Origin of the sequence: Inquilinus limosus (assembly GCF_051487185.1) — a bacterium.
GTDB lineage: Bacteria > Pseudomonadota > Alphaproteobacteria > DSM-16000 > Inquilinaceae > Inquilinus > Inquilinus limosus_F.
Genome location: NZ_JAHVDK010000009.1, coordinates 163,801 through 220,531, shown reverse-complemented (window position 1 = coordinate 220,531; position 56,731 = coordinate 163,801). Strand labels below are relative to the sequence as shown.

Genomic DNA, 56,731 nt, shown 5'->3' with positions numbered 1-56,731 from the left:
AACCGGCAGGAGCGGATGCTGTCGCTGCGCGCCAGCTTCGAACGCCACGGCATCGCGGTGCGCCACGACATCGTCCCCGGCGTCGGCCATGAAGGCACCCGGGTGCTGGAGCCGGTCAAGGACTTCTTCGCTGATACGCTGGCGAAGCTCCGGGCCGAGGTGGCGTGACGGCCATGAGGCTCCTCGCCATAGCCGCCCTCCTCCTCGCCGCCGCTCCCGCGGCCGCGGCGGTGCCGACCCCGCTGTTGTCGATCGCGCTCAACGCAGATATCCGCAGCAGCAACCCGGGCGTGCAGCGCGACTTCAACTCCGACGTCGTGCTGAGCCACGTGACCGAAGGGCTGGTCGCGCTGCGCGAGGACCAGACGCCGGTGCCGATGCTGGCCCAAGGCATCGAGGTCTCGCCCGACGGCACCGCCTACACCTTCCGCCTGCGCGACGGCGTCACCTTCCACGACGGCCGGCCGATGACCTCGGCCGAGGTGGCATGGAGCTGGAAGCGCTATCTCGATCCGGCGACGCAGTGGCAGTGCCTGGAGCGCTTCGACGGCCGCAGCGGCCCGAAGGTGCTGGCGGTGGAGACGCCGGATCCGCGCACCGTCGTGTTCCGGATCGATCGGCGTAGCGCCTTGTTCCTGGTGAACATGGCGACGATCCAGTGCGGCGCCGTGGTGCTCAGCCCGTCCTCGCTCGGCCCGGACGGCGCCTGGGTCAAGCCGGTCGGCACCGGGCCCTATGTCTTCGCCGATTGGCAGAAGAACCGTCATGTCGAGCTGGCCCGGTTCGAAGGCTACAAGCCCCTGCCCGGCCCGCGCGACGGCCTGGCCGGCGGCAAGCAGGCCTTGGCGGAGAAGCTGCGTTTTGTCGTCATACCCGACCGCTCGGTGATGAACGCGGCCCTCCTCTCCGGCCAGGTGGACATCGTCCCCGATGTCGGCGCGACCGAGATCGAGGCGATGAAGGCGGCCGGCGCCCAGGTGACGGTCACCCCGACCCTGTCCTGGGCGGTGCTGCTGCTGCAGACGCGCGACCCGTTGCTGTCCGACGTTCGGGTGCGCCAGGCGCTGGCCCGGGCGATCGACGGCAAGCAGGTGGCCGAGGCGGCGAGCTTCGGCCTGGCGACGCCGAACCCCTCCGCCATCGCCACCGCCAGCGCCTATCATCGCGACGCCGATGCCGCCTGGCCGGCCTACGACCCGGCCGAGGCCGCGAGGCTGCTGCAGGAGGCGGGCCACGCGGGCGCCGCGATCCGGATCCAGACCAACAACCGCCCGACCGGCCAGCACGAGGCGGCGCTGATGGTCCAGGCGCTGCTCGCCGGCGCCGGCCTCGATGCGCAGATCGAGACGCTGGACTGGGCGACGCAGCTGCAGAACTACCGCGAGGGCAAGTTCCAGGTCTCGGTCTTCACCTTCTCCGGCCGGCCGGACCCGGCGCTGGCCTTCGACTCGATCATCGGCAGCAAGGACGAGGACCCGACCAGCCAGTGGGAGGACCCGCAGGCGATCGCCTGGCTGGCGGAGGCCAAGACGGTGGAGGACAAGGCGGCGCGGCAGGCGATCTTCGACCGGCTGCATGCCCGCATGGCCGAGCAGGTGCCGGTGATCGGCCTGTTCAACCCGGTGCAGGTGACGGCGGCCGGACCGAAGGTCCGCGGCTATGCCGACTGGGCGCCGGGCACCGCGCGGCTCTGGGACGTGTGGAAGGAGGAGTAGCCGGGCCCTGGCCTCTCTGGCCGATCAGGGATGCGGATCGGGGAAGCCGTGGCGTCGTGACAGGGCGGCGAGGATGCGATCCTTGCCGGCGATGAAGCGGACCGCGCCGTGGCTGTCGGCTTCCGCATCGGCCGGGCTCCCCTCGCCCAACACCAGCAGCGGCAGGGACTGGTTCTGCTCGCCGACCACCGCCACGACAGCCTCGCGCGGCCGTGGCCAGGGAACCCGCTCGACATCCAGCTGCGCCGCCAGATCCGGGAAGGACGCCAGCACGCCCTCCAGCAGGGCGCAGTGCCAGCAGTAGAAGACCTGGCCGGGATAGGCCGGATCCTGGAAGCCCGGTCGCAACAGGAACAGGCGGTCACGGGTCATGGCGGTGCTCTCCTCGGCAGCAGCGCAGCGGATTCCCTCCGCTGATAGCGGCCGGCGCCGCCGCCGGCCAGCGTCGGCCGTGGAGAGCTGCCCCGCGATATCCGGCCGGCGTGGTCAGGTCCCGGAATTCCCCCGGATCACGCTGCGCAGGGCAAAGGCGGACTGGATGCGCAGCACGCCCGGCATGCGCGACAGCTGCTCCTTGTGGATGCGCTCGTAATCGGCCGTGTCACGAGCGACGACGCGCAGCAGATAGTCCGAGGTCCCCGTCATCAGATAACACTGGTCGACCTCCGGGCATTTCCGCACCGCAGCCTCGAAGCGGGCGAGATATTCCTCGGTCTGGCGCTCCAGCGTGATCTGGACGATGGCGATGGTCGGGTTGGCCACGTCCGGCTCGTCGATCAGCGCGGTATAGCCGCGGATGACGCCGGCATGCTCCAGCAGCTGGCGCCGGCGCAGGCAGGCCGACGGCGACAGCCCGACGGCCTCGGCCAGGTCGGCGTTGCTGATGCGCCCGTCGGCGCGCAGCGCCTGGATGATCTTGCGGTCGATGGTGTCGAGCGTGGTCATGCGTGGTTTCTGCGAAAACCGGTGAATTTCCTGCGAACACCAGACCATCCGGCCGCAGAAGGATCAACGGAAATCAAGGATCGCCGAAGGCCCGCCGCCGTATCCTGAAGCCGTTGCGATCCCTTGCGGTCCGGCCCGAATGACGACCTCTCTCCCCGATGCCTCCGGCGCGACGCTGACCATCGATCTCGGCGCGATCCGAGAGAATTATCGTGCGCTGCGCCGCCGCCTGGGCCGGGCCGTCTGCGCCGGCGTGGTCAAGGCCGATGCCTATGGGCTGGGTGCCGACCGGGTGGCGCCGGTGCTGGCCGCCGAAGGCTGCAGGCACTTCTTCGTCGCCCATCTCGAGGAAGGCGTCGCGCTGCGGCCGCATGTGCCGGAGGCGGCCGAGATCTTCGTGCTGCACGGGCCGATGCCCGGCTGCGAGGAGACCGCCCTCGCCCACCGCCTGACCCCGGTGCTGAACAGCCTGGAGCAGGTGGAGGGCTGGACCGCCCTGGCGCGCCGCGTCGGGCGGGCGCTGCCGGCGGTGCTGCAGCTCGACACCGGCATGTCGCGCATGGGGCTGTCGCCGGCCGAGCTGGACCGGATCGCGGCCGAGCCGCAGCGGCTGGACGGCATCGATCTGCGTCTGGTGATGAGCCACCTGGCCTGCGCCGAGCGGCAGGACCATCCGGCCAACGGCACGCAGCGCCTGCGCTTCGACGTCGCCCGCCGCCGCCTGCCGAAGGCCCCGGCGGCGCTGGCCAACTCCTCCGGCATCTTCCTTGGCCCCGACTACCACTATGACCTGGCCCGGCCCGGCGCCGCCCTGTACGGGCTGGCCCCGGTGGCTGGCGCGCCGAACCCGCTGCGGCCGGTGGTGCGGCTGCAGGCCCGGGTGGTGCAGATCCGCGACATCGAGGGCGGCGACGCGGTCGGCTACGGCCTGACCTTCCGCGCCGAGGGGCCGCGCCGCATCGCCACCGTCGCGGTCGGCTATGCCGACGGCTTCCCGCGCAGCCTGAGCAATGCCGGGACCGCGCATCTCGGCGACACCACTCTGCCGATCGTGGGTGCCGTGTCGATGGACTCGCTCGGCATCGATATCTCGGCCCTGCCGGAGGGCGCGCTGCACCCCGGCGCCATGGTCGACCTGATCGGCCCGCACCGCAGCGTCGACGCCGTCGCCGCCGATGCCGGCACCATCGGCTACGAGATCCTGACCCGCCTCGGCCGCCGCTACCGCCGCGAGTACCGCAACGCGCCGCCGGCGGCCACCTCGCCCGCTTTCGCCCTCGAAGGAGTCCCGTCGTGAAGGTCATCGTCCTCGGCGCCGGCGTCATCGGCGTGACCACCGCCTATTACCTCGCCCGCGCCGGCCATGAGGTGACGGTGGTCGACCGCCAGGACGGGCCGGCACTGGAGACCAGCTTCGCCAATGCCGGCCAGGTGTCGCCGGGCTATTCCGCGCCCTGGGCAGCGCCGGGCGTGCCGCTGAAGGCGATCAAGTGGATGCTGATGCAGCACAGCCCCTTCGTGCTGCGGCCGCAGCTGGACCCGCGGCAGTGGCTATGGCTGGCGCAGATGCTGCGCAACTGCACCGCCGCCCGCTACGCCGTGAACAAGGAGCGGATGGTCCGCCTGGCCGAATACAGCCGCGACTGCCTGCGCCAGCTGCGCGCCGACACCGGCATCGCCTATGACGACCGGGCGCAGGGCACGCTGCAGCTGTTCCGCACTCAGAAGCAGGTCGACGCCGCGGCCAAGGACATCGCCGTGCTGCAGGAGGCCGGGGTGCCCTACGAGGTGCTGGACCCGGCCGGCTGCGCCGCCGCCGAGCCGGCCCTGGCGGCGGTGCGCGGGAAGATCGCGGGCGGCCTGCGCCTGCCCGGCGACGAGACCGGCGACTGCTTCAAGTTCACCAACAACCTGGCCAAGCTGGCGTCCGGCCTGGGCGTGACCTTCCGCTGGGGCGCCCGGATCGCCGGCCTCGCGGCCGAGGGCGACCGGATCGGCGGGGTGGTGCTGGAGAGCGGCGAGACCCTGCGCGCCGATGGCTATGTTTTGGCGCTGGGCAGCTTCTCGCCCCTTCTCCTCAAGCCGCTGGGCATCCAGATCCCGGTCTATCCGGTCAAGGGCTACTCGATCACCGTGCCGATCACCGAGGCCGATGGCGCCCCGGTCTCGACCGTGATGGACGAGACCTATAAGGTCGCGATCACCCGGCTGGGCGACCGCATCCGCGTCGGCGGCACCGCCGAACTGGCGGGATACAGCGGCCGGCTGTGGGACGCCCGGCGGCGGACGCTGGAGCATTCGGTCACCGACCTGTTCCCGCGGGGCGGCGACGTCGCCCGCGCCAGCTTCTGGACCGGCATGCGGCCGATGACGCCGGACGGCACGCCGGTGGTCGGCCGCACGCCCTACGGCAACCTGTTCCTCAACACCGGCCACGGCACGTTGGGCTGGACCATGGCCTGCGGTTCCGGCCGGGTGATGTCGGACATCGTCTCCGGCCGCCGCGCCGAGATCGACCTGGAAGGGCTGGCGATGGACCGCTACCGCTGGGCCGATCTGACCGGCATCCGCGCCGCCAAGGGCCGCCCGGCCGGCGCGCCGCTGCCGCAGGCGAGCTGAACCGCCGCCGGGGCCTGCGATCAGAGCACGAAATCGCCAGCCACCAGGGCAATGCTGCCCGTGAGCTGGATGTGGAAGTCGGAGGCGCCGTCGCCGTTGACGTCCCCGGCGACGGTGGTGACCCCACCGCTCACGGCATAGCGCAGCTGACCGGCGACGCCGGTGTAGGGGGCGGTGCCGATGAAGGTGAAGGCCTGGTCGCCGGCTACGGTCGTGTTGGCGTCGATCCCCGCCAGGTCGATGCGGTCGGCCTGGGCTTGGCTGAAATCGGTGATCCGGTCGGCATTGGCCCCGACCAGGCTCTGCGCCACATTGCCGTAGGCGAAGCGGTCGGCGCCGAGCCCACCGGTCAGCAGGTCCTTGCCGCCGGCCCCGGCGAGCACGTCGTTGCCGTTCCAGCCCTGCAGCGTGTTGGCATTCGTGTCCCCGACCAGGCTGTCATTGCCCTGGCTGCCGGAAAGGTTTTCGATCTCGTACAGGCTATCGCCCTGGGCGTCGCCGCCGGTGCCGGTGCCGCTGACCAGGCTGACCACGACCCCGACCGAGCCGGTGTAATAGCTGGCGGTGTCGTTTCCGTTGTCGCCGTCGAGATAGTCCGCCCCGGCGCCACCGCGCAGCACATCATTGCCGTCACTTCCGGAGAGATAGTCGTTTCCGGCATCCCCGGATAGGGTATCGCTGCCGTTGCCTCCGTAGAGGTTGTCGTACTCTCCGCCGCCCGCGAGCACGTCGTTACCGTCATTGCCGCTGAGGCTGTTGGTCCCGGCGTTTCCGGTCAGCGTATCGTTGTGCTGGCTGCCGTAGATGTTCTCGAAGTTCGAGAAGGAGTCGCCCTGCGCGTCGCCGCCGCTCGAGGTGACGGACGCCAGATTCACCGTCACCGCCGCGGTGGAGTTGTAATAGGTCAGGGTATCGATGCTGGCGCCGCCATCGAGCGCGTCGCCGCCGGCGCCGCCGTCCACGTAGTCATAGCCATCACCGCCGAGAAGGGAGTCGATGCCGGCGCCGCCGTAGAGACTGTCGCCGCCGCTGTTGCCGTAGAGCGTGTCGTTCCCCTCGTCGCCGCTCAGATAGTCGCCGCCGCTGCCCCCGGACATCAGGTCATTGCCCAGGCCGCCATTTCCGCTGTCGCGGCCGCTGCCGCCGTTGAAGGTGTCGTTCCCGGCATTGCCGGAGAAGGAATCGTCGCCGTCTCCCCCCCTCACGAAGTCGTCGCCAGAGCCGAGATAGAAGGACAGCCTCTCGAAATTGCTGAATTGCACGCCGTTGGAGGTGGTCATGGTCCCTCCCGGCGTCGTGTTGGCCGTGACGGTGAACGCCGTCGTACTGTTATAATAATAGAAGTTAAGGGCGTCTTGTCCGGCGCCGCCGTTGATGGTGTCGGCACCGGCATAAGTATAGATGTAGTCGTCCCCGTCGCCGCCATTGATGGTGTCTGCCGCGCCGGGTTCCGAATCCCCGTCGAAGATCGTGTCGTCGCCCGCGGCGCCGGTGATCTGGTCGCTGGATGATGTGCCAGAGAGATTATCGTCGCCCGCAGTTCCCGGAATGATGGCCATCGTCTTGACCCCTGGGATGGGTTGAGAAAATAAAAGATAGGATTATCGACCCCAGAGAATAATTTTGCGCTAAATTATGGCTTAATTCAGGATATACCGTCGTATGTAGCCGATGCCGGGATGTCTCGCCGGCCCGCATCCGCGGAGAGGAGCACGGATCATGGCCGCTGCTTCGTCCGCAATGCCCGAGCCTGGTCCTGCAGGCAGCGGATCAGGGCCTTCAGCGTCGGGTCGGCGATCGGCTCCGCCAGCTCCAGCGTGCGGCTGCGGCCATCCTCGTCGACCGTCACGGTGAAGCGGCGGGCGTCGGGCATTGGCCGCGACGCCTCCTCCGGCGCCGGCCGGTCGAGGACATGTGCGTCGCGGACCAGCGCCTCGATCCGGGCGGCCTCCTCCGAGGGCAGCGCCGCAAGCTCCAGCACCACCGGCTGGGCCAGCCCCGGCGCGTAGAAGATGCCTGTGCTCGACATCGCGAAGGTGATCCGCATGGTCCGCTCCTGCCCCGGGGCGCGGGCTCCGGGTTCAGCCGGTCGGGATGCCGACCTGCTCCCAGGCCTCGGCCACGGCCTTGACCTCGGCCTTCTTCGCACCGGGCAGCCGCCCTGCCAGATCCACCGTCACCGCGGCGAAATCGGCGAATTTGGTGGTCTCGGTCACCCGCGGGTCGCGCAGGGCATCGTACCAGATCCGGCCAGCCCGTTCCCAGGCGTGGCCGCCGATGCCGGTCGCGGCCAGGTAGAAGGCCCGGTTCGGGATGCCGGAGTTGATGTGGACGCCGCCATTGTCCTGGATCGTGTCGACATAGTCCCGCATGTGGCCGGGCTGCGGGTCCTTCCCGAGCACCGGGTCGTCATAGGCGGTGCCCGGTTCCTTCATCGAGCGCAGGCCGACGCCCTGGACCTTGTCGGTGAACAGGCCCTCGCCGATGATCCAGTCGGCCTCCTCGGCGGTCTGCTGCCGCACCCATTGCTTGACCAGCGATCCCCAGACGTCGGACAGGGATTCGTTCAGCGCCCCCGGCTGCTGCATGTAGACGAGGCCGGCCTCGTCCTCGGTGACGCCGTGGCCGAGCTCGTGGCCGATGACGTCGAGCGATGCGGTGAAGCGGTTGAACAGGTCGCCGTCGCCATCGCCGAACACCATGCGCTGGCCATTCCAGAAGGCGTTGGCGTAGTCCTCGCCGAAATGAACCGTGGCCTCCAGCGCCATGCCGTCGTCGTCGATCGAGTTGCGCTGGTAGATCTCGAAGAAGAAGTCGAAGGTGTGGCCGAGACCGTCATAGGCCTCGTCGACCGCGACGTCGCCGGACGGCCCCTGCCCCTCGGCGCGCACCAGCGTGCCGGGCAGGGCCTCGGTGTTTCCGGCGGTGTAGATGTTGCGCTGCCTCGACGTCGGCAGGGCCAGCTTGCGGCGCCGGCGTTGGGTCACGGGCTGGGCCACCGCCAGCTGCGCCCGCATCGACCGGAAGGTGGTGTCGATGCCGAGCGCCCGGCCGGCGGCGGCCTTCTGGGCCCTGGTGCCGTTGGCGAGCACGGCGCGCAGCAGATAGGGCGGCAGGATGCAGAAGAGCGAATGGTGATGGTGTCGGGTGCACATGCGGATCCCCCTTCCCAGCCGGTCACCGGATAGAAACCATGATGCCTATGTTCGTTCCCGTCCGCGCGGATGTGGGGCGACCTCGGTCCGGTATCGGCGAGTCCACTGGTCGTCCCCGGGCGCGGCATGTCGGGAGGACGACCATTCGCGCGCAGGCCTGCCCCGTCCCGCAAGGGAGGGGAGAATGGAAGGCTGCGCTCGCGCAGATTTTGTAGGTTCGGTTCGCGGCACGCGAACCCAACACGGGTGCAACGGCGCTCAGCTGCTGTCCGGCGGCTCCGCCCAGGGCGGGTGGTCGAACCGCTGCAGGGTCTTGGTGTCGAGCCAGTAGGGCTCGGCGTTCTCAGGTAGACAGTAGAGGTAGCGCGGCCGGTCGGGCGGCGGGCGCCCCTGCCGCGGCGCGCCTTGTCCCGTCGTCCCGTCCGGGCCGAAGCCGGCGGCGAGGGCGCGGCGGGACAGGCCGATGTCGCGGCCTAGGCGCAGGATCGGGGTCTCGAGCGGCAAGGCGGTGTCGGCGAGGTCGGCGTCGATCCGCTCGTCCTCGGTGAGGCGGGTCCAGAGCTCGGTGGTCAGCCGCTCCCTGGCCTCGGGCTTTTCGGTGGCGATGGCGCGCGACAGTCTCTGGGCGACGGCTTGGCGCCGGTCGTGCTTCTCGTCCTGCCGTCGGTCCCGGCGGTCCTCGGCCGCGCGCTGCGCCTCCTCCCGCTGCTGCCGCAGCTTCGCCTTGAGGGTGACGGCGCGGCGGAGGCCGAGGAACAGGCGGCTGAAGCCGGCTTCGGCCTGGCCGGCGCGGTCGAGATCGCCGGCCTTGGCGGCAGCGACGCCCTGGGCCTGGAAGGCCCGGGCCAGCCCCAGGGCGAGCTTCCTCATCTCGTCCAGCACCGCGACATCGCGGGCGTCCGGCCCCGTGGCCGGCTCGGCGGCGGATGTCTCGGCACTTATGGCGGCATCGACCATCTGCGCATTAGAACAAAACGGGAACATAAAATCAAGCAGAAACGTATCTCTGGATGACAGGCGACCGCTTCCAGACGGCCGCCGCACCGCCGAGATCAGGACTCGTCAGCGGCTAGGGCGCGTGATCGAGCGCCCATGCGCCTCTTCGATCCATAGCCACGCTGCCAGCCGATGACGTCATCGGACTGTCCGCTCAGGAGCGATCGTTCGGCGCCAGCGGCTTGAGCGCGGGTGCGTTGAGCACCTGGCCGTCCGGCGAGAATTGTGATCCGTGGCAGGGGCAGTCCCAGCACTTCTCGAACCGGTTCCAATGGACGAGGCAGCCCATATGTGTGCAGACGGCGGAGCGGCGGATCACCGTCCCGTCCTCCGCCTTGTAGGCCGCGATCTTGCTCAGCCCCTCCCGGATCACCGCGCCTTCGCCCGGGGCGAGCTCATCCGCCGAACTCACCTCCCCCGGGCGGATGTATTCAGCGAAATTCTTGACCGCGCCCGCCTGCCCCTTGACGAACTCGGCCAATGCGGCGAGCGCAGCCGGCTTGCGGGCGGGGTCGAGCACCGGGGCATAGCGGCAGTCCTCCCCGAGGATCGCCGGCAGGATGGTGAGGCTCCCGGCGACGCCGTTGGTGATGCCCTGCCCGGAATCGCCGGTGTGGATGTAGATGTTCGGGTTGCCCGGATTGCGCCCCGAGAAGGGCATGAAATCGACCGGCTCGAGCACCTGGCCCGACCAGCGATACCCGGTGCCGCGAAAGCCGGGGTAGTGCTTGCGCGTCCATGCCTCGAGCCGGGCGAAGCGCTCCTCCATGTCGTTCGCCTCGCCTGATCGATGATCCTCCCCGCCGACGATCAGCAGATCCTCCGCATCGCCCAGCGGCTGGATGCGAACATAGTGATAGGGATCGAGCGTGTCCCAGAGCAGCACGTCGGGGACGGTGCCCTTCGGGACCCGACCGGCGATCACATAGGTGCGGTTCGGAAGCTGCTTGGTGTGGATTGCGACCTTGTCGTTGGCCGGCGAGTTCGTCGCGAAGACCGCGGCCGCGGCCTGGATCCTATGCCCTGCCTCGGTCTCGATCTCGACACCGCCGTCGATCTCCTTCTGGCCGAGATAGGCGGTATCGGAGTGAAGGCGGCCGCCGCAGGCGGTGATGGCGCGTGCGAGGCCGGCGAGATATTTGCCCGGGTGGAAACGCCCCTGGTTCGGAAAGCGAAGCACCGGTCCGGAGCCGGGGCCGGGCATCGGCACTCGATCGGCCCATTCGAGATCGACCCCGATCGACCGGCAGGCCTCGTATTCCTGCTCGAGATCCGCGCGGTGGCTGTCCTCGGCGGGCACGAGATAGCCATCGACGCGGGCGAAATCGGCGTCGATTCCTTCGTTGCGGCAGATCGCCTCGATCCGATTCACGGCGGCGACCTGGCTGTCGTAATAGAGCCGCGCCTCCTCCTCGCCGCGGACGCGGATCAACTCGGAATAGAGATCGTCGAGCTCGGTCGCCAGATGGGCGGTGGTGCGCGCGGTCATTCCGCGGCCGATGCGCCCCCGGTCGACCACGATCACGTGCCGGTCGGAGCGGGCAAGCTCGTAGGCGGTCGAAAGCCCGGCGATCCCCGACCCGACCACAACCACATCGCAGCCGGCGTCGGCGGCGAGCGGCGGCGCCTCGATCGTCGGTGCCGTTTCCATCCAGAAGGACCGGCTCGCCTCGTCGCCGACATTCATCGCGTCTCTCCGCCTGCCGCAAGAGGCGAACATCAGGACAGCCGCGTCGGTTCCTCGGGATCCCGGGAGCCGCCCGGCGGAAGCGGCACGAGGCGACCGGCACCCGGATGTCCTATGCATGAGCGGCAAATTGCGCCTGCGCCGGCTACGGCCTAGACCTTGCGGGGCCTCCTCGGAACCCGCCGATGATGTCCATCGCCGATCGCCTTCTCGTCCTCCCGACGCCAAGCCTCTCCTCGACGAAACGCGCATGCTCCGCAACATCGAGCGCCTGCGCAGCTACAAGGTGCTGCCCGCCGAACCGGCGGCGGGGCCCGTGCGCTGGCCGCGCTTCGGGGCTGATAGCGCCGCCCCGGGCCTCCGGCCGGCGGATCCTTGGCCAACTCTGGCTCATGTCTCCGCGGAGTATTCCTCGTTTGGCTCGGGGGACAGCTTCCGTCTATCCAGAAGGCACCGGCAGCCACCCGATGGAGACAGGATTGACGATCTCGCTCTCGCGCCGGCGGGCGCTTGCCGGCTCTGTGCTCGCAGCCCTCGCGATTCCAACGATCGTGCTCTTCGCCGTCTGCGCTCGTGCCGACGACGGGCAAAACCAGCTCGGCCGCGTCGTCGACGAGGCGATCCGGCCGGTGATGGCGGAGAACGACGTTCCGGGCATGGCCGTGGCGGTCACGGTTCGGGGCGAGAGGTCCTTCTTCAACTACGGCGTCGCCTCGAAGGAGAGCGGGCAGAAGGTCACCGAGGACACGCTGTTCGAGATCGGCTCGGTCAGCAAGACCTTCACCGCGACCCTCGCGGCCTATGCGCAGGTGCGTGGCGCCCTGTCCTTCTCCGACATGGCGAGCCGGTACCTGCCGGAGCTTGCCGGCAGCAGCTTCGACCGGATCAGCCTGCTCGATCTCGGCACCTACACGGCGGGCGGCCTGCCCCTGCAGTTTCCGGACGAGGTCACCGATCCGGACAGGATGATTGCCTTCTATCGGGGCTGGCGCCCGGCCTATCCCCCCGGCACCCACCGGCTCTACTCGAATCCGAGCATCGGCCTGTTCGGCCATCTCGCCGCCAGGGCCATGGGCCAGCCATTCGACGAGCTGATGGAGCAGACGCTGTTCCCGGCGCTCGGCCTGACCCGGACCTATATCAGGGTGCCGCGGGACCAGATGGGCCGCTACGCCTGTGGCTATTCGAAGGCGGACAAACCCATCCGGGTGACGCCCGGCGTCCTCGACGCGGAGGCCTATGGCGTGAAGACGACCGCGGCCGACCTGATCCGGTTCGTCGAGGCGAACATGGACGGCTCGGCGCTGGACGAAGCGCTGCAGCGCGCGATCGCCGCGACCCATGCCGGATACTACAGAATCGGCGACATGACGCAGGGCCTGGGCTGGGAAATCTATGCCTATCCCACGGATCTCGACCGGCTGCTGGCGGGGAATTCCCGTGAGATGGCCGCCAAGACCAATGCCGCCGTCCGGCTGGATCCGCCGCTGCCGCCGCAGGGCGAGGTGCTGATCAACAAGACCGGCTCCACCAACGGCTTCGGCGCTTATGTCGCCTTCGTCCCGGCCAAAGGCATTGGCATCGTGATCCTGGCGAACAAGGCCTATCCGATCCCGGCGCGGGTGACGGCCGCCCACCGGATCCTGACGGCACTGGACAATCAGCCCGACCTGGCCACTACCCGCTGAGCGGGTCAGCTTCGCCGGTGGACCGGCGGGACCAGCCGTCTGACCAGCGCCACGAGCTCGCCGTGACGTGAGACGCCCGCCTTGGCGAAGATGTGCTCGCGGTGCGTTCGCGCCGTCGCCTGGCTGACGCCGAGCGCGGCGGCGGCTTCGGCCAGGGTCGCGCCGGCCATCAGCTGCGCGAGCTGCCGGGTCTCGGCCGGAGTGAGTCCGAAGATGCGCGCGACGGTGGCGAGGTCGGCCGGGAACGGCGTGCCGGCAGGCACGATGAAGACCGCGGCGGTCGCCTGCGGCACCATCCGCGTCCGGACGTCGCCCCGTGCGAGCGGAAGCACATGGGCCGTCGCCACGGTCATGTCGGCCTGAAGCAGGGGCACGCCGATCCCGGCCGCCCCGATCGCCGCCTCGTCCGACTGCGCCAGGGCGACCGCCTTGAGCAGCTCCCTGGTGATATCGGCATTGAGCGCGGCGAGACAGCCGCCGGACGAGACGATCGGCGAGCGGGCGTCGAGCATGCCGCGAGCGGCTTCGTTGGCGTGGAGGATCCGCCCCTGATCACCGACGATGACCACGCCGACGGCGAAGCTGTCGAGCGTCGCCCCCAGCGCCTGGCGCTCCAGAGTCTTCACGTCCATCAGGTCGTTGATCGTCACGGCGCGGCGCAGATGCGGCAGGAGCAGGGTGCCCAACCCGATCTCCCGCTCGGTGATGACGCCCTGCTGCTGCTGGCGGCCGAGCACCAGCTCGGAGAAATGGGTCGGCGTCGTGATCAGGAAGAAATGGGCGATATCGACAATACCCTGCGGCTTCAGGCAGCTCTGGACATAGGGCGAGCTTGCGAGTTCGCCGACGGGAATCTCCCGCGAGGCGACGAAGGGCATGTCCGGATCCGGCCCGTGCGCCAGCCACTCGGCCAGTTTCCCGTGGATCTCCGGGATGTGCTTCGCCCTCTCCTGAAGCCAGTGGGACTCCCAGCCCACGCTCTTGCTGATGAGAGCCCGGTCGTTCCGGAGGTCGTTCAGCGACAGGATCGCCTTTTCGCAGTCGAGCACCCGGGCGATTTCGGCGAGAGTTGGCTCCCAGCGCACCGGATCGAGCGCGCAGTCATAGATCTCGCCGATCAGCTCCGACAGCCTGCCAGGCGCCAGGAGCGAAGCCAAGCCGTCCGCGACATTCTGATGCCCCATGGCGCGCCCCCAAGCCGCGCGTAAGGAGTACGATCATATCGGATGAACATACGATGCGCCATCGAGGGTAAGGCGCTAACATCCGTACGCTCGGCTTCCGCCCGAGCAGTTGCCAGGCACCCGGCTTGTGGACAAATCGGAAAGAGAGAGTATCCACAACAACCATTCTAACGATTTATGGAATTCGACAAGCCGAACGCCGATACTTCTTAATATCCTGACTGTCTTTAAATATTCATTTGGGGCCACGAGTTCGACCAGCCGGCCATCTTTTCGTTTCCGATCCGGTGCTAGCCAAGCGTAAGCGCCATGCTGGCAGCGTCGGCAGTGGTCCAATTCAGGAGGCGACCATGCCAATGGCACCTGAAAACGGAATGGCTTTGCATCAGTCCCGGAACGGGAGAGCCACAATGAAGCGCTCGCTCCTGACGATCGCCCACGCCCTTGCCCTGTGTCTTGCCGTCTCCGGCCCGGCACCGGCCGGCCAGGTGGCCGGCTGGTGGGGCGGCACCTGGGACTGCAACATCGACGGACGACCGGCCCGCATGAGATGGGCCGCCGTGGATGCCAGCGAAACGACCTGCGACGGCGATATTTGCACGACCAGCTCCGGGGCGCGCTGGAGCGGCAGCTTTTCGGACAACGGCTCGCGCTGGGTCCGACTGACCAATCCACGTCAAGGCAATCGAGGCGGTCTGTTCTTCCGGCATGCCGACGGAAACCAGTGGTACCTGGCCAAACCGGTCAACAACAAGGCCGTGGGCTGGACGACCTGGAACGGCAACCGCTATTCGCTGTCCTGCTGGCGATAGTCGCGCCGGGATCTCCCCTGTTGCTGCGCGAGCGACCGCACAAGTCTCTGATCCTGCTGTCCGCTCGCGCGGCAAAGCCCCTGTCGACGTCACGTCGCCGCCATCCGCATCGCGCTGACAGGAAGCTTCTCCGGATTGACATTTTTGCAGCCTCATGAGCAAATTAATTTCAATTTTTAATCAATAGAACAAAAGAACGGTCGCAATCGGGCGACCTGCTTCACAGCGGAGCCCGTGAGGTTTTTCAGGGGAGCCCTAGGTCCCTTCGCCAAAGCACGGGGGTATTCTTGGATTACGCCGTCCTTGCCAGATGGGCCGGACGGCCGGCTCTCAATGGCCTGGCCGCGGCGGCGTTCGTCCTCGCGACCTCGGTCTCGGCCGTCCCGGCGGCCGAGACGACCATCGAGGTCAGGCTCGAGCCGAACCAGACCGTCCGGCAGCTGTCCGAGCGCTATCTGGGCGATCCCGATCTCTGGCCCGAGATTCTCAAGGCCAGCCATCTGGCCTCGGTCGCAGACCTGTCGCCGGGTCAGCCGCTGCGCGTGCCCGTCGACCTCATCGCCGCTGCCGAGCGCGCCCTCGCCCGCTGCGCCGACCAGATCAGGCTGGCGAACCTCGCCGGCGCGCAGCTGTTTGCGCCGGACGAGATCGGACGCGCCATCGATCTCTACGATCGGGCGCTCGGCCGCCGCATCGAACGCGCCTGGACCGAAGCCAAGGACCTTGCGCTCACCTCCCGCTCCGAAGCCGCGAAGGCCCTCGCCATCTCGGAAGCGCGGCGTGACGAGGCCGCCGAGGCGCTGCTGAGCGACAAGCAGGGATGGGTCGAGGGCCAGAAGCCGAAGGACCTGGCGTGGAACGACATCCAGCTCCGCGCCGTGCTCGTCGAGGAGGAGAAGGTCCGCACCCTGTCGCAGTCGACGGCCCAGCTCACCTTCCGCGACGCCAGCCGGCTCAGGCTCAACGCCAATTCGAACGCCGTGATCCAGGAGATGCGCTACGACCCGCTGACGCGGCATGAGGAGGCGAAGGTCAGCCTGGTCGAAGGCGATTTCTATGCCCTTCTCGCCAGCGAGAGCGAACGCACCAGCTTCGCCGTCGACATCCCGGAGGCGCAGGCCCGCATCGAGTCCGGCGACTTCTGGGTCAAGAGCGACGATGCCGGCGCCAAGTTCACCAACTACGACGATCGTCCTGTCGCCGTCGCAACCAAGGACGAAACGGTCGTGCTCGGGCGGAACGAAGGGCTGGTCCTCTCCGCGAAGGGCGAAGCCACCGAGAAGCGCGGCGTCCTCGACCCGCCTCGCCTGTCCGCACCGGGGAATGACGGCATCGTCTACGACACGTCGTTCGATCTCGCCTGGGCCAGCTCCGAGGGGGCCGGCGGCTACTGGCTCGAGATCGGCGCCGAGCAGTCGTTCGACACCATGCTCGTGTCCGAGTTCGGTCTTCCGAAACCCGCCTTCCGCGTCGAAAACCTGCCCCCCGGCGAATACTACTGGCGCGTCTCTGCTCTCGACACCTTCGGCCTGCCGGGCGAGCGAAGCGCCCCCTGGCGCTTCACCGTGGCGATCGACGAGGCACCGCCTTTCCTGAGGCTCGACGCGCCGGGCGAGGGAGCGATCGAGCGTGACGCCACCATCGAGATCCGCGGCGAGACGGAGCCGGGCGCCACCGTCACCGCGAATGGTCGTCCGGTCGCGGTCTCCGCTCTTGGGCGGTTCGCAGGGCCGATGGCGGCCAGCGAGGGGGACAACCGCGTCGAGATCGTGGCCACCGACCCTGCCGGCAACGTCACCAGGCTGGCGCGCCGGTTCAGCCACATGCCGGACCGGTCCGAGGCGGTCCTGCTGGACGCGTCGATCCCGCGCGATCCGGCGGGCCGGATCCTGGCGGCGGGCGACACGGTCTCCCTCGCCGGCCGCACCAGGCCGGATTCGCGCATCGACGTCGTCGGCGCCGATGGCGCCCCCCGCGGGTCGGCCGCCAGCAACGGGTCCGGCCGCTTCGCCCTCAACATCGGGCTCGGCGCCGACGAGGAAGCGCTCTCGATCGTCGTGACCGCCCCGTCGGGCTTCCGCAGCGCGCACAGGGTCGAGGTCGCGGTCGACCGCGAGCGGCCGACCATCACACTTTCGGAGGAGTTGCCCCGGCTCACCGCCTCTGAAACGCTGTTCGTCAAAGGCCAGGTGGCCAAGACCGACGCGACGCTGCGCATCAACGGCAGCGAGGTCGGGCTGAAGGACGGCGCTTTCGATGAGATCGTCAGCCTGCGTGTCGGCGACAATCCGATCGAGCTGGTCGCCACCGACAGGCTCGGCAACACCGACGTCGCCCGGTTCACGGTCACGCTCGACAAGGATCCGCCCCGGCTGGTCGCGGCGAAGCTCACCGCCGAAGCGGGCGATGCCGGCGCCTTCGCGGCTGTCGAGGTCAGTGCCTCCGACACCTCGGGACTCGCGGCGACCGCGATCGCGACCGTGGCGTACGGGTCGGAGACCGCCGACGCCGTGCTCCGGTTCAACCGGGCCGCGCAGAGCTATCAGGGCTCGATTCCCGTACCTCGCGGAGGGCTGAGATCGGCGGCGGTCAGGACGGTGGAACTCACGGATGCGGCCGGCAATCGGCAGTCATACCGCATCGATTGAACGGGAGATCGTCTGAGGCGGACTCGGGCGGGGCTATGCACATGACGGCAGGTCGGACGGGAGGAACGCTATTCTGCATGGCCCTGGTCGCTCTGGCGGCAGGATGGACGTCGCCGGTGCGTGCCGATGAAAGACCGGCCCTCATCACCTACGGCAGGGATGCGCCCACCAAGGAAGGCGATTTCTACCGCGAGCAGACGATCTATTTCAGTGTGCCCGAAGCATCGACCGAGCGGCTGTGGGTCAATGTGTTCGACCCCGGGATCAGCGCCGAATTCGACCAGCGAATGGGTCCGGCCGGAGCGAGCCGGACCCGCTACGCGGTGTTTGGAGGCACCGGCGCCTTTTCGGTTCCGCCACTCGTCCCGGCCGTTCCGCCACCCGAGGCGGCGGATGCGGGCACGCTGCTCGCGGAGAAGGTCTTCGGCGACGAGCCGGATGCGGTCGGCCAATGGAAGACGGTGGCCGTCGTCGATCCGCGCCAGGGCGAAGCCGTCGGCGGACGCAGGATCTTCCGCCTGCTCGTGCAGGGGCTGGAAGGGGCCGCCGGCAATGTCTTCGACGTCGCGGTGAGCGCCCGCGAGACCAGGCAGTTGCAGCCCGAAGGCCTGGAGATCTTCGCATACCGGCCGGTTGTCCGCGTCCCCGATCAGCGATCCTTCGCCGAGTTGCGGTTCCGCCCGCCCGCGGGGGCCGACCGGCTGGCCGTCCACGGCTTCGATCTCGCCCACGGGACCCTGGATCTGACGACCGCCTTCTCGTCGGTCCCGCTCAAGGCATCCGGCCAGGACGAGTGGCGGGCGACCGAGATCGCCCTCGACCCGCGTGCGGAAGCGGCGGAGGCCGCGCTCGAGTTCGGCCGCGGCGTCGAGATGCCGAACGACGCCACCTTCATGATCGCCGATGCCGCCGGCACGCCCGTGCGGTTCGAGCTTCCGGTGAAGCTCTGGCCCACCCTCGTCCGGCCGAAGCCTGCGCTGGACCGGTCCGATCTCGCGGCCTGCGGATCGGTGTCCTTCGACGCCGGCCGCTCCGTGGACCCGAAGGGCGGGCAGCTCACCTACCGCTGGGATTTCGGCGACGGCTCCACCGCCGAAGGCCCGCTCGTCCGCCACGACTACACGGCGCCGGGCCGATACCGGGCTCGCCTGGAGGTCCGCGGCTCCTCCGCCAGGATCGGCGACGGCGCCGCGACCGATGTCGAGGTCGATGTGCAGGTGCCTCCGGAAGCCCGCATCGAATCCCCCCTCTCCGCCTCGGTCGGCGTCGACGTCGCCTTCGACGGCAGCACATCGGTCGCAGGCAGGCTGCCGATCAGGCGCCTGACCTGGCGCTTCAACGATGGCGCCACGCTCGAGGGCGCCCGGGTCAGCCGGCGGTTCGACAAGCCCGGCCGCTACCTCGCCAGCCTGACGGTCGACGACGGCTCCGGCCAGCCCTGCGGCGCCGACACCGCGGAAGCCTCTATCGTCGTCAATACGCCGCCGGTTGCTGTTCCAGGCCCGGCGCGGCGCGTCTCGGTGGACGAGGCCATCGCCTTCGATGCCCGCCAATCCTTCGATGCCGACGGCCGGATCACGGCCTATGCGTGGGACTTCGGCGACGGCACGCACAGCGCCGCCGCCCAGCCGGCCCATGCCTACGACCGACCTGGCACCTACACCGTCCAGCTGACCGTTGCGGATGATGCTGGGCTGCCCAATTCGACGACCTCGGCCACGACCACCATTGTCGTCAATGCCCCGCCGCTGTCGGTCGCCGGCGCCGACAAGTCGGCCGCCATCGGCGAGCCGCTGGCGTTCGACGGCTCCGCGTCCAGCGACCCGGACGGCCGCCTCCTCGCTTGGGACTGGGATTTCGGAGACGGTGGCAGGGCGACAGGGGAAAAGACGACCTACGCCTTCGATCGGCCCGGCACCTATCGGGTGCGGCTCACCGTCCGGGATGACTCGGGAACCAGCTCGGCGACGGGTGACAGCACGCTCAGCGTGCGCGTGAACGCTCCCCCGGTCGCCTCGGCCGGCCCCGATCAGCTGGTCACCGCCAGCGCCGTCACCTTCGACGGCACCGGCTCCTCCGATCCCGACGACGCGATCGCGGACTATGCCTGGGACTTCGGCGACGGCAGCACCGGCACCGGGTCCAGGCCGATCCATGTCTACCAGGCGCATGGCCGCTACCAGGTCCGCCTGACGGTCACGGATCGGTCGGGAACGAAATGGAACTCGGCGACCGACAGCATGACCGTGGTCGTCAACGCCCGCCCGGTCGCAGACCCCGGGCCTGACAGGATCGTCGCGCCCGGAGAGAAGGTCGTGTTCGACGGCAGCCGCTCGCTCGACCAGGACAGCGATATCGCGGAATACCGATGGGACTTCCGTGACGGCAGCGAGGCGAGAGGCCGGATCACGTCGCACAGCTTCGATCGGCCGGGGATCTACGATGTCAGGCTGGCGGTGACCGACGACAGCGGCGATGCCGATGCCGTCGACTACAAGGAGGCCCGGATCACCGTCAACGCCGCGCCGGTCGCGGATCCGGGCGCCGACCGCATCGCCGCGCCGGGCGACGTCGTCCGGCTGAGCGCCGCGAACTCCTACGATCCGGACGGCCGGATCGTCAGCTATCGCTGGGACTTCAGCAACGGCAGCAAGCCGGAGTCCAGTGTGCAGGTCGAGCGGACATTCGGCGCGCCGGGGCTCTACACGGCCCGCCTGACGGTGGCCGACGACAGCGGCGCGTCCAACGGCTTCGATTCCCGCGAGGTCAGGATCGCCGTCAACCATGCGCCGGTCGCCGATGCCGGCCCCGACGTATTGACCGAAAGCCTGATCGTCGCCTTCGACGGCACCGCCTCGGTCGATCCGGACGGGGACGCCCTCACCTACCGCTGGGATTTCGGCGACGGGAGCTCCGCCAGCGGCGCAAAGGTCCAGCACACCTACGCGGTCGCGGGGACCTATCCGATCATTCTCGTCGTCGATGACGGCAAAGGGCTCCGGAACTCCGTCGACCAGACCGCCAGGTCCCTTGTCATCCACCAGCCGCCGGTTGCCGATGCCGGCGGCAATCGCGAGGTCTGCACCGGGGACGTCATCACCTTCGACGGGTCGAAATCCATAGACCCGCAGGGCGGGGCCCTGCGCTACGAATGGGACTTCGGCGACGGGACGACCGCCGGCATCGTCAACCCGACCAAGACCTACCGCAACGCCGGCGTCTATCCGGTCACCCTGTCGGTGCGGGACAGCGCGAACCTGGTGAACAGCGTCGATGTCGATAGGGTGTCGGTCAAAGTCGATCAGGGCCCCTTTGCCGATGCCGGCCCGGATATCGAGGCCTGCGCGATGTCTCCGATCGAGTTCGACGCGTCGCGTTCGTTCGATCCGAACGGGACGATCAAGCGCTACGACTGGGATTTCGGCGACGGCAAGTTCGCGATCGGCGAAAAGCCCGACCATGTCTACGAGCATCCTGGCGACTACCGGGTGTTCCTGAAAATCGAAGGCCAGCGGATCGGCCGGTGCGATCCCCATTCGACCGACGAGATGTCGGTCAGGATCCTGCAGGGACCGATCGTCAGGATCGTCGCCCGTGCGGCCGCCCCGCTCGGCGAGGTCACCTTCGACGGCTCGGGCTCGGACATGCCGGGGGGCAGGATCATCGGCTGGAACTGGGATTTCGGCGACGGCAAGACCGCCGAAGGGGCCATCGTCAAGCATGTCTTCACCGAACCCGGCCGGAAGAAGGTCGCCCTGACGGTGGTGAGCGATTCCCCCTCCCCGACCTGTCAAAGGGTGACCGGCACGCATGTCGTGACTGTCAACGCCCCGCCGGTGGCCGTGATCACGACGCCCGAGAGCATCTCCGCGGGCGAGGAGCTGTTCCTCGATGCCCGCCGGTCGCATGATCCGGACGGGGCGATCGCTGCCTATGCCTGGGACTTTGGGGATGGCGAGAAGGCGGCCGGGATCCTGGTCAACCATCGATTCGCCACCCCCGGCACCCACAAGCTCCGCCTGACGGTCACCGACGAGGCCGGGGTGGAGAATTCCTCCGCGACGGTGGAGAAGGTGCTGGTCGTGCGCCCGCCGCCCGCGCCCGTCATCGATCTGCCGGTCGCCGCCTGCACCGGCGAGGACGTCCGTCTCGTCGTCAAGGGGGCGGCCGCGGCGAAGCCCGCGCAGGACGGCTGGCGCGATGCCGGCGAGACGGACGGCGCCCGCATCTTCGTCAGGCGCTTCGAGCAGCCGGGCCGCTATGACGTGACGGTCATCCCCGACGACGGCCAGGCCCTGGCCGGCAGCCGCCGGCCGCAGACCCGCATCCTCCACATCAACCGGGCACCGGTGTCGGTGCCGGGTCCGCAGCGCGTCGTCTGCCCGATGACCGAGGTCGCCTTCGACGGCGGGCAGTCCTATGACGCCGATGGCCGGATCGTCGATTATCGGTGGGATTTCGGCGACGGCCAGAGCGCCCAGGGGCCGACGGCCACCCATGTCTTCGAGAAGCCCGGGACCTACGACGTCGCGCTGACCGTGACCGATGACACGCAGTCGAGCTGTGCTGCGATCCGCAGGTCGGCGCGGGTCGTGGTCAATGCGCCGCCGGTCGCCGATGCCGGGCCGCCCTTCGAGGCCTTCGTGGGCGGCGCGGCGGATGCGGTGCTGCTCGACGGCACGCGGTCCAGGGACCCCGACGGTGGCGGCCTGACATTCGTGTGGAGGATCGGCGACGGCACGACCGAGTCGGGCGAGCGCGTCCGTCACCTCTTCCGGCAGACGGGCGACATCCCGGTGGAACTCACGGTCACCGACAGCTCCGGGCTGTCCTGCGGCGTGGCGACCGACAGCACCACGGCCACGGTCCGTCGGCGCTCTCCGGTGCTGATGACCGAGGGATCCACGGCCGGTTCTCAAGACTGAGGGCACTGTCATGGCGCCATGTCCCTGAGCCTTCGCCGCAAGCTCCTGTCGCTGAGCCTCCGCCGCAAGCTGCTGCTGTTCTCGGCGATGATCGCGGCGCTGCCGCTGCTGTTCGCCGGGCAGTCGCTGATCCGGATCGCCCGCGACGAGATGAAGAGCGCGGCCAATGAGCGGCTCGTCACCACGGTCCGCGAGGTGACGAGCCAGATCGACGACATCTATGACCGCGCCTGGCTGGCCCCCCTCCTGCTGATCCGCAGCGCCATCGACAGCGAGAAGGTGAGCGTCGGGGAGAAGGTCGCGATCCTCACCCATGGCATCGCCCAGCTGCCGGATATCGTCGCCCTGCAGATCACCCTCGACGGCGGTCGCCTGCCGCTGGTGATTTCGCAGAACCGGTTCAGCACGAGGCTCACGGAGGCGGGCGTCCAGCCCCTGAGCGTGCTGCGGGCGGATCCGGAGGCGGTCATCGCCGCGGCGGCGCCCGACGACGGAGCGGCTGCGCGGGTCACCGCGGTCGATTACGAGCCGAAGACCGAGACCTGGCTGGCGACCGTGGCACTCCCGCTCGAAAGCAAGTTCAGCGGGGCGCGGGGAGTGCTTTCGGCGAGGATCGATCTCGGCCGGATCCGCGGCTTCATCATGAGCCAGCCGTTCCGCCAGGTCGGCATGATCACCACGGTCGATGCGCAGGGGCGGAAGCTGTTCGACCCCGAGCTGGACGAGTCGGGTCGGGTCAAACAACTGGGCCGGCGCGATATCGTCAGCGAGGCACTGGCCGCACGCGAAGGGAACCGCTCCCGCGCGATCAGCGTCGACACCTATTCGCGGCCGGACGGAACCCCGATGCTCGGCACCTTCGCTTTCGTCCGCAGCTTCGACTGGGCCGTCATCGTCGAGCAGAAGGAGGCGGACGCCTACTATGCCGTCGACGTCATGATCGGCAGCCTGTCCTTCTGGCTGTTCGGCGGGCTCGTCGTCGCGGTTCTGGGGGCGGCGGTGTTCGCGCACCGCATCAGCCGCCCGATCCTGGCGATCGGAGAGGCCGCGAACGAGGTGGCCAAGGGGAACTACCGGGTCCAGGTCCGGAATGTGCGTTCACGGGACGAGATCGGTGAGCTGGCAAAGCGCATCAACAACATGATCGTGCAGATCAACGAGCGGTTCGAGCTCACCAAATTCGTGTCCCATGGCACGATCGACGCCATCCAGCATTCGGACGAAACCGGCGTTCACCTGGGCGGCAGCCGCTGCGAGGTTGCAATCTTTTTCGCCGATATTCGCGGCTACACGGCCTTTGCCGAGAGCCGCGACCCGGAAACGGTGGTCGAGACACTGAACTTCTATCTCGCGGCACTGGCCGATCTGGTCGCCGCGCACAACGGCGACATCGACAAATTCGTCGGCGACCAGGTCATGGCCGTGTTCCAGGGGCCTGCCATGGCCGGCGACGCCCTTCGCTGCGCCGTGGCCATGCAGAAGCAGATGGCCGACCTCTCGGCCGCCAACCCCGACCGGAACCTTGCGATCGGCATCGGCATCGATATGGGCGAGGTGGTGATGGGAGCGATCGGAGCCAGGGACCGCATGGACTTCACCGTTCTCGGCGATCGCGTCAACGTCGCCGCGCGCCTGTGCTCGGCCGCCAAGCCGCAGCAGACGCTCGCAACCGCGACCGTGGTCGAGGCGGCGACGGCGTCACAGCACGATCTGCCGTTCACATCCCGCGCCCTTGAACCGATCACCCTCAAGGGCAAGAGCACGCCGCTCAGGATCTATGAAGTCCACCCGGCGAGCCGCGTGATTGCCTGAAGCCGATTGACGTCTCGGCCGCGGCCGTCACGCCGCGGCCTGGTCGCGGCGCAGGCCGTCTTTCCGCATCTGGTCCGGCGTCGTGCCGGTCAGGCGGTGGAACATGGCGATGAAAGCCGAGGCGTTGCCGTAGCCCAGCGACCGCGCCACCGCGCCGACCGAGGCCCCCTCCTCCAGCCGCGACAGCGCGGCGACCAGCTTCATCCGCTGCCGCCATTCGGCGAAGGACATGCCGAGGTCGCGCTGGCAGTGCCGCGACAGCGTGCGCTCGGTGGTGCCGGTCAGCCGCGCCCATTCGGCCAGCGACCGGCGGTCGCCGGGATGACGCTGCAGCGCCTCCAACACCGTACGCAGCGCCGGGTCATCCGACAGCGGCAGGTATGAGGCGTGACGCGGCGCGAGGCGGATCTGGTCGACCAGTACCTGCGCCAGCCGCAGGTCGGCGTCGCTGCGCGGCACCCGCACGCCCCGCGCCGCGAAATCGGCCAGGATCGCCTTGATCAGCGGGCTGAGCGCCAGGGTGCAGGGCTCGGCCGGCAGATCGGCGCAGAGCTCGCGGACGACATAGACCGACACGTAGCGGACGGCGTCGCGGTTGTGGCACGCATGCGGCACGTCGGGCGGCGTCCAGATCGCGTAGTGCGGCGGGGACAGGTAACGCACGCCCCCGACCGTCGCCTCCATCAGGCCCCGCACGGCGTAGTTGAGCTTGCCCCAGGGCAGCGATGCCTCCGGCCACACCATGCCCGCCGGGTAGTCCTCGGTGCGGAAGGACAGCGGATCGGGCGGATCGCCACGCAGCGCCGGCCTGGTCATGTCCTGTCCTCCCGATCGGTTGTCCGATCATCGTTATATATCTCGAATCCGCCAAACGCTAGGGTGGTGGTGCCATGTCCGCATCGAACGTCCCACTACGCTGGTTCGCCCTGCCGGTCGCCACCGTCGCGATCTGGTCCGGCAACGTGGTCGTCACCAAGTTGGCGGCCACCGCGATCCATCCCAGCGTCATCGCCTTCGAGCGCTGGGTCCTGGCGCTCCTGCTGCTGACGCCCTTCCTGCTGCGCCCGGCCTGGCGGCTGCGGCGGGAGATCCGGCCGCATCTGCCGAAGCTGGCGGTGCTGGGGCTGCTCGGCATGGCAGCCTATCAGGGGCTGGCCTACTACGCGGCGGAGACCACCTCGGCCACCAAGATGGGCTTCGTGGTGTCACTGGTGCCGCTGCTGACCATGGCGCTGTCGAGCCTGCTGCTGGCCGAGGCGCCGGCGCTGGGGATGCTGGCGGGCGGGATCCTGTCCCTGCTGGGCTTGGCGCTGCTGCTCGGCCAGGGCGATCCGCTGGCGCCGTTCGGCGGCGGCCTGGTGCCGGGCGACGGGATGATGCTGATCGCCTGCATCGCCTATTCCGGCTACGGCGTACTGCTGCGGCGCTGGCCGATGCCGCTGCCGGCCTGGCCGTCGCTGTATGTGCAGATCGTCTTCGCCACGCTGTTCCTGCTGCCCGGCTGGCTGCTGGCGCCCGCGGCGCCGCACAGCGCGACGGCGATCGGGCTGGTCCTCTATGCCGGCATTCCCGCCTCGATCCTGGCGCCGTTCCTGTGGATGCAGGCGATCCGCCTGCTCGGGCCCAGCCGCACCAGCCTGTTCATCAACCTGTCGCCGGTGATGACGGCGGCGATCGCGATGGCCGTGCTGGGCGAGAGCCTGCACCTGTACCACCTGGCCGGCGGAGCCCTGGTGCTGCTGGGCGTCGTCCTGGCCCAGCGCTCCGGCCGCCGGCCGGCGCCCGCTGCGGTGACCGAGGCGGCGGAATGAAGCGGCGCCGCCCAGACTGGGCGGCGCCGGCTCCTACTACTTCCAGCCGTAGGTCTGCCCGGCGGCGCGCAGGGCCCGGTCGTGCTCGCGGCGCAGCTGGGTCAGCTGCCGTGTCAGGTCGCGGCCGAGGATCTTGCCGTAGTCCTGGCCGGTCTTGGACTTGTCCCAGTCGTTCTCGACGAAGCGGGCGTCGACCCGGCCGGAGCGGGTGACTGAGACCGGCGTCCCGGTGAAGGTCTCGGCCGCCTTGGTCAGCTCGGCGACGAAGGTGGTGTCGTCCAGGCCGCTATAGGCCTTGCCGGTGGAATCCGCGATGTTGAGGAAGAACAGGTCCCGGCCGAAGGCGGTGTAGCCGCCGCCCAGCCCCTTGTTCACCGACGCCGCATGCTGGAAGAAGGCCTGCGCTTCCTCCCCGCTCGGCGCATGGTCCTTGAAGGTCACCACGGCATAGCCGGTGTTGCCCTGCCCTTCCGGCGTGAAGTCGGTGACCAGCACGCTCCATTGCCGGAAGGTGTAGCCGACCGCGGCGGCGAACAGATCGGCGGTCTTCGGGTCGGTCTCGAAGGCCGATTGCAGCGAGGCGTTGGTCTCGAGCTGATAGCCGCCCGGCGTCACCTCGGTCTGCACCTGGTCGGCCGGGATGTTCAGCAGCGCCAGGATCTTCGGCAGCTCGGTGTCCTTCACCTGTGTGGTGACGGCGGCGCGGTCGGCATAGCTCGCCTTCGCGGCGTCGAGGCCGAGCGGCTTGAAGGTCAGCGCCTCGTAAGAGAACAGCAGGGTCGGGCCGACCGGCGCGGCCGGCGCCGGCTCGACCCTCTGGCCGCAGGCCGCGAGCGCGACCGTGGTGGCCAGGCTGGCGGCCAGCGTGATGGACTTGAAGGATCGCAGGAAGCTCATGTCGTGATTGTCCCCTCCGGACGGAGCGAAGCGCCCCGGCCGGAGTATAGGAAGGCCACAACCCTTGTTTGCAAGGCAGAGAGCAATTTGCGGCTGTCGCCGCGATGCGATACCAGAGGGAACCGCCGCCCGGAGACCGATGATGACCGACCGTCCCGACGCCGCCCCCGACGCCGCCGAAGCCACGCGCCGCCTGATCGAGGTGATGGCGCGGCTGCGCGATCCAGAGACCGGCTGCCCCTGGGACGTGGAGCAGACCTTCCGCACCATCGCGCCCTATACGATCGAGGAGGCCTATGAGGTGGCCGACGCGATCGAGCGCGACGCCATGGACGAGCTGAAGGACGAGTTGGGCGACCTCTTGTTCCAGGTGGCCTTCCACTCGCGCATGGCGGAGGAGCGCGGCGCCTTCGATTTCGCCGACGTGGCCGCCGGCATCGTCGAGAAGATGATCCGCCGCCACCCGCATGTATTCGGCGACGCCCCGGTCGACGCCGACGGCATGCCGGCGCAGTGGGAGCGGCAGAAGGCGGAGGAACGCGCCGCCAAGGCGAAAGCCGAGGGCCGGCCGGCCGGGGCGCTGGACGGCATCGCCGCCGGCCTGCCCAGCCTGACCCGGGCGCTGAAGCTGCAGAAGCGGGCGGCGCGGGTCGGCTTCGACTGGACCGACCCGGCCGACATCCTCGACAAGATCGAGGAGGAGGCGGCCGAGATCCGGGCGGAGGTCCGCGAAGGGGCGCCGCGGGAACGGATCGAGGACGAGATCGGCGACCTGCTGTTCTGCGCCGTCAACCTGGCCCGCCGCTACGAGGTCGACCCCGATTCCGCCCTGCGCCGCACCAACGCCAAATTCGAGCGCCGATTCCGCCACTTGGAGGCGGCGCTGCGGGCCGCGGGCCGCGACCCCGCCGAGGCCAGCCTGGACGAGATGGAGGCGCTCTGGGTCGCCGCCAAGCGGGCCGAGACCACGAGCTGATGGTGGCCCCGGCGCTGCGGATCTGCATCTGGGGCGCCGGACTGATCGGCTGCTATCTCGGCGGACGGCTGCAGGCCGGGGGCGGCGCCGTGACCTTCATCGCCCGTTCGGCGCAGGCCCCAGACCAAGGGCTGGAGCTGACCGATCTGCACGGCCACGCCTGGCGCGTCCCGGCCGATTCGATCCGCTGGGCCGCGGACGGTGCCGCCGCGGCGACTGCCGATCTGATCCTGCTGACGGTCAAGGCCGACGCCGTGGAGGCGGCCTGCCGCGAGATTCTGGCCTTCGCCCGGCCGCAGGCGGTGGTGGTCGGGCTCCAGAACGGCGTCGCGCCGGCGCAAATCCTGCGCCGCAGCCTGGCAGGCCGGATCGCGCTCGCCGGCGTGGTGCCGTTCAACGTGGTGCGCCGCGGCCCCGGCCGGCTGCACCAGGCCTCGGCCGGGCGCCTGGCCATCGAACGGCACCCGGCCCTGGCGCCGGCCCTGCCGCTGTTCCGCCGGGCCGGGCTGCCGCTCGACCTGCGCGACGACATCGCCGCGGTGCAATGGGCCAAGCTGCTGCTGAACCTGAACAACGCGGTCAACGCCCTGTCCGGCCTACCGCTGCGGGAGGAGCTGCTGCGGCGCGGCTATCGCCGCTGCACCGCCATGGCCCAGCGAGAGGCGCTGTCCCTGCTGTCCGCCGCCGGCATCCGCCCGGCCCGGATCACGCCGCTGCCGCCGGGCTGGATCCCGCCCCTGCTGGAGCTGTCGACGCCGCTGTTCCGGCTGCTGGCGGCCCGGCTGCTGCGGATCGACCCGCTGGCGCGGTCGTCGATGCTGGAGGATCTGGAGGCCGGCCGCCCGACCGAGGTCGACTGGCTGAACGGCGAGATCACGCGCCTGGCCGACCACCTCGGCCGCAAGGCCCCGATCAATGCCCGGCTGGTCGAGTTGGTGCGGGCCGCCGAGCATGGCGAGAGCCGCCGGATCGTCGCGGAGGACCTGCTGAGGGAGCTGGAGTCGGCTGCCGGCTGATCAGACCGCCAGCAGCTCGACGTCGAAGATCAGCGTCGCGTTCGGCGGGATAACCCCGCCGGCGCCGCGGGCGCCGTAGCCCAGCGCCGCCGGGATGACCAGGCGCCGCTTGCCGCCGATCTTCATGCCCTGCACGCCCTCGTCCCAGCCCTGGATCACCCGGCCGCCGCCGAGCGGAAAGCGGAAAGGCTCGTTGCGGTCCTTGCTGGAATCGAATTTGCGGCCGGCGCTGCCGTCGGCGTTCTGCAGCCAGCCGGTGTAGTGCACGGTCACGACGGCGCCGGCCTTGGCCTCGGCGCCGGTGCCGACCTCGAGGTCGTCATATTCGAGCCCGGAGGCGGTGACGGTGCGGGACATGATGCTTCCTTTCGGGTTGGTATCGAACTAAGCCGCGGCCGCGATCTCGCCCATGGCGATACGGGCGGCGCGCCAGCTCGGCTCGTTCGGCGCCACCAGGATCGGGCCCTGGCGCAGCGTCGGGCGGTAACGGGTGCCGTCGAGCACCGCGGCCCAGCCGCCCGCCTCGGCGTGCAGCAACGTGCCGGCGGCGTGGTCCCAGGGGAACAGCTTGCGGTAGGCCAGGATGTCGATGCAGCCCTCGGCGGCATCGATATAGTCGGCGCCGGCGCAGTTGACGTGGATGTGCGACGCCACCGCGTCGCGCAGCCGCAGCACCGCCGTGGCGTATTCGGGCGGGCGCTTGGCCAGGTTGAAGCCGCCACGCAGCGTCGCCAGCGGCCCGGGCGCGGACAGCGCCAGGCGCCGTCCGTCGATCCAGGCGCCCTCGCCGCGGACCGCCCAGGCGGTGCGGTTCTCGACCGGCAGATGGATCCAGCCCATCAGCGTCTCGCCCCGGTGCACCAGGGCGACGATGGTGCCGAAGCGCGGCGTGCCGGCGACGAAGTTGGCGGTGCCGTCCACCGGGTCGACGATCCAGACCGGGTCGTCGCTGTCGAGCTGGTCGAGCACGGCCGGGTCCCGGGCATAGGCCTCCTCCCCGACCACGCGGGAGCCGGGCAGGAGCATCGGCAGCCGCTGCGCCAGGCGGATCTCGCTCTCCTGGTCGGCGATGGTGACGAGGTCGCCCGGCGCCTTTTCCATCACCGCCCCGTCCTCCAGCCGGCCGAAGCGCGGCAGGATCAGCTCCTGCGCCGTCTCCGCGATCAGGGCGGCGACTTGGTCGATCTCGGGCAGGCGGAGCATTCGAACCTCAGTGGCGGGTGGCGATGCCGAGCTGACGGTGCAGCCGCGCGGCGTCGTTCGGGTGCAGGCGGACGCGGACGAAGAGATGGGTGCCCCCGTCGTCGCGGGCCTCCAGCACCTCGCCATGGCGGTGCAGCCAGGCCAGGGTGCGGCCGTCGGCGATGTCGAGCTTGACCGTCATGGTCTCACGGTCGGCGTTGATCCGGCTGGCGATGAGATCCATCAGCGCGTCACAGCCCTCGCCGGTCAGGGCCGAGATCACCGCCGCGTCGTGGCCGCGCCGCCGCACCGCGGTCGACAGCGTCTCGCGCTCGTGCTCCGGCAGCAGGTCCGCCTTGTTCAGCACCTCGATCACCCTTCCGTCGGAATCGATGTCGATGTCCAGGTCGCGCAGCACGGCCTCGACATCCTCGCGCTGGGCTTCGGTGTCGGGATGGGCGATGTCGCGGACATGCAGGATCAGGTCGGCGGTCTGCACCTCCTCCAGCGTCGCCCGGAAGGCGGCGACCAGATGGGTCGGCAGGTCGGAGATGAAGCCGACCGTGTCGGACAGGATGATCCGCCGCCCCTGCCCCGCCTCGATCGCCCGCATGGTCGGGTCGAGCGTCGCGAACAGCATGTCCTTGGCCAGCACAGTGGCCCGGGTCAGGCGGTTGAACAGGGTCGATTTGCCGGCATTGGTGTAGCCGACCAGCGCCACCACCGGATAGGGCACGCGGGCGCGCGCCTCGCGGTGCAGCGACCGGGTGCGGCGCACCTCCTCGAGCTGGCGCTTGATCTGGATGATGCGGTCGTCGATCAGGCGGCGGTCCAGCTCGATCTGGGTTTCGCCGGGACCGCCCAGGAAGCCGGCGCCGCCGCGCTGCCGCTCCAGGTGGGTCCAGGACCGGACCAGGCGCGAGCGCTGGTAGCTGAGATGCGCCAGCTCGACCTGCAGCTGGCCCTCGCGGGTGCGGGCGCGCTCGCCGAAGATCTCCAGGATCAGGCCGGTGCGGTCGATCACCTTGGTCTTCCAGCGGCGCTCCAGGTTGCGCTGCTGCACCGGGCTGAGGGTGGCGTCGACCACCACCAGCCCCGCCTCGGTGGCGGCGACCACGCTCGACAGCTCCTCCAAGGCGCCCTCGCCGATCAGGGTCGAGGGCTGGGGCCGCGACACGCGGACGCAGCGGGCCTCGGCGATGTCGAGCGAGATCGCGCGCGACAGCCCGACCGCCTCCTCCAGCGAAGCCTCGGCGGTCCGGCCGCCATCGCTACGGGCGCCGGGAAGAACCGGGTGAATGACGATGGCGCGCCCGGAGGACGCGCCATTCGCACCGGAATTTGGCCCCAGAGTCTGGCCCAAAGGGATCAGGCCTCTTCCTTCTGTGGCTCGAACAGCTGGATCGGATGCGCCGGCATGACCGTCGAGATCGCATGCTTGTACACCAGCTGCGAATGGGCATCGCGGCGAAGCAGGACCGAAAAGTTGTCAAACCAAGTGATGATACCCTGCAGCTTCACCCCGTTGACGAGGAAGATGGTCACCGGGATCTTGTTCTTCCGGACGTTGTTGAGGAACACGTCCTGAACGTTTTGCGCCTTTTCTGACATTGTTGGGATCCTGCTGCTTGATTTTATTGGAGCCCCGCGGGGCCCGAGCCACACGATGTGGCACAGTTCGACAATATGGGAAGCGCCCGCCCGGAGAAAAGGGAGCAATGGCGCATGGTCACGATGCGCCGGCGTTGCCGGCATAGGCGAGATAGGCCTCGAGCAGCCGGCGACCCAAAGCCCCGGCCGTGCCGTTGCCGATCGTCCGGTCGTCGATCCTCAGCACCGGCGTGACGAAGCTGGTGGCGCTGCTGAGGAAGGCCTCGCGCGCGGCATAGGCCTCCTCGACCCGGAACGGCCGTTCCTCGAAGCGCAGCCCGTCCGCCGCCGCGACCCGCAGGATCGACTGGCGGGTGATGCCGTTGAGGATGTCGTGGCTCGCCGGACGGGTGACCAGCACCCCGTCGGCGGTCACGATCCAGGCGTTGGACGAGGTGCCTTCGGTGACGAAGCCGTCCTCGTCGACCTGCCACGCCTCGAAAGCGCCGCGCTCCGCCGCCTCCTGCTTGCCCAGCACCTGGGGCAGCAGCCCCACGGTCTTGATGTCGCGGCGCTTCCAGCGGATATCGGGGATGGTGACGACCCGGACGCCGGTGCGGGCGTGCGGCGCCAGCGTCGCCCGCCGCGTGGTGATCACGAGCGTCGGCCGCGCCGCGGCGGGGAAGCGAAAATCGCGCGGGGCCGCCCCGCGGGTGATCTGGAGATAGACCAGACCGTCACGCACGCCGTTGCGCTCCAGAAGCCGCCGCATGATCAGCCGCAGCACCCGTCGCTCGCATGGCCAGGCGATGCGCAGCTCGCTCAAGGAGCGGCCGAGCCGGTCGAGATGCCCCTCCTCGTCGATCAGCCGGCCGCGGCGGACCGACACCACCTCATAGACGCCGTCGGCGAACTGAAAGCCGCGATCCTCGACATGCACCGCCGCCCGGGCATGCGGCACATAGCGCCCGTTGACATAGGCGTCGCGCGCCATCCTTTGTTTCTCCCGGCTTTCAGTCGACGAGCTTGCGGTCGCCGGCGCCGTGCACGCCCAGGCTCTTCATCTTGCGATGCAGGGCCGAACGCTCCATGCCGATGAACTCGGCGGTGCGGCTGATGTTGCCGCCGAAGCGGGTGACCTGGGCGATCAGATACTCGCGCTCGAACAGCTCGCGTGCGTCGCGCAGCGGCAGCCCCATGATCTCGCTGCCGCGGTCGCCGCGCAGCACCGCCGGCGCGATCGCGCCGATCTCGGGCGGCAGCATGTCGGCATGGATCGGCGTCGCGGTGTCGCCGGCGGCCATGATCAGCAGCCACTCGATGACGTTGCGCAGCTGCCGGACGTTGCCGGGCCAGCTGTAGGCCTGCAGCGCCGCCATCGCGTCCTCGCCGATCTGCCGCGGCGCCAGACCCTGGCTGTCGGCGGCGCGCTGCATGAAGTGCCGGGCCAGCAGCGGGATGTCCTCACGCCGGGCGGCGAGTGGCGGCACTGCGATCGGCACGACGTTGAGGCGGTAGTACAGATCCTCGCGGAACCGGCCCTCGGCGATCTCGGTCGGCAAGTCCTTGTTCGAGGAGGCGATCACCCGGACGTCGACCTCGACCTTGGTGGCGCCGCCCACCCGGACGAAGGTCTGCTCCTGCAGCACCCGGACGATCTTGCCCTGGGTGGCGAGCGGCATGTCCGCCACCTCGTCCAGCAGCAGCGTGCCGCCATGGGCCTGTTCGAAGGTGCCGACCTTGCGAGTGGCGATGGCGCCGTCGGCCATGGCCTCGACGCCGAACAGCTCCTCCTCCAGCCGGTCCGGATGCATCGCGGCGCAGTTCAGCGCGATGAACGGGCCTTCGGCGCGCTTGGACAGGGCATGCAGCCGGCGGGCCACCACCTCCTTGCCGACGCCGGCGGGGCCGGTGATCAGCACCCGGCTGCCGGTCGGCGCCACGCGCTCGATCTGCTGGGTCAGCTGCGCGATCATCGGCGACTGGCCGATCAGCTCGGCCTCGGTGCCGGCCCGCAGCCGCAGCTCCGCATTCTCGCGCCTGAGGCGGGCCGCCTCGATGGCGCGCTCGACCATCAGCAGCAGCCGGTCGGACTTGAACGGCTTCTCGATGAAGTCGTAGGCGCCGTTCTTGATCGCGTTGACCGCGGTCTCGATGTTGCCGTGGCCGCTGATCATCAGCACCGGCACGCCGGGATGGTCGCGCCGGATGATGTCGAGCAACTCCAGCCCGTCGATCGGGCTACCCTGCAGCCAGACGTCGAGAATCACCAGGCTGGGCTGACGGGCGGCGAGCTCCTGCTGCGCCTGCGTCGTATCGCCCGCCTCCCGCGTCGTATACCCTTCGTCGCCCAGGATGCCCGAGATGAGCATCCGAATATCCGCCTCGTCGTCTACGACGAGAATGTCATGCGCCATGGCCCACCGCGTCCTTGGAGCCCGCAGCCGTCACCCGATCGGTCGATGCCCCCGGCTCGTCGCCGGTTGGAACGGCCGGCACGCCCGCCTGTTCCAATGGAAAGACGAGGCTCACCCGGGCGCCGCCGCCCGGACGGTCCTCAAGGACCAGCCGGCCGCCGTGATCCTCCATGATTTTCTTGACGATGGCGAGCCCCAATCCAGTGCCTTTGGTGCGGGTCGTGACATAGGGTTCGGTTAGCCGATCGCGGTCGTCGGTGGGCAGCCCCTTCCCGTTGTCCTCGACCGTGATCCAGGCCTCGCCTTCGAGATAGTCCAGAATCAATCGCACCTGCCCCTTCGGCAGGTCGCGGCCTTCCGCGATCCGACCTTCGATCGCGTCGACGCCATTCTGCAGCAGATTGGTGACGGCCTGCGACAGCTGCCGGGAATCGCACGGCACCAGCGGCCGGTCGTCGGGCTGGCTGAAGGCGAAGCCGATCTTCGGATGGGCGTTGCGCTGCAGGAACAGCGCCTGCTGGCAGATCTCCGAGAGGTCGATCGCCTTCATCACCGGAGACGGCATGCGGGCGAAGGCCGAGAACTCGTCGACCATCCGGCCGATGTCGCCAACCTGCCGCACGATCGTCTCGGTGCAGGTGACGAAGGTCTGAGGATCGTCCGATATCTGCTTGAGATATTTGCGCTTCAGCCGCTCCGCCGAAAGCTGGATCGGGGTCAGCGGATTCTTAATCTCATGCGCGATCCGGCGGGCCACGTCGGCCCAGGCCGCCTTGCGCTGGGCCGAGAGCAGCTCGGTGACGTCATCGAAGGTGACGACGAAGCCGCGGACCTCGCCGTCCAGCCGCTCCGCCGCGATGCGGGCCAGGAGGGTCCGCAGCTCGCCCTGGCGGCGGATCTTCACCTGCCCCTCGATCATCCGGCCCTGCCGGCTGCGGGCGCTCTCCAGCAGCTCCGCCATCTCCGGCACCACCGCTTCCAGCGGCTGGCCCACCAGCTCGTCGACCGTGCGGCCGAGCAGCTCGGTGGCGGAGCGGTTCGGCAGATGGACCCGGCCGTCCTGGTCGAGGCCGAGCACGCCGGCCGAGACGCCGGACAGCACCGTCTCGGTGAACTGCCGGCGCTGGTCGAGCTGGCGGTTCGCCTCGATCAGCTCGCGGCGCTGGCTTTCCAGCTGATTGGTCATGCGGTTGAAGGAACGGGCCAGGCTGCCGAGCTCGTCGGTGCTGTCGACACCCTGAACCCGGATCGACAGGTCGCCCGCCCGCACCCGCTCCGATGCCATGATCAGCTCGCGCAGCGGCCGCACCAGCGTGTCGGCGAAGACGAGGCCGATCCAGACCGCGGCCATCAGCAGCAGCACCGCGACGGTGACGTAGATCGCGGTGAAGATCAGCTGCAGCTGCGAGCGCCGCCCCTCCAGCGTCCGGTAGTCAGCGACCGCGCCCTTGGTCTGCTCGACATAGGCCAGCGCCTCCGGATCGACCTGCTTGCCGATCAGGAGGAAGGCGTCGAAGGGGAAGCCGTTCAGCCGCACCAGTGCGCGCACCCGGTCGCCCTGGCCGTCGATCATCAGCTCGACCGGCCCGTATCCGGTGTCGCTGGACATCGCCCGGTCGAAGTACTTCGGGGCCACCATGTCCAGCTTCAGGCCCTTGGCGTAGGGCGATTCGGCGATGACCTGGCCCTTGCGGTCGATGATCCGGATGTCGGGGATGTTGTAGGTCTGGGTCATGCTGCCCAGGATCCCGACCAGGGCGGATCTGTTGCCGGCGATGAACTCGGGATACTGGGCATAGGCCCGCTCGACCGTGGTGGCGATGCTCTGCGCGGCGTAGCGGATGCTCTTCTGGTTCTCCTCGAGATAGACCTGCGCGACCGAAAGCGATTCATTGACCGCGGTCGAGACGCGCTCGGAAAACCAGGTCTGCAGGCCGATGTTGAAGATGACGGCCGAGAAGATCGCGACCAGGATCGCGGGGGCGACCGCCACCACCGCGAACAGCGCCACCAGCCGGACATGCAGGCGCGAGCCGGCCGAGCCGCGGCGGCGCGCCGCCCAGATCCGCACCAGCCGCCGCGCCACGATCGCCCCGAGCATCAAGAGGATGGTCAGGTCGAGCACCAGCAGCAGCGACACCCGGTCGGCGTCCTTGCCGAACAGCGAGTTGCTGCTGAGCGCGGTATAGGTCGCGATGCCGGAGGCGACGGCGGCGAAGATCAGCACCACCGCCAGCTTGTTCTCCAGCCCGATCCGGGTCGCCCATTGGTAAAGCTGCCGCCAGAGGGTCGAAGGGCTCGCGGCGTTGGTTGTCATCTCAGGCGTTCTGCAGGCGGTACGGTCAAGCGCCCTAGCTTAGGCCACGGACCACTGGGATGTCTAACTCGCGGATCTTCTTGCGCAAGGTATTGCGGTTGAGGCCCAGCAGCTCGGCCGCCCGGATCTGGTTGCCGCGGGTCGCCGCCAGGCTCAGCGTGATCAGCGGCCGCTCGACCTCGCGCAGCACCCGGTCGTAGAGGCCGCTGGCCGGCAGGCTGCCGGCATGGGCGGCGAAATAGTCGCGCAGATGGCGCTCGACCGCGGCGGACAGCCCCTCACCCGCCGGCTCGGCGCCGGGCTCGGCGAGCCCGGGCTGCGGCAGGGCGTCGCTCAGCTCCGCCTCGATCACGTCGATGCCGATCGTCTCCTGCGAGTAGAGGGCGCAGAGGCGCCGGGCCAGGTTCTCCAGCTCGCGGACGTTGCCGGGCCAGCGGTGCCGCGTCAGCCGCTCCATTGCCCGCTTGTCCAGCGCCTTCTCGCTCATCCCCTCGGCGGCGGCGCGGCGCATGAAATGGCTGACCAGGGCCGGGATGTCCTCCGACCGCTCGCGCAGCGGCGGCAGGCGGATCGGCACGACGTTAAGGCGGTAGAACAGGTCCTCGCGGAACAGGCCCTGCCGCACCATGGTGCGCAGGTCACGGTGGGTGGCGGCGATGATGCGCACATCGGCCCGGATCGGGGTGCGCCCGCCGACCGTGGTGTATTCGCCCTCCTGCAGCACCCGCAGCAGCCGGGTCTGCGCCTCCATCGGCATGTCGCCGATCTCGTCCAGGAACAGCGTACCGCCCTGGGCCTGCTCGAACCGGCCGGTGGAACGCGACAGCGCCCCGGTGAAGGCGCCCTTCTCGTGACCGAACAGCTCGGATTCGATCAGGTCGCGCGGGATCGCCGCCATGTTGATGGCGACGAAGGGGCCGGAGCGGCGGCGGCCGTAATCGTGCAGGGCGCGGGCCACCAGCTCCTTGCCGGTGCCGCTCTCGCCGGTGATCATCACGGTCAGGTCGGTCGCCATCAGCCGGGCCATCACCCGGTAGATTTCCTGCATCGCCGGCGACCGGCCGATCAGCGGCATCGCCTCTTCGCCGTCCTCGGCCTCCCGCCCTTCGACCTCGTCCTGCCGCGGCAGGGTCAGGCCGCGCTCGACCACCCCGACCAGCTCCTTCAGGTCGAAGGGCTTGGGCAGGTATTCGAAGGCACCGCGCTCGGTCGCCTTGACCGCGGTCAGCAGGGTGTTCTGCGCGCTCATGACGATGACGCGCAGGTCCGGCCGCAGCTTCTTGATCCGCGGCAGCAGGTCGAGCCCGTTCTCGTCCGGCATCATCACATCGGTGATGATCAGGTCGCCGACGCCGTCCTGGACCCATTTGTACAGGGTCGAGGCGGTGCCGGTGCTGCGCACCTCGTGGCCGAGCCGCGACAGCGCCTGGGTCAGCACCATGCGGATGGCGCGATCGTCATCCGCGACCAGAATGGTCCCGCTGGTCATGGTTCGCTTCCGTTGTCGTCATGGTCGCCGTTCGGCGCCGGTGCGGCGTGGATCGGCAGGGAGATCTTGAACACCGTGCGGCGCGGCTCGCTCTCGAAGCCGATCAGCCCGCCGTGATCGCCGATGATCTTGGCCACCAGCGACAGGCCGAGGCCGGAGCCTTCCGCCTTGGTGGTCACGAAGGGATCGAAGAGGTGGTCCTTGAGGTCGTCCGGAATGCCCGGGCCGTTGTCCTGGATCGACACCATCAGCGGCAGGTTCATGCGCTGGCTGGTGCCCGGCACCGCGATCGCCACGCCACGCTGATAGGCGGTGGTCAGGACGATCTCGCCGTCCTCCGCCACCGCCTCGACCGCGTTCTTGATCAGGTTCAGGAAAACCTGCACCAGCTGGTCGAAATGCCCCGGCACCGGCGGCAGCGACGGATCGTAGCGCTCGATGAAGCGGACATGGCGGCCGAATCCGGTCTGGGCCACCTGGCGTGCCCGCTCCAGCACCTCGTGGATGTTGACCGGCTCGCGGGTCAGAGGGCTGGGGTCGGAGAAGGCGTCCATGCGGTCGACCAGCCGGACGATGCGGTCGGTCTCCTCGCAGATCAGCCGGGTCAACGCCCGGTCGTCGTCACCGACCGTCTGCTCCAGCAGCTGGGCGGCGCCGCGGATGCCGGACAGCGGATTCTTGATCTCATGCGCCAGCATCGCCGCCATCGCGGTCATCGACCGGGCGGCGTGGCGGCGGTTCAGCTGGGTGTCGATCCGCCGCGCCACCGATTCCTCGAACAGGCTGACCACGGCGAGATCGGGCGGCTCGACCAGCGGCGCGACCGTCACGGTGACGGTACGACGGCCGATGCGCGGGCTTTCCAGCAGCATGCCGTAATCGGCGACGCTGCGGTCCTGCTGGATCGCCTGGTCGATCAGGGTGAAGAGCGGGCTGTCGCCCGGGACGAAGCCGGTCAGATCCTGGCCCACCAGGGCGGATTCGCTGGCGTCGAGCAGTTGCTGCGCCGCCAGGTTGACGAAGCGGATCACCCGGTCTTGGCCGACCGCCAGCACCGCCACCGGCAGCGAAGCCAGGAGCGCGAAGGGATCCGGTTGCGGCGCGGCCGCGGCGGCGGGGATCGGTTTCAGATTCGGCATCGCAGCAAAAAGGACTGACAAGCGCCAGATCAGCTTATCGCCTAAATTTTGTCCAATGAAAGTTTTGCCTAACCAATGAGCAAAAGTGCCGCCCACCCCCCTATTCTGAGGGGGAAGAAGTTCCTTGCGGCCGGCGCTACATGAAACCGCGTCAAGAATGCCGCGCCTGTGGGCCGGTGGCGAATATGGAGCAGAATCCTATGAGACCGATGATCGGGACGATTGGACGCATCGCCGCCCTGGCCTTCGCGCTGACCGCCGGCACGATGACGCCTGCTGTTGCAGCCGACATCGCCGGGGCAAAGGATCATCCGGGGATCAAGCGGTTCGACGGTTCATCGATCGTGGCCTACAGCACGCAGAAATTCGTCCGCTACACGCTGCCGCTCGGCCCCGCCGACGAATATGACCAGGCCAAGGAAAAGCCCGTCTTCGCCGCCGCGAAGGAGGTCAGCGGCGCGCTGACCCGCATCAGCTACACGGCGCCGGCCGGCGTCTCCGCCGACGACGTGTTCGAGAACTACGAGAACGAGCTGGCGGCCAAGGGCTACCAGGTGCTGTTCAAGGCCGAAGGCGCCGCCACCGGCAAGCACCAGGGCGCGATCTTCTCCGGCATCGCGACGCAGCTCTTCGAATACAGCCCGGCCGCCGCGCATTTCCTGACCGCGGAGCTGGCGAAGGACGGCGCCGCGGTCGACATCGCCCTCTACGTCACCGAATACGAGGACGGCTACACCCGGGATGTCGAGGTGACGGAAGGCCAGGCCATCATCCAGCTCGACGTCATCGAATCCGGCACGCTGCAGGACAAGATGGTGACGGTCTCGGCCGCCGAGATCGAGAAGGGCCTGGCCGCGCAGGGCCATATCGCCCTCTACGGCATCCATTTCGACTTCAACAAGGCCGAGCTGAAGCCGGAGTCCAAGCCGGCGCTCGACCAGGTGGCGTAGGTCCTGAAGGACGATCCGGCGGTCAAGCTGCACGTCGTCGGCCACACCGACAATGTCGGCGGCGTGGAGACCAACATGACCCTGTCGCGGGCCCGCGCCGCGGCGGTGGTGGCGGCGCTGGTGAAGCAGTACGGCGTGCCGGCCGGCCGGCTGAACCCGGCGGGCGTCGGCCCCCTGGCGCCGGTCGCGCCGAACACCACGGATGAAGGCCGGGCCCAGAACCGCCGGGTCGAACTGATCCCGCAATAGCACCCTCTCTGCTTGTCTCTCCCAAGGCGCCGCCCTATCGTGCGGCGCCTTTCGTCCAGGAGACCGAGCGGATCATGCCACGTCACGCCGCCGTCATCGTCGCCGCCGGAACCGGCGAGCGGTTCGGCGGCTCCCTGCCCAAGCAATACCGCCCGCTGGCCGGCAGTACGGTGCTGCGCCGGTCGGTCGAGGCGTTCCGCAGCAGCGGCCGTTTCGACGACATCGTCGTGGTGATCCGCGACGAGCACCGGGATCTCTACCAGGTGGCGACCGCCGGGCTCGACCTGCCCGGCCCGGTGACCGGCGGCGCCACCCGGCAGGACAGCGTCCGCGCGGCGCTGGAATGGCTGGCGCCGCGGGCGCCGGACCTGGTGCTGGTGCACGACGCGGCCCGGCCGCTGGTGGACCGGGCGACGATCGAGCGGGTGCTCGACGCCCTCGCCTCCGCCGAGGCCGCGATCGCCGCCGTGCCGGTGGTCGACACCATCAAGCGGGCCGAAGGCGGCGTCGCCGCCGGCACGGTCGACCGCAGCGGCCTGTGGCAGGCGCAGACCCCGCAGGGCTTCCGCTTCGCGCCCTTGCTCGCCGCCCATCGCGCCGCCGCCGGCGAGGCCCTGACCGACGACGCCGCGGTGGCGGAGCGCCAGGGCACCGCCGTGCGCCTGGTCGAAGGCCATGTCGACAACTTCAAGATCACCACGGAGGCGGACCTGACCCGCGCGGAACGACTGCTCGGCGGCGTCGCCGACATCCGGACCGGCACCGGCTTCGACGTGCACCGCCTGATCCCGGGCGACGCCGTAATCCTGTGCGGCATCCGCATCCCCCATGTCTGCAGGCTGGAAGGGCATTCCGACGCCGATGTCGGGCTGCACGCCCTGACCGACGCGCTGCTCGGCGCCATCGGCGCCGGCGACATCGGCCAGCATTTCCCGCCCTCCGACGAGCGCTGGCGCGGTGCCGATTCCGCCGCCTTCCTGGCCCATGCGGCCGAGCTGGTGCGGGCCCGCGGCAGCATCCTCAACGTCGACGTCACGCTGCTGTGCGAGCGGCCGAAGATCGGCCCGCACCGCGCCGCCATGGTGGCGCGGATCGCCGAGATCCTGCGGATCGAGCCCGAGCGGGTCAGCGTCAAGGCGACCACGACCGAACGGCTCGGCTTCACCGGCCGCGAGGAGGGCATCGCCGCCCAGGCCGCGGCGAGCGTGCGGATCGAGCGCTGATGCCGTTCCGGCCGCTCCCGCCCGGCTGCCGCTTCTGGCAGCCGACCACGCTGCTGGCGACGATGGGCGGGATCGGGCTGATCCGGCGGGCTTCCGGCACCTGGGGGTCGCTCGCCGCCCTGCCCCTCGCCTGGCTGCTGTGGCGGATCGGCGGGCCGGCCACGGTGGCCGTGGCAGGGGTCGTCCTCGGCCTTGCCGGGGTCTGGGCGGCCGGCGCGGTCTGCCGCGGCGGCGAAGCGGATTCGAGCGCGATCGTCGTCGACGAGGTGGCCGGCCAGCTTCTGGCCTTGGCGCCGGTGGCGGGGGTGCTGTGGCTGTACCCTTTCGCCTTCGCCCTGTTCCGGCTGCTCGACATCGCCAAACCCTGGCCGATCTGCTGGCTCGACCGAGAGCTCGCCGGCGGCTGGGGCGTGATGATGGACGACATCGCCGCCGGCGCGGCCACGGCGGCGGTCGGGGCGGCGATCCTGGCGGGAGGGCTGGCATGATCGATGGCGCGGATCTCGCTTTGGCCGAGCAGGTGCTGGCCGCCTGCCGGGCCCGCGGGCTGATGCTGGCGACGGCGGAAAGCTGCACCGGCGGGCTGGTCGCGGCGGCGCTGACCGCGATCGCCGGCTCCTCCGACGTGGTCGAGCGCGGCTTCGTCACCTACTCCAACGCGGCGAAGGCCGAGCTGCTCGGCGTGCCGACACGGCTGATCGCCGACCGCGGCGCGGTCAGCGCCGAGGTCGCGGCGGCGATGGCCGAAGGGGCGCTGATCCGCGCCCGGGTCGACCTCGCTGTGGCGGTGACCGGCATCGCCGGCCCCGGCGGCGCCACCCCGGGCAAGCCGGTCGGGCTGGTCCATTTCGGCCTCGCCCGGCAGGGTGCCGCGACACGCACGGAACAGCGCGTCTTCGCCGGCGACCGCGGCGCGGTGCGGGCCCAGGCGACGCGGCTGGCGCTGGAGCTACTGTTGGCCGGCGCGCAAGCTGCGAAAACCGCATCCCCTCCCGCCGGCTGACGCGGGTTGCCGCCCGCGGTGACGCACCGCATCATGGCGGCGAGACTCACCCGAAAGTATCGTGCCAGTGCGTCTGAATTCGGCCGCCTCGGGCCTTTGGCCCCTCCTTGCCTTCGGCGCCCTGATCCTATTCGCCTTTCCGGCCTCGGCGGCCGCCAGCTTCGAAAGCGCCCGCTGCGTCTTCGCCGTGCCGCGCGGGGAACGGGCGACCTGCGGCTTCGTCGCCGTGCCGGCGCATCGCGAGGGCACGCGCGGCCGCAGCCTCCGCCTCTATGTCGCGGTGCTGCACAGCCGTGCCGCGTCGCCGCTGCCCGACCCGGTGATCTTCCTCAACGGCGGCCCGGGGGACGCCGCCTTCGGCGACGACGCGGACAGCTGGTGGCAGATCAGCCGGCCGATCCGCGAGACGCGGGACTTCATCGTCTTCGACCAGCGCGGCGTCGGCCAGTCGCGGCCCAGCCTGGACTGCCCGGAGTTGGATCGCGTCGCCGACCGAAACTGGACACCCGGGCTGACCCGGGCCGAGGTGCTGGCGCTGGAACGGCCGGCGGCGGTGCGCTGCCACGACCGCCTGACCCGGTCCGGCATCGATCTCTCGGCCTTCACCACCGCCGAGGCCGCGGCCGATGTCGACGACGTCGCCGCCGCGCTGAACTACGAAGGCTACAACCTGATCGGCGTCTCCTATGGCAGCCGGGTGGCGCTGGCGGTGATGCGCGACTTCCCCGACCGGGTGCGCAGCACGGTGCTCGACAGCGTCTATCCGCCGGGCATCTTCGACCTCGACACCCAGCCGGCGCTGATCGCCCGCGTGTTCCGCCGGCTATTCGGAGAGTGCCGGTCCAGCCCCGATTGCGACGCCCGGTACCCGCTGCTGGAGGCCCGCTTCGACGGCATGCTGGCGCAGCTCCGGACCCAGCCGGAGACGGTCCGCCAGGGTCGGAAGACCGTCCGGGTCGACGACGGCATCGCGCTCGACGCGCTCTACGCCGCCTTCTACGACCCGACGGTCGTGCCCGAGCTGCCGGAGCTGATCGACAAGGTCGCGCGCGGTGATCTCTCCGCCCTCGCCCCCTGGATCGGGCCGGTGTTCAGCGGCGGGCCGAACCGCTCCGATGGCCTCGCGCTCAGCGTCGCCTGCAGCGAGAGCTGGCCCTTCGCCACCCGCGATGCGCTGGCGGCGTCGGTCGCCGCCTCGGAACCCTATGGCGACAATGCCGCCTATGCGCTGGAGTGGCAGGTCTGTGATTCCTGGCACGTGCCGCCGATCTCGGCGGTCGATGCCGTGGCGGTGTCGAGCACCACGCCGACCCTGCTGCTGACCGGCAGCTTCGACCCGATCACGCCGCCCGAATACGCCTATATCGCGGCGCGGACCCTGACCAATGGTCGGGTGATCGAATTCCGGGCCGGCAGCCATTCCATCCTGACCACCGAATCCTGCGCGCCGGAGCTGGTAGCCCGCTTCGTCGGCGCGCCGACCGTGCCGCTGGACGATCTCTGCACCGACCGCACGCTGGCGCCGCGTTTCATCAGCGTCGGCGGGGCGGATCAGCCGCCCCCAGCCGCCGCGGGCACCGAGGCGCGGTCGCCTTAGAGAGGGTGCATGGGGCAGCTTGACCCGCGATCGCGCCAGCGGGTCGATCACCACTTTCCAGGAGGATAGGAGCGTTCAACGCATTACGGCTTGATTATTTGCGTAGCGCAAGCAACTATCGGCCATGCATTCAGACGATCGAACGAACAACCTTCTGGGCGCACTCGTTGTCGCGCTTGGCGACGCCATGCGAGCGAGCGTTGAGAAAGCCTCGGGTCACGGGCTGACGGCTTCGGCCGCGCTGGCAACCGCATTCTTCTATCCGGGCAAGTCGGTGGACGTCTTACGCCGGATTCTCGGGCTTTCCGGGGCGGGTGCGACCCGACTTATCGACGGGTTGCAGGCCAACGGCCTCGTCGAACGGCGCGCGAGCTTGGATGACCGCCGCTCACGCGCCGTCCTGCTGACCGAAGCCGGCAGCAAGTGCGCGGATGAGGTGCTGAAGGCGCGCCGCGCAGTTTACTCACGCGCCTTGGCAGCGCTGTCGACGGACGAACGGAACCAGCTCGCGCGCATGCTTGACTCGATGCTGACCGCTTTGACGCCCGATCGTGCGACCTGCGACCGGACCTGCCGCCTGTGCGACATCGCGGCATGTCCCCAGGATATCTGCCCCGTCGAACTCGCGGCCCTTCGCGTGGAGGGTGCTGAATGAGCTCCGCGATCCGTCGGACGATGCTCCCCTCACTTGCGCTGCGACACGGGGCCATACTCTTCGCAAAACCGGAGAAACCGCCATGACCCAACGCGATGAACCAAGAGGCGCCAACGTCGCAGCCGGCGTTGCCGATGCACTTCCGGCTCGCGTGACGTCGGCCGGCAGGCTGATTGCACTTCTGGGCGTGATCCTGGTGCTTCTGATGATCGGTGGTCTCAAGTTCACGCAGATCGAGATCGACGGCTTGAAGCCGCTCATCAGCGGAACGCCGTGGCTGGCGTGGATGTATCCGGTGTTTGGTGAAGCCGGCGCGTCCTATCTGCTCGGCGTGGTCGAAATCGCGACGGCGTTGCTGTTGTGTGCCTCGCCCTGGTCCGCCCGCGCCGGAGTGGCTGGCGGCGCACTCGGCGTGCTCACCTTCTTCGTCACGACGAGCCTGCTCGTGCCGTTGCCGGTGTGGGAAGAGGCTTCGGGTGGATTCCCGGCGCTGAATGAGCTCGGATACTTCCTGATCAAGGACATCGCCTTGCTCGGCGTGTCGCTCGTTGTCCTCGGTGAGAGCCTCGCGCGCGCGACGCAACGCGGCTGAGGCGGATCAGCCGCCCCCGGCGGCCGCAGCGGGCACCGTGGCGCGGTCGCCGTAGAGCGCACGGGCCCGCGCCTCGAAAGCGCCGACCATGCGGCGGAAGGCCTCGTGGAACACCGCGCCGATCAGGGTTTGCAGCACCCGCGAGCGGAACTCGAAATCGACGTGGAAGTCGATTTCACAGCCGGCTGGATGCGGCAGGAAGCGCCAGCAATTGGTCAACCGCTTCATCGGCCCATCGACATAGGCGACGTCGATCTGCCGGCCCGGCGTCAGCGTCACCCGGCTGGTGTAGCGTTCGCGGATCATCTTGAAGCCGATCACCAGATCGGCCAGCAGCACGTTGCCCTCACGCTTGCGGATGCGCGCCCCGAGGCACCAGGGCAGGAAGCTCGGGTAGCTCTCGATATCCGCCACCAGCTCGTAAAGCTGCTGGGGCGTGTAGGGCAGGACGCGCTGTTCGGTGTGTGACGGCATGATGAACCCGCGGAACGCTCGACAGTCCTAGATAAGACCAGCGGCATCGTCCCGCCAGTGCGACCTTCAGGCGCCCTGGGTAAGCCCGCGGGCTAACGCAACCAGGTCGATCGGCCCCGCGGCGGCGCCCAGCCGGGCCAGGCGGGCGGCCTTCAGCTTCTCGAAATCGGCGCCGGCATGGTAGGACGACCGCGTCAGCGGCGAGGCCGAGATCATCAGGAAGCCCTTGCCCCGCCCGATCCGCTCGTGGCTCTGGAACTCCTCGGGCGTGACGAAGCGGTCGAGCTTCGCATGCTTCGGCGTCGGCTGCAGATACTGGCCGATGGTCATGAAATCGACATCGGCGGCGCGCAGGTCGTCCATCACCTGCCCGACCTCCTCCGCCGTCTCGCCGAGACCGACCATGATGCCCGATTTGGTGAAAATGGTCGGGTCGAGCTCCTTCACCCGCGCCAGCAGCTGCAGCGAGGTGAAATAGCGGGCGCCGGGCCGGATCGACGGGTAGAGCCGGGGCACGGTCTCGAGGTTGTGATTGAAGACATCCGGCCGCGCTTCAACAACGATTTCAACGGCTCCCGGCTTGTTCTTGAAGTCAGGAGTAAGGATCTCGATGGTCGTGTCCGGCGAGGCGGCGCGGACGGCGCGGATGGTCTCGGCGAAATGCCGAGCGCCGCCGTCGTCCAGGTCGTCGCGGTCGACCGAGGTGATGACGATGTGGCTCAGCCCCAGCCGGCCGCAGGCCTCGGCCACGTGCTGCGGCTCATGCGGGTCGAGCTGGTCCGGCCGGCCGGTAGCGATGTTGCAGAAGGCGCAGGCCCGGGTGCAGACCGAGCCCAGGATCATCACCGTGGCGTGGCCCTTGGACCAGCATTCACCGATGTTCGGGCAGGCCGCTTCCTCGCACACCGTGTTCAGCTTCAGGTCCCGCATCAGCCTGCGGGTCTCGTGATACTCGGCCGAGACCGGCGCCTTGACCCGGATCCAGGCCGGCTTGCGCGGCACCGGGTTGTCCGGACGGTGCGCCTTCTCGGGATGGCGAAGATGGGGCTCTACAGCGGACATGGTCGTCCTTGCGGGGTCCTGGGCGGGTTGCGGCCTTGGCTCGGCGGCGCCTCACCCAAAGATGGGCAAGAGCCGCCGGAAGCCAAGCACGCTTTGCTCAATAGTGGATTGCGCGCCCGTAGGCGTCGAGCACGCTCTCATGCATCATCTCGCTCAGCGTCGGATGCGGGAAGATGCTGTGCATCAGCTCCGCCTCCGTCGTCTCCAGCGTCTTGGCGATGCCGTAGCCCTGGATCAGCTCGGTGACCTCGGCGCCGACCATATGGGCGCCGAGCAGTTCGCCGGTCTTGGCGTCGAACACGGTCTTGACCATGCCTTCCGGCTCGCCCAGCGCGATCGCCTTGCCGTTGCCGATATAGGGGAAGCGGCCGACCCGCACCTCGTGCCCCGCCTCCTTGGCCTTGGCCTCGGTCAGGCCGACCGAGGCGACCTGCGGCATGCAGTAGGTGCAGCCCGGGACGTTGCTGACGTCGAGCGGATGCGGATGCAGCCCGGCGATCTTCTCGACGCAGATCACGCCCTCATGGCTGGCCTTATGCGCCAGCCAGGGCGGGCCGGCGACGTCGCCGATGGCGTAGACGCCCGGCTCGTCGGTCTCCAGATAGGGGCCGACCACAATGTGGCCGCGGTCGACCTTCACCTTGGTGTTCTCCAGCCCGAGGTTCTCGACATTGCCGTCGATGCCGATGGCCAGGATCACCCGGTCCGCGGTGATCGTCTCGGTCTTGCCATTGACCTCGACGGTGGCGGTGACGCTGTCGGCCCTATTCTCCAGCTTCTGGGTCTTGGCGCTGACCAGGATACGCATGCCCTGCTTCTCGAACTGTTTCCTGGCGAAGGCCGAGATCTCCTCGTCCTCCACCGGCAGGATACGGTCGAGCATCTCGACCACCGTCACCTCGGCGCCGAGGTTGTGGTAGAAGCTGGCGAATTCGATGCCGATGGCGCCCGAGCCGATGACCAGGAGCGACTTCGGCATGGTCGGCGGGACCATCGCCTCCTTGTAGGTCCAGATCAGCTTGCCGTCCGGCTTCGTCCCCGGCAGAGTCCGCGCCCGGGCGCCCGTAGCGATGATGATGTGCTTGGCGGCGAGCGTCTCCTTGCTCCCGGCCTTCAGCGCCACCTCGACCTTGCCGCCGCCCAGCAGCTTGGCTGCGCCGTCGAACACCGTCACCTTGTTCTTGCGCAGCAGGTGCTTGACCCCGCCGGCGAGCTGGGCCGCGACCTTGCGCGACCGCTCAACCACCTTCTTAAGATCGAAGCTGACATCCTTGGCAGAAAAGCCATATTCGCCGAGGTGCTTCAGCAGGTGCGAGATCTCGGACGAACGCAGCAGCGCCTTGGTCGGAATGCAGCCCCAGTTCAGGCAGATGCCGCCGAGATGCTCGCGCTCGACCACCGCGGTCTTGAGCCCCAGCTGGGCGGCGCGGATCGCGGCGACATAACCGCCCGGGCCGGCGCCGATCACCAGGACATCGAAGCTCGTATCAGCCACAGTCGTGTCTCCTTGCTGCCTCCCGCGCCCCGGCGGAGGCTGTCACGGGGTCGCCGGTCGGGGGCCGGGACCGCAGTCCCGGCCCGGACCGATCAGAGCATCATGCTGAGCGGCGCCTCGACCAGCGCCCTGAAGGCGGCCAGGTATTCGGCACCGACCGCGCCGTCGACGGCGCGGTGGTCGACCGACAGGGTGCAGCTCATCACCGTGGCGATGGCGAGCGCGCCGTCCTTCACCACCGGCCGCTGGGTGCCGGCGCCGACCGCCAGGATGCAGGATTGCGGCGGGTTGATGATCGCCCCGAAATCCTTGACCCCGTACATGCCGAGATTGGAGATCGAGAAGGTGCCACCCTGGTACTCCTCAGGCTTCAGCTTGCCCTCGCGGGCGCGGCCGGCAAGGTCTTTCATCTCGGCCGAGATGGTGCCCAGCCCCTTGCGGTCAGCGTCCTTGATGATCGGGGTGATCAGGCCGCCCTCGGTCGCCACCGCCACCGAAACGTCGACCCGCTCGTACTGGATCATCGCCTCGTCGGTCCAGGAAGCGTTGGCGGCCGGCACCTTGCGCAGCGCCAGCGCCGCCGCCTTGATCAGCATGTCGTTGACCGACAGCTTGACGTCGCCGCGGTCGTTCAGCTCCTTGCGCAGCTTGAGCAGCGCGTCGAGCTCGATATCGACCGTCAGGTAGAAATGCGGGACGGTCTGCTTCGACTCCAGGAGCCGGCGCGCCACCGTCTTGCGCATGTTGCTGTGCTTCTGCTCGCTGTAGGGGATGCCGAGGGCATCGGCGAGCTGCTTGGCGTTCGGGCCGGCGGCCGCCGGCTTCGCGGCCGGGACGGCAGCGGGAGTCGGCGCCGCCTTCGCGGCTTCGGGCATAGCCGGCTTGGCGGCAGGAACGCCGCCGGCCAGCGCGGCCTCGATGTCGGCCTTGACCACGCGGCCATGCGGGCCGCTGCCCTGCAGCGCCGCCAGATCGATGCCGGCCTGCTGCGCCATGCGGCGCGCCAGCGGGCTGGCGAAGACGCGGCTTTCGTCATGGCCGTTCGCCGCCGGCTTCGCGGCCGGAGCGGGCTGCGGCGCCGGGGCCTCGGCCTTCGCCGGAGCCTCGGGCTTCGGCTCGGCCGGCGCCTTGGCCTCGGGCTTCGGCGCCCCGTCCTTCAGCGCGCCAGCGTCCTCGCCCTCCTCCAGGAGGATGGCGATGACCTCGTTGACCGGCACGTTCTCGGTGCCCTCGGGCACCAGGATCTTGCCGAGGGTGCCTTCGTCGACCGCCTCGACCTCCATGGTCGCCTTGTCGGTCTCGATCTCGGCGATCACGTCGCCCGACTTGACCTTGTCGCCCTCCTTCTTATGCCAGGTGGCGAGCGTGCCCTCGGTCATGGTGGGCGACAGCGCGGGCATCAGAATGTTGATCGTCATCGATCCCTCCCCGTGTCCGACGCCGGGCTCAGCGGTAGCAGGCGGCCTTGGCCGCCGCGACGATGTGAGATGCCTGCGGCAGCGCGAGATGCTCGAGATTGGCGGCGTAGGGCAGCGGCACGTCGACCGCGCAGACGCGCCCGACCGGGGCGTCGAGATAGTCGAAGGCGTGCTCCATCATCAGCGCCGCCAGCTCGGCCCCGATGCCGGCGAAGGGCCAGCTCTCCTCGGCGGACACCAGGCGGTTGGTCTTCTTGACCGAGCCGACGATGGTCTCGATGTCGAGCGGCCGGATGGTGCGGAGGTCGATGACCTCGGCGTCGATGCCCTCGGCGGCCAGGGTCTCCGCCGCCTCCAGCGCCTTGCCGACCATGATCGAATAGGCGGTGATGGTGACGTCCTTGCCCGGACGCACGATCTTGGCGCGGCCGATCGGGACGATGAACTCGGGATCCTCCGGCACGTCGAAGCTCTGGCCGTAGAGGATCTCATTCTCCAGGAAGATCACCGGGTTCGGGTCGCGGATCGCGGCCTTCAGCAGGCCCTTGGCGTCCGCCGCCGACCAGGGCGACACGACCTTCAGGCCCGGGCAGTGCGCGTACCAGCTGGCATAGTCCTGGCTGTGCTGGGCGGCAACGCGGGCGGCGGCGCCGTTCGGGCCGCGGAACACGATCGGGCTGCCCATCTGGCCGCCGGACATGTACAGCGTCTTGGCCGCCGAGTTGATGATCTGGTCGATCGCCTGCATGGCGAAGTTGAAGGTCATGAACTCGACGATCGGCCGCAGGCCCGCATAGGCAGCGCCGACGCCGAGGCCGGCGAAGCCGTGCTCGGTGATCGGCGTGTCGATCACGCGCTTGGCCCCGAACTCCTCGAGCAGGCCCTGGCTGACCTTGTAGGCGCCCTGGTATTCCGCGACCTCCTCGCCCATCAGGAACACGGTCGGGTCGCGCCGCATCTCCTCGGCCATGGCGTCGCGCAGCGCCTCGCGCACGGTGATGCGCTTCGTCTTGGCGAAATACTTGTCCTCGTCGGTCGCGGGCGGCGCTTTGGTCGCCGGCGGCGCGGCCGGGGCGGCAGGCGCCCGGGCCTCGGCCTTCGGCGCCTCGGGGGCGGCCGGCGCCTCGCGCGGTGTCTCCGCCGCCGGGGCGGCCTTGCCGTTGGCGGTGATGTCGCCCGCGCTCTCGCCGTCGCCGAGCAGGATGGCGATCGGGGTGTTCACGGCCACGGCCTCGGTGCCTTCGGGCACCAGGATCTTGCCGATGGTGCCTTCGTCGACCGCCTCGACCTCCATGGTCGCCTTGTCGGTCTCGATCTCGGCGATCACGTCGCCCGACTTCACCGCGTCACCCTCGCGCTTCAGCCACTTCGCGAGCGTGCCCTCGGTCATGGTCGGCGACAGGGCCGGCATCAGGATTTCGGTGGGCATTGGGGAATTCTCCGGCAGCCGGCGGCGCCCGTCGCGGCGCCCGCCGGGTCGTGATGGCTCAGGCTTCGATCAGGACGTCGGTGTAGAGCTCCGACGGATCGGGCTCCGGGCTCTGCTGCGCGAATTCCGCCGCATCGTTGACGATGCCCCGGATCTCCTTGTCGATCGCCTTGAAGTCGTCCTCGCTGATGCCGCCGATCGCGTCGATCTTCTTGCGCACCAGGTCGATCGGGTCGTGCGTCTCGCGCATCTTCGCCACCTCCTCCTTGCTCCGGTACTTGGCCGGATCGGACATGGAGTGGCCGCGATAGCGGTAGGTCATCATCTCGAGGATGGTCGGGCCCTCGCCGGCGCGGGCGCGGCCGAGCGCCTCCTCGGCCGCGGCCTTGACCGACAGCACGTCCATGCCGTCGACCTGGAAGCCGGGGATGCCGTAGGCCTGACCGCGCTGATGCAGGTCGGCATTGGCCGAGGCCCGCTGCACCGAGGTGCCCATGCCGTATTTGTTGTTCTCGATCACATAGACGACCGGGAGCTTCCAGAGAGCCGCCATGTTGAAGCTCTCATAGACCTGGCCCTGGTTGGTCGCGCCGTCGCCCATATAAGCGACGGTGGCACCGCCATCCTCCTTGTAGCGATGGGCGAAGCCGAGGCCGGTGCCAAGCGACACCTGGGCGCCGACGATGCCGTGGCCGCCGAAGAACTTCTTCTCGCGGCTGAACATGTGCATCGAGCCGCCCTTGCCCTTGGAGTAGCCGCCGCGGCGCCCGGTCAGCTCCGCCATCACGCCGCGCGGGTCCATGCCGCAGGCCAGCATGTGGCCGTGGTCGCGATAGCCGGTGATCACGTCGTCGGCCGGGATCTGCGCCGACTGGACGCCGACCACCACGGCCTCCTGGCCGATATAGAGGTGGCAGAAGCCGCCGATCAGCCCCATGCCGTAGAGCTGGCCCGCCTTCTCCTCGAAGCGGCGGATCAAAAGCATATCCCTGTAGTACCGCAGCAACTCATCTTTGCCGGCGGCAGCGGGAGCCACGGCTCCCGACGTCTTCTCCTGGGCGGGACGACGTTTCGTGGCGGCCAATGGATCCTCCCTCAGACGGATGGCATCGGATTAGTAGGCGCGCATAGCAGTTTCGCCTGGCCAAGTGCTACCCCGCACGGCCGGAATTTGCAAGACGCAGGTCCATGGCTGCGCCGAAGCCGGCGCAGGGCTGCCGCGCGGGGCCTACTGGGCCGGGGCCGGGGCGGGCTTCGGGTAGAAGACGACGACTTCGTCCGGCCTGGCGACATTCAGCATCGCCCGGGCCCGTTCGTCCAGCATGTCGAGATCGACCTGCTTCGGGTCGATCAGCGCGGCGCGCTTCTCCATCTCCACGCGCCGCGCGGTCAGCGCGTCCAGCGTGGACTTGGCCTGGTCGACCTCGCCCTGCAGGGCGTCGCGGGCGAAGATGCCGTGATCGCCCTGGATCGCGTGGTAGGTGAAATAGGCGATCAGGCAGACGCCGACCACCGGCCCGATGACGGGCCGCAGTTTCCGCCGGAGATAGCGAAACATGCTCATGCCCTCAGATCACCATAGGTCGGGGTCGGCGTCAATCGACGGTACTAGCGCTGGCGCAGCACCGACCGGCCGGCGTAGCTGGCGGCGCGGCTCAGCTGCTCCTCGATCCGGATCAGCTGGTTGTACTTGGCGAGCCGGTCGGAGCGGCTGAGCGAGCCGGTCTTGATCTGTCCGCAATTGGTGGCGACGGCGAGGTCGGCGATGGTCGCATCCTCGGTCTCGCCCGAGCGGTGCGACATGACCGCGGTGTAGCCGGCCTTGTGCGCCATCTCCACCGCCTGCAGCGTCTCGGTCAGGGTGCCGATCTGGTTGACCTTGACCAGGATCGAGTTGCCGATGCCGCGGGCGATGCCCTGGGACAGGCGCTCCGGATTGGTCACGAACAGGTCGTCGCCGACGAGCTGGATGCGCTTGCCGAGGGTGCTGGTGATCGCAGCCCAACCCTCCCAGTCGTCCTCGGCCATGCCGTCCTCGATCGACACGATCGGGTAGCGCTTCACCAGCTCCTCGTAATAGGCGACGAGGCCGGCGCTATCGAGGGTCTTGCCCTCCCCTTCCAGGTGGTAGCGGCCGTCCTTGTAGAACTCCGTCGAGGCGGCATCGAGCGCCAGCACGACGTCGTCGCCGGGCTTGTAGCCGGCCGCCTCGATCGCCTGGACGATGAAGCTGAGCGCCTCGTCGGCCGAGCCGAGATTGGGGGCGAAGCCGCCCTCGTCGCCGACATTGGTGCCGTGGCCGGCGTCCTTCAGCTTCTTGCGCAGGGCGTGGAACACCTCGGAGCCGGTGCGCACCGCCTCGGCCAGGGTCGGCGCGCCGACCGGCATGATCATGAATTCCTGGATGTCGATCGGGTTGTCGGCATGGGCGCCGCCATTGATGATGTTCATCAGCGGCACCGGCAAGGTGCTGGCATAGGCGCCGCCGACATAACGGTAGAGCGGCAGGCCGGCATCCTCGGCGGCGGCGCGGGCCACCGCGAGGCTGACGCCGAGGATGGCGTTGGCGCCGAGCCGGCCTTTGTTCGGGGTGCCGTCCAGCTCGATCATGGTGCGGTCGAGCGCGATCTGGTCCTCGGCGTCGAGCCCGGTCAGCGCGTCGAACAGCTCGCCATTGACGGCATCGACCGCCTTGATCACGCCCTTGCCGCCATAGACCGATTTGTCGCCATCGCGCAGCTCGACCGCCTCATGGGCGCCGGTCGAGGCGCCGGAGGGCACGGCGGCGCGGCCGAAGGCGCCGGATTCGAGGGTGACGTCGACCTCGACGGTCGGGTTGCCCCGGCTGTCGAGGATCTGGCGGGCATGGATGTCGACGATCGCGGTCATGGGCTGCCTCTCGCTTGGCACGGAGTGGAAGGCGGGAATCGGCGGGGCCAGACTGTGCCGCGGACCGGAAAATGCAAGGACTTTCGCCTCTGCGCCTGCGGCAGATCTCGCATCCGGTGATTGTGGCGGCGTCGTGTTGAAACTGCGTCAATTTGGGGAGTAGCCTCGCGACAAAAGTGCAAAGCTGAAGGTCTGAGATGCGGCTTCTCTCCCACATGCTGTCGCGCTTCGTGCAGGCCGGCCGCCTGCGCGTGACCGACGCGGGCGGCGTGGTCCACGACTTCGCGGGCACGCAACCCGGCCCCTTCGCCTCGGTCCGGCTGCACGACCCCGCCCTGCCGCGGAAGCTGTTCGCAGCGCCGGCACTGGCGGTCGGCGAGGCCTATATGGACGGCACGCTGACGCTGGAGGACGGGACCACGCTGCGCGACCTGTTCGCGCTGTACGGCCACAACCACCAGGCGCTGGACGGCTACCCGTTGCAGGTGTTCCTGAACTCGCTCGGCCGCCGGCTGCGTCGGCTGCAGCAGTACAACCCGATCGGCAAGGCGCAGGAGCACGTCGCCCACCACTACGACCTGTCGCGCGAGCTGTTCGAGCTCTTCCTCGACGAGGACATGCAGTATTCCTGCGCCTATTTCGGCGACGGGGTGCGCACGCTCGAACAAGCGCAGGAAGCCAAGAAGCGCCACATCGCCGCCAAGCTGATGCTCGACGGCGCCAGGCGCGTGCTCGACATCGGCAGCGGCTGGGGCGGCATGGCGATGACGCTGGCCGAGCTGGCGCCGGTCGAGGTGCTGGGCGTGACCCTGTCGGTCGAGCAGCAGAAGCTGGCCGAGGAGCGCGCCCGCAAGCGCGGCCTGGCCGACCGGGTGAGGTTCGAGCTGCGCGACTATCGCCAGCTCGACCAGCGCTTCGATCGCATCGTCTCGGTCGGCATGTTCGAGCATGTCGGCGCCGCCTACTACGACGAGTTCTTCGCCAAGGTGCGCAGCCTGCTGGCCGATGACGGCGTCATGCTGCTGCATTCGATCGGGCGCATGCAGCCGCCCGGCAACACCGGCGCCTGGCTGCGCAAATACATCTTCCCGGGCGGCTACGTGCCGGCGCTGTCGGAGGTGATGGCCGCGGTCGAGCGCCAGGGGCTCTGGCTCACCGACATCGAGATCCTGCGGGTCCACTACGCCGACACGCTGGCCGCCTGGAACGAGCGGTTCCAGGCGCGGCGGGAGCGCATCGCCAAGCTGTATGATGAGCGCTTCTGCCGGATGTGGGAGTTCTACCTGCTGGGCTGCGAGAACGAGTTCCGGCTGGGCAGCTGCATGGTGTTCCAGATGCAGCTGGCCCGGAAGCGCGACGCCGCCCCCCTCACCCGCGATTACATCACCGACACCGAGCGCCGCTACGCGACCCTGGCCGCGGCGGCGGAGTAGCGAGGCCTGCCCGGGTTTGCCGCGGCAAACCCGGGCCATTCCTCTTCTGTCATGCCCGGGCTTGACCCGGGCATCCAGAGAGCGTCGACACCCTCTGGATTGCCGGGTCAAGCCCGGCAATGACAATGGAGATGCAGGTCAGAAAAGCAGGCCCCGGCCTTCAGATCCGGACCGGATCGGCCTTGGCGACGCGGTCGAGCGCGACCAGGGTGGTCAGCAACGCCTCGAGCTTGTTCAGCGGCACCATGTTGGGGCCATCGCTCGGGGCGTGGTCCGGGTCCTGGTGGGTCTCGATGAAGACGGCGGCGACGCCGATCGAGACCGCGGCCCGGGCCAGCACCGGCACGAATTCGCGCTGGCCGCCCGAGCTGGTGCCCTGCCCGCCCGGCTGCTGCACCGAATGGGTGGCGTCGAACACCACCGGATATCCGGTCTGCGCCAGGATCGGCAGCGCGCGCATGTCGCTGACCAGCGTGTTGTAGCCGAAGCTGACGCCGCGCTCGGTCAGCAGGATCTTGTCGTTGCCGGTCGCGGCGATCTTGGCGGCGACGTTCTTCATGTCCCAGGGCGCGAGGAACTGGCCCTTCTTGACGTTGATCGCCCGGCCGGTGGCGCCGGCGGCGAGCAGCAGGTCGGTCTGCCGGCACAGGAAGGCCGGGATCTGCAGGATGTCCACCGCTTCCGCCACCGGCGCGCATTGCGACGCCTCATGGATGTCGGTCAGCACCGGGCAGCCGAACTTTTCCCGGATCTCGGCCATGATCGGCAGGCTCTTCTCCATTCCCAGGCCGCGGGCGGCGGAGGCGGAGGTGCGGTTGGCCTTGTCGAAGGAGGTCTTGTAGACGAGGCCGAGGCCGAGCTTGCGGGTGATCTCGACCAGCGCCTGGCTCATCTCCAGAGCGTGCTCACGGCTCTCGAGCTGGCACGGGCCGGCGATCACCGTCAGCGGGCGGTCATTGGCGAAGGTGAGATTGCCGACGGTGACGGCACGGGCAGCGGTCATGGTCCTGATCCTCAGACGAGCCGGCTCTGCTCGATCGCGGCGCGGATGAAGTCGGTGAACAGCGGGTGCGGATCGAAAGGCTTCGACTTCAGCTCGGGGTGGAACTGCACCCCGACGAACCAGGGATGGTCCGGCAGCTCCACGATCTCCGGCAGCACGCCGTCCGGCGACAGGCCGGAGAAGACCAGCCCCGCCGCCTCCAGCCGCTCGCGGTAGTTGATGTTGACCTCGTAGCGGTG

At 69.2% G+C, this 56,731-nt stretch carries 50 protein-coding genes (2 of these 50 running past the window's edge); 21 read left to right on the top strand and 29 right to left on the bottom strand.

Translation table 11 applies throughout. The features are described 5' to 3' along the window. Positions 1-168, top strand: the 3' end of a protein-coding gene (locus KXR53_RS12975) for a hypothetical protein (RefSeq protein WP_437375583.1). 687 nt of this gene lie to the left of the window's left edge; only the last 168 of its 855 coding nucleotides appear in the window; its start codon lies beyond the left edge, outside the window; the stop codon is at positions 166-168. A gap of 5 nt (positions 169-173) precedes the next feature. Beyond that, complete coding sequence (locus KXR53_RS12970; RefSeq protein WP_437375582.1) at positions 174-1,715, top strand: ABC transporter substrate-binding protein; 1,542 nt, start codon at positions 174-176, stop codon at positions 1,713-1,715. A gap of 24 nt (positions 1,716-1,739) precedes the next feature. Here KXR53_RS12970 and KXR53_RS12965 read toward each other — a convergent pair whose 3' ends face one another. Further along, positions 1,740-2,087: a DUF3088 domain-containing protein gene (locus tag KXR53_RS12965; RefSeq protein WP_437375581.1), complete on the bottom strand. Its 348-nt coding sequence runs from the start codon at positions 2,085-2,087 to the stop codon at positions 1,740-1,742. 114 nt (positions 2,088-2,201) lie between these two features. After that, positions 2,202-2,660, bottom strand: coding sequence for an Lrp/AsnC family transcriptional regulator (locus KXR53_RS12960; RefSeq protein ID WP_437375580.1), 459 nt, complete (start codon positions 2,658-2,660; stop codon positions 2,202-2,204). A 139-nt stretch (positions 2,661-2,799) separates the two neighbouring features. Between KXR53_RS12960 and alr the strand changes: the two genes are divergently transcribed. Together alr and KXR53_RS12950 are read left to right on the top strand one after the other, a co-directional pair. Next, a complete protein-coding gene (alr, locus tag KXR53_RS12955) occupies positions 2,800-3,957 on the top strand; it encodes an alanine racemase (RefSeq protein WP_437375579.1) in 1,158 nt (385 codons plus the stop codon). Continuing rightward, positions 3,954-5,279, top strand: coding sequence for a D-amino acid dehydrogenase (locus KXR53_RS12950; protein ID WP_437375578.1), 1,326 nt, complete (start codon positions 3,954-3,956; stop codon positions 5,277-5,279). Before alr ends, KXR53_RS12950 begins: the two co-directional genes overlap by 4 nt. Before the next feature lie 20 nt (positions 5,280-5,299). Here KXR53_RS12950 and KXR53_RS12945 read toward each other — a convergent pair whose 3' ends face one another. The 5 genes from KXR53_RS12945 to KXR53_RS12925 all read right to left on the bottom strand — a co-directional run bounded on the left by KXR53_RS12945 (position 5,300) and on the right by KXR53_RS12925 (position 11,117). Beyond that, positions 5,300-6,838, bottom strand: coding sequence for a calcium-binding protein (locus KXR53_RS12945; protein WP_437375577.1), 1,539 nt, complete (start codon positions 6,836-6,838; stop codon positions 5,300-5,302). Positions 6,839-6,996: 158 nt separating this feature from the next. Beyond that, positions 6,997-7,326 (bottom strand): protealysin inhibitor emfourin, encoded by a 330-nt coding sequence (locus KXR53_RS12940; RefSeq protein WP_437375576.1) that lies wholly within the window; start codon positions 7,324-7,326, stop codon positions 6,997-6,999. 34 nt (positions 7,327-7,360) lie between these two features. Beyond that, positions 7,361-8,434, bottom strand: a complete 1,074-nt coding sequence (locus KXR53_RS12935; protein ID WP_437375575.1) for a M4 family metallopeptidase — start codon at positions 8,432-8,434, stop codon at positions 7,361-7,363. 258 nt (positions 8,435-8,692) lie between these two features. After that, positions 8,693-9,391: a hypothetical protein gene (locus KXR53_RS12930; RefSeq protein ID WP_437375574.1), complete on the bottom strand. Its 699-nt coding sequence runs from the start codon at positions 9,389-9,391 to the stop codon at positions 8,693-8,695. 193 nt (positions 9,392-9,584) lie between these two features. Further along, positions 9,585-11,117 carry an FAD-dependent oxidoreductase gene (locus KXR53_RS12925; RefSeq protein ID WP_437375573.1) on the bottom strand — a complete coding sequence of 511 codons (1,533 nt, stop codon included), beginning with the start codon at positions 11,115-11,117 and terminating at the stop codon, positions 9,585-9,587. A gap of 521 nt (positions 11,118-11,638) precedes the next feature. On the opposite strand from KXR53_RS12925, the gene ampC reads away from it, so the two are divergent. Then, positions 11,639-12,805: a class C beta-lactamase gene (gene ampC, locus KXR53_RS12920; protein WP_437375597.1), complete on the top strand. Its 1,167-nt coding sequence runs from the start codon at positions 11,639-11,641 to the stop codon at positions 12,803-12,805. Positions 12,806-12,810: 5 nt separating this feature from the next. Here ampC and KXR53_RS12915 read toward each other — a convergent pair whose 3' ends face one another. Next, positions 12,811-13,989 carry a helix-turn-helix transcriptional regulator gene (locus tag KXR53_RS12915; protein ID WP_437375572.1) on the bottom strand — a complete coding sequence of 393 codons (1,179 nt, stop codon included), beginning with the start codon at positions 13,987-13,989 and terminating at the stop codon, positions 12,811-12,813. Between the two features lie 410 nt (positions 13,990-14,399). Here KXR53_RS12915 and KXR53_RS12910 point away from each other — a divergent pair, with 410 nt between their 5' ends. The 4 genes from KXR53_RS12910 to KXR53_RS12895 all read left to right on the top strand — a co-directional run bounded on the left by KXR53_RS12910 (position 14,400) and on the right by KXR53_RS12895 (position 24,186). After that, positions 14,400-14,801, top strand: a complete 402-nt coding sequence (locus tag KXR53_RS12910; protein WP_437375571.1) for a DUF6006 family protein — start codon at positions 14,400-14,402, stop codon at positions 14,799-14,801. A 287-nt stretch (positions 14,802-15,088) separates the two neighbouring features. Then, positions 15,089-17,449, top strand: coding sequence for a FecR domain-containing protein (locus tag KXR53_RS12905; protein ID WP_437375570.1), 2,361 nt, complete (start codon positions 15,089-15,091; stop codon positions 17,447-17,449). A 77-nt stretch (positions 17,450-17,526) separates the two neighbouring features. After that, a complete protein-coding gene (locus tag KXR53_RS12900) occupies positions 17,527-22,374 on the top strand; it encodes a PKD domain-containing protein (protein ID WP_437375569.1) in 4,848 nt (1,615 codons plus the stop codon). Positions 22,375-22,461: 87 nt separating this feature from the next. Beyond that, a complete protein-coding gene (locus KXR53_RS12895; protein WP_437375568.1) occupies positions 22,462-24,186 on the top strand; it encodes an adenylate/guanylate cyclase domain-containing protein in 1,725 nt (574 codons plus the stop codon). 27 nt (positions 24,187-24,213) lie between these two features. Here KXR53_RS12895 and KXR53_RS12890 read toward each other — a convergent pair whose 3' ends face one another. Then, positions 24,214-25,002, bottom strand: a complete 789-nt coding sequence (locus KXR53_RS12890; protein WP_437375567.1) for an AraC family transcriptional regulator — start codon at positions 25,000-25,002, stop codon at positions 24,214-24,216. A gap of 74 nt (positions 25,003-25,076) precedes the next feature. Here KXR53_RS12890 and KXR53_RS12885 point away from each other — a divergent pair, with 74 nt between their 5' ends. Then, complete coding sequence (locus tag KXR53_RS12885; protein ID WP_437375566.1) at positions 25,077-25,997, top strand: DMT family transporter; 921 nt, start codon at positions 25,077-25,079, stop codon at positions 25,995-25,997. Positions 25,998-26,033: 36 nt separating this feature from the next. Here the strand turns inward: KXR53_RS12885 and KXR53_RS12880 are convergent, their stop codons facing one another. After that, positions 26,034-26,894, bottom strand: a complete 861-nt coding sequence (locus KXR53_RS12880) for a hypothetical protein (protein WP_437375565.1) — start codon at positions 26,892-26,894, stop codon at positions 26,034-26,036. A 142-nt stretch (positions 26,895-27,036) separates the two neighbouring features. On the opposite strand from KXR53_RS12880, the gene mazG reads away from it, so the two are divergent. Then, a complete protein-coding gene (gene mazG, locus KXR53_RS12875) occupies positions 27,037-27,870 on the top strand; it encodes a nucleoside triphosphate pyrophosphohydrolase (protein WP_437375564.1) in 834 nt (277 codons plus the stop codon). Beyond that, positions 27,870-28,886, top strand: coding sequence for a 2-dehydropantoate 2-reductase (locus KXR53_RS12870; RefSeq protein WP_437375563.1), 1,017 nt, complete (start codon positions 27,870-27,872; stop codon positions 28,884-28,886). Before mazG ends, KXR53_RS12870 begins: the two co-directional genes overlap by 1 nt. On the opposite strand, the gene KXR53_RS12865 is transcribed toward KXR53_RS12870, so the two are convergent. From KXR53_RS12865 to KXR53_RS12825, 9 genes are all read right to left on the bottom strand, one after another. Beyond that, positions 28,887-29,243, bottom strand: a complete 357-nt coding sequence (locus tag KXR53_RS12865; protein ID WP_437375562.1) for an FKBP-type peptidyl-prolyl cis-trans isomerase — start codon at positions 29,241-29,243, stop codon at positions 28,887-28,889. It lies immediately after the preceding gene. A gap of 27 nt (positions 29,244-29,270) precedes the next feature. Next, on the bottom strand, positions 29,271-30,089 hold the full coding sequence (locus KXR53_RS12860) for an inositol monophosphatase family protein (protein WP_437375561.1): 819 nt from the start codon (positions 30,087-30,089) through the stop codon (positions 29,271-29,273). Between the two features lie 7 nt (positions 30,090-30,096). After that, positions 30,097-31,431: a GTPase HflX gene (gene hflX, locus KXR53_RS12855; RefSeq protein ID WP_437375560.1), complete on the bottom strand. Its 1,335-nt coding sequence runs from the start codon at positions 31,429-31,431 to the stop codon at positions 30,097-30,099. A 5-nt stretch (positions 31,432-31,436) separates the two neighbouring features. Beyond that, complete coding sequence (gene hfq, locus KXR53_RS12850; RefSeq protein ID WP_026870608.1) at positions 31,437-31,679, bottom strand: RNA chaperone Hfq; 243 nt, start codon at positions 31,677-31,679, stop codon at positions 31,437-31,439. A gap of 118 nt (positions 31,680-31,797) precedes the next feature. After that, on the bottom strand, positions 31,798-32,652 hold the full coding sequence (locus tag KXR53_RS12845) for a D-amino-acid transaminase (protein WP_437375559.1): 855 nt from the start codon (positions 32,650-32,652) through the stop codon (positions 31,798-31,800). Positions 32,653-32,671: 19 nt separating this feature from the next. Next, entirely contained in the window at positions 32,672-34,075 is a 1,404-nt protein-coding gene (gene ntrX, locus KXR53_RS12840) for a nitrogen assimilation response regulator NtrX (RefSeq protein WP_437375558.1), read from the bottom strand. Next, positions 34,065-36,392, bottom strand: a complete 2,328-nt coding sequence (locus tag KXR53_RS12835) for an ATP-binding protein (protein ID WP_437375557.1) — start codon at positions 36,390-36,392, stop codon at positions 34,065-34,067. Before KXR53_RS12835 ends, ntrX begins: the two co-directional genes overlap by 11 nt. Positions 36,393-36,426: 34 nt before the next feature. After that, on the bottom strand, positions 36,427-37,881 hold the full coding sequence (gene ntrC, locus KXR53_RS12830) for a nitrogen regulation protein NR(I) (protein ID WP_437375556.1): 1,455 nt from the start codon (positions 37,879-37,881) through the stop codon (positions 36,427-36,429). Continuing rightward, a complete protein-coding gene (locus tag KXR53_RS12825; protein ID WP_437375555.1) occupies positions 37,878-39,020 on the bottom strand; it encodes a two-component system sensor histidine kinase NtrB in 1,143 nt (380 codons plus the stop codon). The genes ntrC and KXR53_RS12825 overlap by 4 nt, the downstream gene beginning before the upstream one ends. A gap of 209 nt (positions 39,021-39,229) precedes the next feature. Here KXR53_RS12825 and KXR53_RS12820 point away from each other — a divergent pair, with 209 nt between their 5' ends. The 8 genes from KXR53_RS12820 (at position 39,230) to KXR53_RS12785 (ending at position 45,289) form a co-directional block, all read left to right on the top strand. Beyond that, on the top strand, positions 39,230-39,970 hold the full coding sequence (locus KXR53_RS12820) for a hypothetical protein (RefSeq protein ID WP_437375554.1): 741 nt from the start codon (positions 39,230-39,232) through the stop codon (positions 39,968-39,970). A 3-nt stretch (positions 39,971-39,973) separates the two neighbouring features. Then, positions 39,974-40,219 (top strand): OmpA family protein, encoded by a 246-nt coding sequence (locus KXR53_RS12815; protein ID WP_437375596.1) that lies wholly within the window; start codon positions 39,974-39,976, stop codon positions 40,217-40,219. A gap of 74 nt (positions 40,220-40,293) precedes the next feature. Then, positions 40,294-41,442 (top strand): bifunctional 2-C-methyl-D-erythritol 4-phosphate cytidylyltransferase/2-C-methyl-D-erythritol 2,4-cyclodiphosphate synthase, encoded by a 1,149-nt coding sequence (locus KXR53_RS12810; RefSeq protein WP_437375553.1) that lies wholly within the window; start codon positions 40,294-40,296, stop codon positions 41,440-41,442. After that, entirely contained in the window at positions 41,442-41,930 is a 489-nt protein-coding gene (locus KXR53_RS12805; protein ID WP_437375552.1) for a phosphatidylglycerophosphatase A family protein, read from the top strand. Before KXR53_RS12810 ends, KXR53_RS12805 begins: the two co-directional genes overlap by 1 nt. Next, the gene (locus KXR53_RS12800) at positions 41,927-42,445 is read left to right on the top strand and encodes a CinA family protein (protein ID WP_437375551.1); all 519 of its coding nucleotides are present in this window, start codon (positions 41,927-41,929) and stop codon (positions 42,443-42,445) included. Before KXR53_RS12805 ends, KXR53_RS12800 begins: the two co-directional genes overlap by 4 nt. 61 nt (positions 42,446-42,506) lie before the next feature. Continuing rightward, positions 42,507-44,042 carry an alpha/beta fold hydrolase gene (locus KXR53_RS12795; protein WP_437375550.1) on the top strand — a complete coding sequence of 512 codons (1,536 nt, stop codon included), beginning with the start codon at positions 42,507-42,509 and terminating at the stop codon, positions 44,040-44,042. Between the two features lie 124 nt (positions 44,043-44,166). After that, positions 44,167-44,697: a MarR family winged helix-turn-helix transcriptional regulator gene (locus tag KXR53_RS12790; RefSeq protein WP_437375549.1), complete on the top strand. Its 531-nt coding sequence runs from the start codon at positions 44,167-44,169 to the stop codon at positions 44,695-44,697. Positions 44,698-44,779: 82 nt separating this feature from the next. Beyond that, the gene (locus KXR53_RS12785) at positions 44,780-45,289 is read left to right on the top strand and encodes a YkgB family protein (RefSeq protein WP_437375548.1); all 510 of its coding nucleotides are present in this window, start codon (positions 44,780-44,782) and stop codon (positions 45,287-45,289) included. A 6-nt stretch (positions 45,290-45,295) separates the two neighbouring features. On the opposite strand, the gene KXR53_RS12780 is transcribed toward KXR53_RS12785, so the two are convergent. The 8 genes from KXR53_RS12780 to eno form a co-directional block, all read right to left on the bottom strand. Further along, positions 45,296-45,763 carry a type II toxin-antitoxin system RatA family toxin gene (locus KXR53_RS12780; protein ID WP_437375547.1) on the bottom strand — a complete coding sequence of 156 codons (468 nt, stop codon included), beginning with the start codon at positions 45,761-45,763 and terminating at the stop codon, positions 45,296-45,298. Between the two features lie 66 nt (positions 45,764-45,829). Next, a complete protein-coding gene (gene lipA / locus KXR53_RS12775) occupies positions 45,830-46,825 on the bottom strand; it encodes a lipoyl synthase (protein ID WP_437375546.1) in 996 nt (331 codons plus the stop codon). A 97-nt stretch (positions 46,826-46,922) separates the two neighbouring features. Continuing rightward, complete coding sequence (gene lpdA / locus KXR53_RS12770) at positions 46,923-48,320, bottom strand: dihydrolipoyl dehydrogenase (RefSeq protein ID WP_437375545.1); 1,398 nt, start codon at positions 48,318-48,320, stop codon at positions 46,923-46,925. A gap of 92 nt (positions 48,321-48,412) precedes the next feature. Next, positions 48,413-49,738 carry a pyruvate dehydrogenase complex dihydrolipoamide acetyltransferase gene (locus KXR53_RS12765; RefSeq protein ID WP_437375544.1) on the bottom strand — a complete coding sequence of 442 codons (1,326 nt, stop codon included), beginning with the start codon at positions 49,736-49,738 and terminating at the stop codon, positions 48,413-48,415. Positions 49,739-49,766: 28 nt separating this feature from the next. Next, positions 49,767-51,167, bottom strand: a complete 1,401-nt coding sequence (locus KXR53_RS12760; RefSeq protein ID WP_437375543.1) for a pyruvate dehydrogenase complex E1 component subunit beta — start codon at positions 51,165-51,167, stop codon at positions 49,767-49,769. A 58-nt stretch (positions 51,168-51,225) separates the two neighbouring features. Beyond that, on the bottom strand, positions 51,226-52,251 hold the full coding sequence (gene pdhA, locus KXR53_RS12755; protein WP_437375542.1) for a pyruvate dehydrogenase (acetyl-transferring) E1 component subunit alpha: 1,026 nt from the start codon (positions 52,249-52,251) through the stop codon (positions 51,226-51,228). 144 nt (positions 52,252-52,395) lie between these two features. After that, positions 52,396-52,725: an FtsB family cell division protein gene (locus KXR53_RS12750; protein ID WP_437375541.1), complete on the bottom strand. Its 330-nt coding sequence runs from the start codon at positions 52,723-52,725 to the stop codon at positions 52,396-52,398. A gap of 50 nt (positions 52,726-52,775) precedes the next feature. Then, positions 52,776-54,056 (bottom strand): phosphopyruvate hydratase, encoded by a 1,281-nt coding sequence (eno, locus tag KXR53_RS12745; RefSeq protein ID WP_437375540.1) that lies wholly within the window; start codon positions 54,054-54,056, stop codon positions 52,776-52,778. 197 nt (positions 54,057-54,253) lie between these two features. Between eno and KXR53_RS12740 the strand changes: the two genes are divergently transcribed. Then, positions 54,254-55,489: a class I SAM-dependent methyltransferase gene (locus KXR53_RS12740; RefSeq protein ID WP_437375539.1), complete on the top strand. Its 1,236-nt coding sequence runs from the start codon at positions 54,254-54,256 to the stop codon at positions 55,487-55,489. Between the two features lie 160 nt (positions 55,490-55,649). On the opposite strand, the gene kdsA is transcribed toward KXR53_RS12740, so the two are convergent. Continuing rightward, positions 55,650-56,492: a 3-deoxy-8-phosphooctulonate synthase gene (gene kdsA, locus KXR53_RS12735; protein WP_437375538.1), complete on the bottom strand. Its 843-nt coding sequence runs from the start codon at positions 56,490-56,492 to the stop codon at positions 55,650-55,652. An 11-nt stretch (positions 56,493-56,503) separates the two neighbouring features. Next, a protein-coding gene (locus KXR53_RS12730; RefSeq protein WP_437375537.1) for a CTP synthase crosses the window boundary here: on the bottom strand, positions 56,504-56,731 show its 3' end. The gene runs 1,401 nt beyond the window's last position; the window shows 228 of its 1,629 coding nt (coding positions 1,402-1,629); its start codon lies beyond the right edge, outside the window; the stop codon is at positions 56,504-56,506.

Coding starts and splice junctions, on each gene's coding strand:
- KXR53_RS12765 (WP_437375544.1), bottom strand. CDS start 49,738: ATGACGATCAACATTCTGATGCCCGCGCTGTCGCCCACCATGACCGAG.
- KXR53_RS12965 (WP_437375581.1), bottom strand. CDS start 2,087: ATGACCCGTGACCGCCTGTTCCTGTTGCGACCGGGCTTCCAGGATCCG.
- hfq (WP_026870608.1), bottom strand. CDS start 31,679: ATGTCAGAAAAGGCGCAAAACGTTCAGGACGTGTTCCTCAACAACGTC.
- KXR53_RS12870 (WP_437375563.1), top strand. CDS start 27,870: ATGGTGGCCCCGGCGCTGCGGATCTGCATCTGGGGCGCCGGACTGATC.
- KXR53_RS12860 (WP_437375561.1), bottom strand. CDS start 30,089: ATGCTCCGCCTGCCCGAGATCGACCAAGTCGCCGCCCTGATCGCGGAG.
- KXR53_RS12900 (WP_437375569.1), top strand. CDS start 17,527: ATGGCCCTGGTCGCTCTGGCGGCAGGATGGACGTCGCCGGTGCGTGCC.
- KXR53_RS12885 (WP_437375566.1), top strand. CDS start 25,077: ATGTCCGCATCGAACGTCCCACTACGCTGGTTCGCCCTGCCGGTCGCC.
- alr (WP_437375579.1), top strand. CDS start 2,800: ATGACGACCTCTCTCCCCGATGCCTCCGGCGCGACGCTGACCATCGAT.
- ntrC (WP_437375556.1), bottom strand. CDS start 37,881: ATGACCAGCGGGACCATTCTGGTCGCGGATGACGATCGCGCCATCCGC.
- KXR53_RS12750 (WP_437375541.1), bottom strand. CDS start 52,725: ATGTTTCGCTATCTCCGGCGGAAACTGCGGCCCGTCATCGGGCCGGTG.
- eno (WP_437375540.1), bottom strand. CDS start 54,056: ATGACCGCGATCGTCGACATCCATGCCCGCCAGATCCTCGACAGCCGG.
- KXR53_RS12810 (WP_437375553.1), top strand. CDS start 40,294: ATGCCACGTCACGCCGCCGTCATCGTCGCCGCCGGAACCGGCGAGCGG.
- KXR53_RS12760 (WP_437375543.1), bottom strand. CDS start 51,167: ATGCCCACCGAAATCCTGATGCCGGCCCTGTCGCCGACCATGACCGAG.
- KXR53_RS12790 (WP_437375549.1), top strand. CDS start 44,167: ATGCATTCAGACGATCGAACGAACAACCTTCTGGGCGCACTCGTTGTC.
- KXR53_RS12895 (WP_437375568.1), top strand. CDS start 22,462: ATGATCGCGGCGCTGCCGCTGCTGTTCGCCGGGCAGTCGCTGATCCGG.
- KXR53_RS12925 (WP_437375573.1), bottom strand. CDS start 11,117: ATGAATGTCGGCGACGAGGCGAGCCGGTCCTTCTGGATGGAAACGGCA.
- KXR53_RS12820 (WP_437375554.1), top strand. CDS start 39,230: ATGATCGGGACGATTGGACGCATCGCCGCCCTGGCCTTCGCGCTGACC.
- KXR53_RS12960 (WP_437375580.1), bottom strand. CDS start 2,660: ATGACCACGCTCGACACCATCGACCGCAAGATCATCCAGGCGCTGCGC.
- KXR53_RS12890 (WP_437375567.1), bottom strand. CDS start 25,002: ATGACCAGGCCGGCGCTGCGTGGCGATCCGCCCGATCCGCTGTCCTTC.
- kdsA (WP_437375538.1), bottom strand. CDS start 56,492: ATGACCGCTGCCCGTGCCGTCACCGTCGGCAATCTCACCTTCGCCAAT.
- ntrX (WP_437375558.1), bottom strand. CDS start 34,075: ATGGCGCATGACATTCTCGTCGTAGACGACGAGGCGGATATTCGGATG.
- KXR53_RS12805 (WP_437375552.1), top strand. CDS start 41,442: ATGCCGTTCCGGCCGCTCCCGCCCGGCTGCCGCTTCTGGCAGCCGACC.
- KXR53_RS12970 (WP_437375582.1), top strand. CDS start 174: ATGAGGCTCCTCGCCATAGCCGCCCTCCTCCTCGCCGCCGCTCCCGCG.
- KXR53_RS12800 (WP_437375551.1), top strand. CDS start 41,927: ATGATCGATGGCGCGGATCTCGCTTTGGCCGAGCAGGTGCTGGCCGCC.
- KXR53_RS12835 (WP_437375557.1), bottom strand. CDS start 36,392: ATGACAACCAACGCCGCGAGCCCTTCGACCCTCTGGCGGCAGCTTTAC.
- KXR53_RS12940 (WP_437375576.1), bottom strand. CDS start 7,326: ATGCGGATCACCTTCGCGATGTCGAGCACAGGCATCTTCTACGCGCCG.
- KXR53_RS12915 (WP_437375572.1), bottom strand. CDS start 13,989: ATGGGGCATCAGAATGTCGCGGACGGCTTGGCTTCGCTCCTGGCGCCT.
- KXR53_RS12785 (WP_437375548.1), top strand. CDS start 44,780: ATGACCCAACGCGATGAACCAAGAGGCGCCAACGTCGCAGCCGGCGTT.
- KXR53_RS12935 (WP_437375575.1), bottom strand. CDS start 8,434: ATGTGCACCCGACACCATCACCATTCGCTCTTCTGCATCCTGCCGCCC.
- KXR53_RS12910 (WP_437375571.1), top strand. CDS start 14,400: ATGAAGCGCTCGCTCCTGACGATCGCCCACGCCCTTGCCCTGTGTCTT.
- KXR53_RS12880 (WP_437375565.1), bottom strand. CDS start 26,894: ATGAGCTTCCTGCGATCCTTCAAGTCCATCACGCTGGCCGCCAGCCTG.
- KXR53_RS12740 (WP_437375539.1), top strand. CDS start 54,254: ATGCGGCTTCTCTCCCACATGCTGTCGCGCTTCGTGCAGGCCGGCCGC.
- KXR53_RS12945 (WP_437375577.1), bottom strand. CDS start 6,838: ATGGCCATCATTCCGGGAACTGCGGGCGACGATAATCTCTCTGGCACA.
- mazG (WP_437375564.1), top strand. CDS start 27,037: ATGACCGACCGTCCCGACGCCGCCCCCGACGCCGCCGAAGCCACGCGC.
- KXR53_RS12780 (WP_437375547.1), bottom strand. CDS start 45,763: ATGCCGTCACACACCGAACAGCGCGTCCTGCCCTACACGCCCCAGCAG.
- KXR53_RS12825 (WP_437375555.1), bottom strand. CDS start 39,020: ATGCCGAATCTGAAACCGATCCCCGCCGCCGCGGCCGCGCCGCAACCG.
- KXR53_RS12865 (WP_437375562.1), bottom strand. CDS start 29,243: ATGTCCCGCACCGTCACCGCCTCCGGGCTCGAATATGACGACCTCGAG.
- lipA (WP_437375546.1), bottom strand. CDS start 46,825: ATGTCCGCTGTAGAGCCCCATCTTCGCCATCCCGAGAAGGCGCACCGT.
- KXR53_RS12930 (WP_437375574.1), bottom strand. CDS start 9,391: ATGGTCGATGCCGCCATAAGTGCCGAGACATCCGCCGCCGAGCCGGCC.
- KXR53_RS12845 (WP_437375559.1), bottom strand. CDS start 32,652: ATGGCGCGCGACGCCTATGTCAACGGGCGCTATGTGCCGCATGCCCGG.